Annotated in this window: 41 protein-coding genes and 1 rRNA gene; 11 read left to right on the forward strand and 31 right to left on the reverse strand. The window is 51.6% G+C overall.

Annotated elements, in window-relative coordinates; translation table 11 throughout:
* The first annotated feature begins 1044 nt into the window (after positions 1 to 1044).
* On the forward strand, positions 1045 to 2283 hold the full coding sequence (locus tag CV945_RS08020) for a GGDEF domain-containing protein (RefSeq protein ID WP_100659532.1): 1239 nt from the start codon (positions 1045 to 1047) through the stop codon (positions 2281 to 2283).
* A gap of 372 nt (positions 2284 to 2655) precedes the next feature.
* Here CV945_RS08020 and rlmH read toward each other — a convergent pair whose 3' ends face one another.
* The 20 genes from rlmH to CV945_RS08120 all read right to left on the reverse strand — a co-directional run bounded on the left by rlmH (position 2656) and on the right by CV945_RS08120 (position 22873).
* On the reverse strand, positions 2656 to 3135 hold the full coding sequence (gene rlmH, locus CV945_RS08025) for a 23S rRNA (pseudouridine(1915)-N(3))-methyltransferase RlmH (protein ID WP_020754209.1): 480 nt from the start codon (positions 3133 to 3135) through the stop codon (positions 2656 to 2658).
* Between the two features lie 83 nt (positions 3136 to 3218).
* On the reverse strand, positions 3219 to 3371 hold the full coding sequence (locus CV945_RS08030) for a CxxH/CxxC protein (protein WP_100659533.1): 153 nt from the start codon (positions 3369 to 3371) through the stop codon (positions 3219 to 3221).
* 59 nt (positions 3372 to 3430) lie between these two features.
* Complete coding sequence (locus CV945_RS08035) at positions 3431 to 4648, reverse strand: S1C family serine protease (RefSeq protein ID WP_050368739.1); 1218 nt, start codon at positions 4646 to 4648, stop codon at positions 3431 to 3433.
* A 100-nt stretch (positions 4649 to 4748) separates the two neighbouring features.
* The gene (locus tag CV945_RS08040) at positions 4749 to 5543 is read right to left on the reverse strand and encodes an MBL fold metallo-hydrolase (RefSeq protein WP_063329673.1); all 795 of its coding nucleotides are present in this window, start codon (positions 5541 to 5543) and stop codon (positions 4749 to 4751) included.
* Between the two features lie 6 nt (positions 5544 to 5549).
* Positions 5550 to 6335 carry a two-component system regulatory protein YycI gene (locus CV945_RS08045; RefSeq protein ID WP_033008870.1) on the reverse strand — a complete coding sequence of 262 codons (786 nt, stop codon included), beginning with the start codon at positions 6333 to 6335 and terminating at the stop codon, positions 5550 to 5552.
* Entirely contained in the window at positions 6322 to 7650 is a 1329-nt protein-coding gene (locus CV945_RS08050; RefSeq protein WP_100659534.1) for a YycH family regulatory protein, read from the reverse strand. Before CV945_RS08050 ends, CV945_RS08045 begins: the two co-directional genes overlap by 14 nt.
* On the reverse strand, positions 7643 to 9472 hold the full coding sequence (walK, locus tag CV945_RS08055; protein WP_033016895.1) for a cell wall metabolism sensor histidine kinase WalK: 1830 nt from the start codon (positions 9470 to 9472) through the stop codon (positions 7643 to 7645). The genes CV945_RS08050 and walK overlap by 8 nt, the downstream gene beginning before the upstream one ends.
* Before the next feature lie 6 nt (positions 9473 to 9478).
* Positions 9479 to 10192, reverse strand: coding sequence for a response regulator YycF (gene yycF / locus CV945_RS08060; RefSeq protein ID WP_033008867.1), 714 nt, complete (start codon positions 10190 to 10192; stop codon positions 9479 to 9481).
* Between the two features lie 305 nt (positions 10193 to 10497).
* The gene (locus CV945_RS08065; RefSeq protein ID WP_047819174.1) at positions 10498 to 11784 is read right to left on the reverse strand and encodes an adenylosuccinate synthase; all 1287 of its coding nucleotides are present in this window, start codon (positions 11782 to 11784) and stop codon (positions 10498 to 10500) included.
* A gap of 153 nt (positions 11785 to 11937) precedes the next feature.
* Positions 11938 to 13302 (reverse strand): replicative DNA helicase, encoded by a 1365-nt coding sequence (dnaB, locus tag CV945_RS08070; RefSeq protein ID WP_033016901.1) that lies wholly within the window; start codon positions 13300 to 13302, stop codon positions 11938 to 11940.
* Between the two features lie 111 nt (positions 13303 to 13413).
* Positions 13414 to 13863: a 50S ribosomal protein L9 gene (gene rplI / locus CV945_RS08075; protein WP_033008865.1), complete on the reverse strand. Its 450-nt coding sequence runs from the start codon at positions 13861 to 13863 to the stop codon at positions 13414 to 13416.
* On the reverse strand, positions 13860 to 15836 hold the full coding sequence (locus CV945_RS08080; protein ID WP_063211308.1) for a DHH family phosphoesterase: 1977 nt from the start codon (positions 15834 to 15836) through the stop codon (positions 13860 to 13862). The genes rplI and CV945_RS08080 overlap by 4 nt, the downstream gene beginning before the upstream one ends.
* Before the next feature lie 47 nt (positions 15837 to 15883).
* Positions 15884 to 16810 (reverse strand): YybS family protein, encoded by a 927-nt coding sequence (locus CV945_RS08085; RefSeq protein WP_061581041.1) that lies wholly within the window; start codon positions 16808 to 16810, stop codon positions 15884 to 15886.
* 78 nt (positions 16811 to 16888) lie between these two features.
* The gene (gene rpsR, locus CV945_RS08090; RefSeq protein ID WP_008880812.1) at positions 16889 to 17125 is read right to left on the reverse strand and encodes a 30S ribosomal protein S18; all 237 of its coding nucleotides are present in this window, start codon (positions 17123 to 17125) and stop codon (positions 16889 to 16891) included.
* A gap of 41 nt (positions 17126 to 17166) precedes the next feature.
* A complete protein-coding gene (gene ssb, locus CV945_RS08095; protein WP_033008862.1) occupies positions 17167 to 17661 on the reverse strand; it encodes a single-stranded DNA-binding protein in 495 nt (164 codons plus the stop codon).
* Positions 17662 to 17690: 29 nt separating this feature from the next.
* The gene (gene rpsF / locus CV945_RS08100) at positions 17691 to 17978 is read right to left on the reverse strand and encodes a 30S ribosomal protein S6 (protein ID WP_033008861.1); all 288 of its coding nucleotides are present in this window, start codon (positions 17976 to 17978) and stop codon (positions 17691 to 17693) included.
* 259 nt (positions 17979 to 18237) lie between these two features.
* A complete protein-coding gene (ychF, locus tag CV945_RS08105) occupies positions 18238 to 19338 on the reverse strand; it encodes a redox-regulated ATPase YchF (RefSeq protein ID WP_100659535.1) in 1101 nt (366 codons plus the stop codon).
* Positions 19339 to 19539: 201 nt separating this feature from the next.
* The gene (locus CV945_RS08110; protein ID WP_100659536.1) at positions 19540 to 21567 is read right to left on the reverse strand and encodes a molybdopterin-dependent oxidoreductase; all 2028 of its coding nucleotides are present in this window, start codon (positions 21565 to 21567) and stop codon (positions 19540 to 19542) included.
* 189 nt (positions 21568 to 21756) lie between these two features.
* Positions 21757 to 21954, reverse strand: a complete 198-nt coding sequence (locus CV945_RS08115) for a DUF951 domain-containing protein (protein ID WP_033008859.1) — start codon at positions 21952 to 21954, stop codon at positions 21757 to 21759.
* 19 nt (positions 21955 to 21973) lie between these two features.
* Complete coding sequence (locus CV945_RS08120; protein WP_044743675.1) at positions 21974 to 22873, reverse strand: mechanosensitive ion channel family protein; 900 nt, start codon at positions 22871 to 22873, stop codon at positions 21974 to 21976.
* Positions 22874 to 23060: 187 nt separating this feature from the next.
* Here CV945_RS08120 and yyaC point away from each other — a divergent pair, with 187 nt between their 5' ends.
* The gene (gene yyaC / locus CV945_RS08125) at positions 23061 to 23681 is read left to right on the forward strand and encodes a spore protease YyaC (RefSeq protein WP_044743676.1); all 621 of its coding nucleotides are present in this window, start codon (positions 23061 to 23063) and stop codon (positions 23679 to 23681) included.
* 134 nt (positions 23682 to 23815) lie between these two features.
* Here yyaC and CV945_RS08130 read toward each other — a convergent pair whose 3' ends face one another.
* The 11 genes from CV945_RS08130 to rpmH form a co-directional block, all read right to left on the reverse strand.
* Positions 23816 to 24028 (reverse strand): DUF554 family protein, encoded by a 213-nt coding sequence (locus tag CV945_RS08130; protein WP_044743677.1) that lies wholly within the window; start codon positions 24026 to 24028, stop codon positions 23816 to 23818.
* A 58-nt stretch (positions 24029 to 24086) separates the two neighbouring features.
* Positions 24087 to 24947: a ParB/RepB/Spo0J family partition protein gene (locus tag CV945_RS08135; RefSeq protein WP_033010850.1), complete on the reverse strand. Its 861-nt coding sequence runs from the start codon at positions 24945 to 24947 to the stop codon at positions 24087 to 24089.
* Complete coding sequence (locus tag CV945_RS08140) at positions 24940 to 25701, reverse strand: ParA family protein (protein WP_033010849.1); 762 nt, start codon at positions 25699 to 25701, stop codon at positions 24940 to 24942. Before CV945_RS08140 ends, CV945_RS08135 begins: the two co-directional genes overlap by 8 nt.
* A gap of 127 nt (positions 25702 to 25828) precedes the next feature.
* A complete protein-coding gene (gene noc, locus CV945_RS08145; RefSeq protein WP_033010848.1) occupies positions 25829 to 26674 on the reverse strand; it encodes a nucleoid occlusion protein in 846 nt (281 codons plus the stop codon).
* 142 nt (positions 26675 to 26816) lie between these two features.
* Positions 26817 to 27533: a 16S rRNA (guanine(527)-N(7))-methyltransferase RsmG gene (gene rsmG, locus CV945_RS08150; RefSeq protein WP_100659537.1), complete on the reverse strand. Its 717-nt coding sequence runs from the start codon at positions 27531 to 27533 to the stop codon at positions 26817 to 26819.
* 23 nt (positions 27534 to 27556) lie between these two features.
* On the reverse strand, positions 27557 to 29446 hold the full coding sequence (gene mnmG / locus CV945_RS08155) for a tRNA uridine-5-carboxymethylaminomethyl(34) synthesis enzyme MnmG (RefSeq protein ID WP_033010846.1): 1890 nt from the start codon (positions 29444 to 29446) through the stop codon (positions 27557 to 27559).
* A 17-nt stretch (positions 29447 to 29463) separates the two neighbouring features.
* Positions 29464 to 30852, reverse strand: a complete 1389-nt coding sequence (mnmE, locus tag CV945_RS08160; RefSeq protein WP_100659538.1) for a tRNA uridine-5-carboxymethylaminomethyl(34) synthesis GTPase MnmE — start codon at positions 30850 to 30852, stop codon at positions 29464 to 29466.
* Positions 30853 to 31074: 222 nt separating this feature from the next.
* Entirely contained in the window at positions 31075 to 31731 is a 657-nt protein-coding gene (jag, locus tag CV945_RS08165; protein ID WP_100659539.1) for an RNA-binding cell elongation regulator Jag/EloR, read from the reverse strand.
* Positions 31728 to 32492, reverse strand: coding sequence for a YidC family membrane integrase SpoIIIJ (spoIIIJ, locus tag CV945_RS08170; RefSeq protein ID WP_049624132.1), 765 nt, complete (start codon positions 32490 to 32492; stop codon positions 31728 to 31730). Before spoIIIJ ends, jag begins: the two co-directional genes overlap by 4 nt.
* A gap of 81 nt (positions 32493 to 32573) precedes the next feature.
* Positions 32574 to 32933: a ribonuclease P protein component gene (gene rnpA / locus CV945_RS08175; protein WP_033014243.1), complete on the reverse strand. Its 360-nt coding sequence runs from the start codon at positions 32931 to 32933 to the stop codon at positions 32574 to 32576.
* Positions 32934 to 33012: 79 nt separating this feature from the next.
* Positions 33013 to 33147, reverse strand: a complete 135-nt coding sequence (gene rpmH / locus CV945_RS08180; RefSeq protein WP_020961658.1) for a 50S ribosomal protein L34 — start codon at positions 33145 to 33147, stop codon at positions 33013 to 33015.
* A gap of 490 nt (positions 33148 to 33637) precedes the next feature.
* On the opposite strand from rpmH, the gene dnaA reads away from it, so the two are divergent.
* From dnaA to CV945_RS08220, 9 genes are all read left to right on the forward strand, one after another.
* A complete protein-coding gene (dnaA, locus tag CV945_RS08185; RefSeq protein ID WP_033027785.1) occupies positions 33638 to 34987 on the forward strand; it encodes a chromosomal replication initiator protein DnaA in 1350 nt (449 codons plus the stop codon).
* Between the two features lie 171 nt (positions 34988 to 35158).
* Positions 35159 to 36295, forward strand: coding sequence for a DNA polymerase III subunit beta (gene dnaN, locus CV945_RS08190; RefSeq protein WP_033011986.1), 1137 nt, complete (start codon positions 35159 to 35161; stop codon positions 36293 to 36295).
* A gap of 182 nt (positions 36296 to 36477) precedes the next feature.
* On the forward strand, positions 36478 to 36699 hold the full coding sequence (yaaA, locus tag CV945_RS08195; RefSeq protein WP_033011987.1) for a S4 domain-containing protein YaaA: 222 nt from the start codon (positions 36478 to 36480) through the stop codon (positions 36697 to 36699).
* Between the two features lie 11 nt (positions 36700 to 36710).
* On the forward strand, positions 36711 to 37829 hold the full coding sequence (gene recF, locus CV945_RS08200) for a DNA replication/repair protein RecF (RefSeq protein WP_033011988.1): 1119 nt from the start codon (positions 36711 to 36713) through the stop codon (positions 37827 to 37829).
* Between the two features lie 45 nt (positions 37830 to 37874).
* Positions 37875 to 39797 carry a DNA topoisomerase (ATP-hydrolyzing) subunit B gene (gene gyrB / locus CV945_RS08205; protein WP_033011989.1) on the forward strand — a complete coding sequence of 641 codons (1923 nt, stop codon included), beginning with the start codon at positions 37875 to 37877 and terminating at the stop codon, positions 39795 to 39797.
* A gap of 153 nt (positions 39798 to 39950) precedes the next feature.
* The gene (gyrA, locus tag CV945_RS08210) at positions 39951 to 42428 is read left to right on the forward strand and encodes a DNA gyrase subunit A (RefSeq protein WP_047817614.1); all 2478 of its coding nucleotides are present in this window, start codon (positions 39951 to 39953) and stop codon (positions 42426 to 42428) included.
* Between the two features lie 176 nt (positions 42429 to 42604).
* The gene (locus CV945_RS08215; protein ID WP_047817615.1) at positions 42605 to 43681 is read left to right on the forward strand and encodes an HD-GYP domain-containing protein; all 1077 of its coding nucleotides are present in this window, start codon (positions 42605 to 42607) and stop codon (positions 43679 to 43681) included.
* Positions 43662 to 43805, forward strand: a complete 144-nt coding sequence (locus CV945_RS17040; RefSeq protein WP_155734064.1) for a hypothetical protein — start codon at positions 43662 to 43664, stop codon at positions 43803 to 43805. Before CV945_RS08215 ends, CV945_RS17040 begins: the two co-directional genes overlap by 20 nt.
* Positions 43806 to 44045: 240 nt before the next feature.
* Positions 44046 to 44119, forward strand: a 16S ribosomal RNA gene (locus CV945_RS08220); the annotation flags it as partial.

Below are 44119 nucleotides of genomic sequence, written 5' to 3' on the forward strand. Positions count from 1 at the left end.
TTTTACGTACCATAGATACAACGACCTCATGACCCCAGCTGCAAGGAGACCATTCGACAGAAGGTTGTTTTCATCCTTCCGATGGTGACGAAATTTTTTTGTCATGGGAGTCTATATTCTTTTTTCATCGATTCTCCCATTTTTTTACTTTTTTTGATCAAAAGTAAAAAAAAGGACGCCGCGTATCCCCCGCCTACGCTTCGCTTAGAGGCGGGGGACTTGCGGCGTATGGGTTGTTAAACGAATCTGGGGCAATGACGACCTTCATCTTTTTCCCTCCTCGATGTCGTGAAACGGGGCGACACATGGCCATAACGATGCAAACGCAGCCGGCCGCACGAACAGCGGATTCATATCCGTGCGGCGCAAGCCACTAGGCCGCAGCGGCACAGACGATGGCCATCGCGGTCAGAGCGGCGGTCGCCCCTTACTATTGTTTTCGCCAACGAAAATGCCGTTTCCTTTATCGGGCAGGCAAACAGATAGATGCCGAATGGGCCAATGACCGTTGAAACAGTCTTGACCGCGATCAACGAAGGCAACGCTGCGCACTTCCGTCGCCGCGATTTTCCATAGGCTCAGCTCGGAAGTGCAGCGCCCTCAGTCCGGCGTACATTTGATTTCCAGAAACTCGCGGTCTCTCGTCCCCGCCCGATGGTGCTGATGGAACGATCGATGTTTGATCCCCGTCCTTTCGCCGCTCGTATTATATACAACGAAAGAGGCAGGATCTAGCGGCATCGCTCATGATGTCAAATTTTGACAAAAAAAGACGGAGACAGCCGCTTTTTTTCTATTTTCAGAATTGGTTATATAGTACTATAATAGAATTAGTTATATGTTCGTTTGTTCCGATGGGGAACATGATTGCCGTCGCCAATGCCAAGAAGCAGCGGTTTCCGAACTCGCCATCCGCCTTGTCTGTCAAACAATCCATCAATTGATCGCCAACGGCCACCGTCATTGGAGTGATCATCCTCTTTTTAGCATCGCTTCGTCAGCACTGAAGTTGTCAGAGGTCAGATAATAGGAGAGAGAGTCGACATGTTATTCCGAGCGCGACCGGTTATTTTTTCCGTTTTTTTCGCATCGATTGCTGTTGCGGTTATGTCAAAACCGCCTTCCTTCGATCGTACATATATGATCGCCTTACTGTTTTATTGGCTGTTTTCCAGCTTGTATTCGCACTTGCGCGTCGTCGATAAAACAAAAAACAATATCCCGGTTGACTACGGCATCAACTACAGCTTATCGTTCTCCTTGTTTGCTGGCCCACTCGGGCTGCTTATTTTTGAATCGCTGTTTCGCTTGACTGAACATCTGACAAAGAAATATTTAAAAACAGCGGAACCGGATGAATGGCTGCACACGTTGTACAACATCGGCTCATTTGTGACGTTCAACTCATTGGCGTTCACTCTATACAACCTCCTTAACCCGCTGTTTCAATCCGTTCCGCTTATCGGTTTTTGGCTGCTCGTTTTTCTGCTCGTCGTCATCGTTTCGTTGCTGACTGATTGCTGTCTCATCATCGTTTTTTATCTCACCGGCGATATTCGGACACAAGGCGAAGCGCTTGAGTTTATTAAAACAAGAAGCTGGACGGACATGGGAAAAACGGCGCTGACAAATGGTCTGTTATTTCTCTTTTTGCAAGAACAGCGGTGGGATATGCTTTTGAGTTTGTTTTTGCTTAATTACTTTGTCAGTCGCTCGTTTTTTTCCAAATCGCAAAGCATCCGTCATAAACTGGAGCGCGATCAGTTTGAGAAGATGGCGTACACCGATTTTCTCACCGGCGTCCATAACCGCGCCTACATGGACAAAACGATCGCCAAGCTGAATGGGACAGGCGAATGGATCGGCGTTGTCGTCGCAGATATTGACAATTTTAAATCGATTAATGACACGTACAACCACGCTGTTGGCGACGAGGTGATCCGCCATTTTGCCTCAACCTTGAAACAGTTTCTCAAAGAGGGCGATTTTTTGTTCCGCAGCGGCGGTGAAGAATTTACGATGTTTTTGCGTCATCGCACGTTTGAAGAGAGCGTCCGGCTTGTCGAGGAGATTCGAGAAGTCGTGCGCCGCAGCACCGTGTTGGTCGATTATATGGCGGCGAAACGTCCCATTGCCTATACGTCGTCGTTTGGTCTTTACTTTTGTCAAGCAGAAGGAACGATGTCAATTGAAAAAGCGTACATTTATGCCGACCATTTATTGCTCCGTTCGAAAGAAAGCGGCAAAAATAAAGTATCAGCCCAATGCGGGGGAGTTGCGTGACGGGGCAGCTCCTTTTTGTTTTCTCCGCACCGTCCGGCCTAAGCAAAAACGGCGCAGCCACCATACATTAACGAAAAAATGGGGCTATCCTCGGCTGCACTGCCAAGGCAAACTTCTTCATCCTTTTCAGTAATGGATGACAGAAGAGGAATAGTTCAATAAGGTGGTGAGGGCCCTTTGATTCATCTTGTTACGGCGACTAACGACGCATACCCCTTGCCTCTTGGGGCGATGTTAAAGTCGTTGTTTGCCGATAAAACGTCCGAACATCGTGTCACCATTTATGTATCACACGAAACATTATCGGAACAAAACCAGCTAAACTGAGAAAAAAGTATTAAAAAAACATCCCCCAAAGTAAAAGGGGACGGCTCACTTGTGATACGGCTCCCCCCGGTTGATCCGAAATGCGCGGTAAATCTGCTCGAGCAAAATGAGACGCATGAGCTGGTGAGGAAACGTCATTTTCGAAAACGACAACGCCTCGTCAGCGCGCGCCATCACTTGTTTGCTTAAGCCAAGCGAGCCGCCGATGACGAACACTACCTTGCTTTTGCCATAGGTGGCGAGCTCATCGAGACGGGCGGCAAATTGCTCGGACGATTTCATCTTTCCTTCAATCGCAAGCGCGATGACGTGGGCGTCATGCGGAATTTTCGCCAACAGCCGCTCGCCTTCCCGCTGTCTGATTTGCTCTTCCTCAAGTTCGCTTGCCCGTTCGGAGGTTTTTTCATCGGCGACCTCAATTATCTCAATTTTTGCATATGCGGACAGACGCTTTGTGTACTCATTGATCCCTTGAATTAAATATTTTTCCTTCAATTTGCCCACAGCGGCAATGGAAATATGCACACATCATCCCCACCTTACAAACAACTTATCAACAATATTTATCCACATATACACAACACATATCCACATATTGTGCAAAAACATCAGCATCCTACGACATAGACAGCCTTTTTCTTGCAAAAACGGCACAGTTTTTCGCTGTTATCCACAAACATGACATCAGGGGCCTGCTCCGTCTCATCCACATATTCGTCAATGGCCATATCGATGTGCTCCTCACATGTGAATATCATCATTCTCGCTCCTTTCCTTGTGGAAAAAAGAAGGAGCGTTTCCGCTCCTCCATCGTTTTCGTTTAATACGACTCACGCGCCAACTTCATCGTGACCGTGCGTTTTTCCCCATCACGATAAAACGTGACTTCCATCCGGTCGCCGATCGATTTTTTCGTATACAAATATTTGCGCAAGTCGAGCACATTGCGGATTTTTTCGCCATCAAGCGCCACGATGACATCAAACTGTTTTAAGCCTGCCTGGGCGGCTGGCGACATCGGCACGACTTGGATGACCGCGGCCCCTTCTGTTACATTCGGCGGCAAATGAAGCGTCGCCTGCAAATGGTACGATGGGATGTCGCTCAGCGAGCGAAGTTCAACGCCCATATATGGACGGCGCACTTGTCCGTATTTTTCCAAGTCCGAAATGATCGGAATGGCTGTGTTGATCGGGATCGCAAATCCGATGCCTTCAACCGCCTCTTGGGCGATTTTCATCGAATTAATGCCAATGACTTGCCCTTTGATGTTGACGAGGGCGCCGCCGCTGTTGCCCGGGTTAATGGCTGCGTCTGTCTGCAATACTTCCGCATTCCAATCCGGAGCGCCGTCCTGGTCCAAGTCAACTTCCACCGTCCGGTTCGTCCCGGAAATAATGCCTTGCGTCACCGACCCGGCGAACTGCAGGCCGAGCGGGTTGCCGATGGCGATGACCGGCTCTCCTGGCTTTACCGCGTCGGAGTCGCCGAACTCAGCCACCTTTTTCACATGCTTTGCATCGATTTCCAGCACAGCCAAGTCCATCAGCACATCGCTGCCCAGCAGCTTCGCCGGCACTCTCGTCCCATCTTTGAGGCTCACTTCGAGCTGACTGGCGTTTTCAACAACATGATGGTTCGTGACGATAAACGCCCGTCCTCCCGCTTTCTTGTAAATGACGCCCGATCCGACGCCAGCCTCGCCTCCTTGCGACCAGAAGCTGGCTTCTTGAATGTTGACAACGCCGACAACCGCATCCGATACTTGGTCGATCGCCTTTGTCACCGCCGTCGTCACATCGACGGAAACGCTTTGCCGAACCGCAGGAGCTTCACTTTCCCCTTCCGGCTCCCCTCGTTCCTCTTGCGACGGCACGACGTCGTACGGGAGGACGTCCCAACGGGAAAGCGCCGGAATGGACATGAGGACGAGCAATCCTCCTAACACAGCGCCGACAAGCGTGGACAAAAACGAACCGCTGCGCCGTTTCCGTCTCGTTTGCCCGTGCGCTTCGTAATGGTCATCGTAATATCCCACATTCACCACCCTTTCCGCATTCGTCTCCATCCCTCATTATAATCACCAATAGAGGAAAAATCCAACAAACACATTTTCCCCAGTTTAGCCAAAACGCCTCTCATACATACGCCAACGCGGTCGCCCGACGGGGATCGGTGTCGTATAAATGAAAGCGGGCGCCGACTGCCAGCCCTCTTTGTTCCAACATTTGCGCCACAGTCATGCGCGCCAGCTCTTTCATATTGTTATCTTGACTTAAATGAGCCAAATACACTTGTTTTGTCCGCTCCCCGATCACATCGGCAAGCGCCAGCCCTGCTTCCTCGTTCGAAATATGGCCGACATCGCTTAAAATGCGGCGCTTGACGCTCCACGGATACCTCCCCATCCGCAGCATCCCGACGTCGTGGTTGCTTTCAAACACGAACACATCCGCATTTTCGATCGTCTTTTTGATCCGCTCGCTCACGTAGCCGGTGTCGGTGAGCAACGCAAGCTTTTTTCCCCCGTAGTGAAAGACGTAAAACATCGGTTCAGCCGCATCGTGAGAGACGCCAAACGATTCGACATCCACATCGCCGAACGTCCTCACCGCGCCGAGTGGAAAGACAAATTTTTGTTCGGCCGGAATGTCGCCGACGGCCTGTTCCATCGCCCGCCATGTTTTTTCATTCGCATACACAGGCAGGCGGTATTTGCGAGCGAGCACCCCAAGCCCTTTAATGTGGTCGCTATGTTCATGGGTGACAAGCAGCCCATCAAGCTCCTTTGGATGGCGGCCGATTTCGGCAAACAGCTGCTCAAGCTGCCTGCCGCTCAACCCGGCGTCGACGAGCAAGCGTTGGCGGTCCGTTTCAACGTAAAACGCGTTGCCGGTGCTGCCGCTGGCCAGTACACTAAATCGCATCGTCATTCAAGCTCACTCCAACACACTTCCTTCATCGGTAATGACTTGTCCTTCAAACGCATTCACAAAATAATCTTCTTTCCGATTGACGACGATATGCCATGTCGGCGTCAACACTTGGGAAGCGGTAAACTGGACGAGGCCATAGTAGCCAAGCTCCACTTTCGTGACGCGGTCGCCCGGCTGCAAATGCCCTTTCCGGTACAGCGTCTCAAGAGCTTTAATGGCCGGAACGATGTCTTGTTTCCGCTCGTATTTTTCCAAGTCATCGAGCATCGTCTGTTCATAAGAAACCGCTTTTTGCTGCTTATTGACATGAATGATGAGCTTGCTGTTTTCGTTGCCATAAATCATTTTGCCTTCGTACACTTGGTAACAAATTACCGTTCCTTCCCCTTCATCAAATGACCAAAGGGCGTACTGCTCCCCATCCAAAATATAGCGCCGCAAAAACTCGCGCAGCTGGTACGGGTCGCTGACATTTAAAGCAATGGGATGGAGAAACGTTCCTTTCAATTTCGTTTCTCCTTCTTCGATTTTTGCTTTTTGCGCGGACAGTTTTTTCGTATCGGCGGCGGTAAACGCTCGGCTTTTGCCGCTGACGTACGCCGCTTTCGTCACTTCTTTCGGCAGCTCCACATACGTGATGCCGTTCGCTTCGAGTTGCTCTTCAATGGTCGTTTCCAAAATGACATCAAGCTGGCTGCTGTTTCGTTTTTCCATAAACTGATACACTAAAAAGCAGTCGAGGATGAGGAACACAATGATGAAAATCGTCTTCGTTTTACTCCAATCCATTCGTTCCCCCTCCTCCGCCGTCCCCATCGTCGCTCACTTTTTTCCACGTTTGCTCGTACAAATAAAACCACGCCGGTTCCAGACGAATCACTTTCTCCCGTTCCGGATCTTTGACGAGCTCGTAGCCGATGGCGATATCTTTCACGAACGATTTGCGGACGCCTTTCGCTTGTTCAAGCTGTTTGACGATCTCACGGCCGGACGGCAGCGTTTTCGGGGTTCGGGTGCGGTCGGGGATTTCCAGACGGAAGAGCGGGCGCTGATATTTCATTAAATCGCTCGCCCCCCACATCTCCACGATTTCCGACATGCCGTATTCATTAAAAACCGGATACCCGTTGACAACAAGCCGGAAAATGACTTTCCGATCTTCTTCACTCCAACGGGCAAAATGGTATAAATCAGTCCAGCCGCCATGTTCATTGACAAAATCAATGCTTTTTTGAATGAAGTGAGTTTCTTGATCAGTTTGGCCCATATTGGAGACACGGGCTGCCGGATTGACATACAGCAGCATGCGCTGAAGGAAATCGACGTCCATCAGCCGCGAACCATCGGTGTACTCCTCGCCAAACGGAATCAAGTCCTTTTTCACAAAGCTCGGGTCGCTAAACAGCGCTTCTTTAAACTTATCGACGTCCAACTCATCGATGTAGTATTGCAAACTGCTAAGCTCCACTTCTTTTTCCGGCAAATAAAGCTGCTTCGTCTCGCTGACCGGATAAGCGAAATAACGGGGAAAATGGTTGGCCTCCTTCGCCAGCCGGCTGATGGCGTCCTGCGAAGCGTCACTGGCGGTCGCCTTATAAATTTTGTGCTTATCGGTTGCGATAAAATAGACTGGGAATTTATCCCCTTCACTGAATGGAACGAGAATGCGGTCAAATGCCAAGCCATCAAGCCCTCTATCTTCCACCGTGAAGATCAACCGGTAAATATCGATCGGCAGCTCGTCTGGGTAAATGATTTCCAGCCGCTCTTTTCCGTCTAAAAACGACAAAAACTTTCCTTGCGGGACGGAAGATGAAATGTTCTCAAAATCGTCGAGCGCCCATTTTTTGACTTCTTTCAGCACTTCATTTTTCTTTTCCTCTTTCGTGAGGGCGTAGTGGGCTCCGCCTTTATGGATGAGCACCTGCTTTGGCTGCACGACCATCGCCGTATCAACTTGCGTATTGCTGACGGAAACGTGCTGAATATACTCGTCGTTTTGCAGCACGTCATATTTAGGATGATACGTCCATAAAGCAAACGTCATCATAATGCTGATGAGCACAAGCGACGTCAACACAACTGTTTTGATCGCTTCATACATCGTACCAGTCATCCTTTTGCTCCCGTTCTAGCGGCAGCGTAAAATAAATCGTCGTCCCTTTATGTTCTTTGCTTTCCGCCCAAATCGTCCCGCCATGGGCGAGCACGACTTCTTTGGCAATGGCCAGTCCGAGGCCGGTGCCGCCCAATTTGCGCGACCGCGCCTTATCGACCCGGTAAAAACGCTCAAAAATTTTCGCCAAATCGGCCTTCGGGATGCCGACCCCTTCGTCGCTGACGCTGACAATGATCTCGTCGGCCAGCTCGCGGACGCGGAACGTGATCGTCCCGCCTTGCGGAGAGTATTTCAACGCATTGGAAATGATGTTGTCCAATACTTGTGTGATTTTGTCCTCATCCACTTCGATGAAAATCGCCTGGCGCGGAATTTTGCGAACGAACCGGATGTTATCGCTTTTTGTCAGTTCAAACCGGTCAATCACTTTATGAAAATAAGCCGAAAAATTGATCCATGTCTTTTTCAGCTTGTAATCTTTGCTGTCGAGCTTCGACAGATGAAGCAAGTCGTTGACAAGCCGGATCATCCGCTCTGTTTCGTTTTGGACGACTTGAATGAACCTTGGAGCGATGTCTTTATCTTGCCAGGCGCCATCCGCCAATGCCTCTAAATAGCTTTTCATTGTCGTCAAGGGCGTGCGCAGCTCATGCGAGACATTGGCGACGAACTGCCGCCGCTCGCGGTCGATTTTTTCTTGCTCGGTGATGTCGTGCAAAACGACAATCAGCCCGTTGACAAACCCGCCCTCTTTTTGAATGACCGATAGTGACGCCCGCAAAATGTACAATTCCTCATCGGTGCTGAAATCCAAAATGAGTGAGTCGCGTTCCTCGAGCAGCGTTTCAAACGTATATTGGTCAGCGATGCCGAGCACGTCGACGATCGAACTCGACAGCACTGTTTCACGTGAAACATTCAAAATGTTTAACGCCGCATCATTAATGAGAATGACGCGGCCGCGGCGGTCGGTCGCGATCACGCCATCGGTCATGTGCGTCAACACCGACTCAAGCTTGCGCCGTTCGCCTTCCGTTGTCGCCTGCGCTTCCTGCAGTTTTTTCGTCAAGTTGTTAAAGGTCATCGCCAGCTGGCCGATTTCATCGTAGCCGTACACTTTGACTTTGCGGGAAAAATCGCCCCTTGTCATCGCCAGCGCTTGCCGGCGCATATCGGAAATCGGCCGGGTGATGGTGCGCGACAAAAAAATGCCGAGCACGGCGGTAATGGCGAGCGCGATCCCCGTCCCAGTCGCCAAAATCATGTTGATTTGCCGCATTTGCGAAAAGACGTTTTCCATTGAGGCAATAACGTAAATGACCCCTTTGACTTCCCCGCTCGTCTTAATCGGAGTCGAGGAAATGTACATGCGATGGCCTGTCCTTGAATCAAGCATCATCCGGTCGACAGTTTCGCCGGTGACGAGCGAACGCTTCACGTAAATCTCCGTCGTCCGCTTCCCGACGATGTTTTGCATATACGGATTCGACGTCGCCAACACCTTCCCTTTGGCATCAATGACGCGCACTTCGGAAATATCTTGGGAAACGAAATCATGAAGAAGCGAACGGATGTCTTCTTCCAATGTCGGGCTTTTTTCATCGCGCTCCCGATTCATTGCCTGCTCGACGTTATAGGCGAGCAGCGTCACCCGTTCGTTCAGTGAGTTTTTGAAATTTTGCACAAGCTCCGTTTCCAACTTACGGACAAAATACACGCCGATGATTTGCATGGCGACAAGAATGAGCAGCACATAAATAATAACAAACTTAAAGCGGATCGAACGAAATGGCCCTACTTTTTTCATGCCGACTCATGACTCCTGTTCCGGGTTGCGCAAATAATAGCCGACGCCCCGTCTTGTGACGATCCACGACGGATGGGAAGGGTTGTCTTCGATTTTTTCACGCAGCCTTCTTACCGTCACATCGACCGTGCGCACATCGCCGTAATAGTCGTAGCCCCAAACCGTTTGCAGCAAGTGTTCGCGCGTCATCACTTGGCCGATATGTTTCGCCAAATAGTGGAGCAGTTCAAATTCGCGATGGGTCAACTCGATCGTCTCCCCCCGTTTTTGCACGACGTACGCATCTGGACGGATGACAAGCGGCCCGATGACGATTTCATTCGTTTCATTCTCCACTTCCTCTTGGTTGGCTGTTTGCGCATGGCGGCGCAAGTTCGCTTTGACTCGCGCCAGCAGCTCGCGCGTGCTGAACGGCTTTGTCACATAATCGTCCGCCCCCAGCTCCAAACCAAGCACTTTATCAATCTCGGAATCTTTCGCCGTCAGCATGATGATCGGCATGTCGTATTTTTTCCGCACCTCGCGGCATACTTCCATGCCGTCTTTCAGCGGCAGCATAATATCCAATAAAATCAAATCCGGCATCGTTTCTTCCACTTTTTGCAGCGCTTCCTCGCCGTCATAGGCGCAGATGACTTCGTACCCTTCTTTTTGTAAGTTAAATTGCAAAATATCGGCAATCGGTTTTTCGTCGTCAACAACTAAAATGCGTTTTTCCATCTCGCTCACGTCCTTCCTTTTGCGATGGAATGCTATCATTATTAATTTACCACGTTATAAAAACGAAATCATCCTTTGCCCGCTGCCATTTTGAGGAGCAAGCCATAGGCTTGCCTTCGACAGTCAAAAATGGATGAGCCACTTTTCCGCCAAGGATATGTTAAACGATTTCGTTGCATCTATACAGTGAAAAGGGCATAGACGCACGCGCATGACCCCGACCACGGACGGGACCGCTTTTCCTCCGCGAATGAAAAAAGCATAGACGCATGTGCATCTATGCTTTGGTGTTCACCGCTAGCCGCTTATGCATAAACGCTGCGGACAACGTTCGTTTGCGAGCGGTCCGGACCGACAGAGAAAATCGAAAGCGGGATGCCGGTGAGCTGGGAAATGCGTTCGACATAGTGGCGGGCATTGGCCGGCAGCTCGTCCAAGCTTCTCACCCCGGTGATATCTTCCGTCCAGCCCGGCAGCTCTTCGTAAATCGGCTCGCATTCCGCCAAAACTTTTAAGCTGGCTGGAAACTCCTCGATCACTTCACCGCGATATCGGTAGGCGACGCAAATTTTCAACGTTTCAATGCCGGTCAACACGTCAATCGAATTGAGCGACAAGTCGGTGATGCCGCTCACCCGGCGGGCATGGCGAACGACGACGCTGTCAAACCAGCCGACGCGGCGCGGACGGCCGGTTGTCGTCCCATATTCGCGGCCCACTTCACGAATGCGGTCGCCGATTTCATCATGCAGCTCGGTCGGGAACGGCCCATCGCCGACGCGCGTCGTATAGGCTTTTGCCACTCCGACGACGTGCTTGATTTTCGTCGGGCCAACGCCAGCACCGATCGTCACCCCGCCGGCCACCGGGTTGGAAGACGTAACAAACGGGTACGTCCCTTGGTCGATATCGAGCATGACGCCTTGCGCTCCTTCAAACAGGACGCGGCGTCCTTCATCAAGCGCGTTGTTCAATACGACCGATGTATCACAGACGTATTTTGCGATTTGCTGGCCATACTCGTAATACTCTTCAAAAATGTCCTCGAAGCGGAACCCTTCGGCACCGTACACTTTTTCGAACAACATGTTTTTCTCTTCCAAGTTGCGGGCCAGCTTTTCCGCAAACACATCGCGGTCGAGCAAATCGATGATGCGGATGCCGATGCGCGCTGCTTTATCCATGTACGCCGGCCCGATTCCTTTTTTCGTCGTGCCGATTTTATTGGCGCCTTTCCGCTCTTCCTCAAGCCCATCCCATTTCAAATGATACGGCAAAATGACATGGGCGCGGTTGCTGATGCGCAAATTATCGGTCGAAACGCCGCGCTCATGCAAATAGGAAAGCTCGGCGACAAGCGCTTTCGGATCAACGACCATGCCGTTGCCGATGACGCAAATTTTGTCTTTATAAAAAATGCCCGACGGGATTAAGTGAAGCTTATACCGCTCTCCGTTAAACACGATCGTGTGTCCGGCGTTGTTCCCTCCCTGGTACCGGGCAATGACTTCCGCGTTTTCCGATAAAAAGTCTGTAATTTTCCCTTTTCCTTCATCGCCCCATTGCGTGCCGACAACAACGACTGACGACATGGCGAGCACCTCCAGTTTCCTCGGTCTAAACATTGTCAGTGTATCAGTTTTTCGGTGCAAAGTCAATGAAACACGAACATTTTAAACAGTTATAAGCTTTTTTATTCGTCTATTAAACCCGAAAGGAGGCGCCTGCCGCCAACGTGAGCCGGTTTACGCCCCCGGCGGAATTTGCGCCTCATCGAAGCGGCGCTCTAGGTTGACAAACTTATTATACTCTTTAATAAAAGCGAGCTGCACCGTTCCGACTGGACCATTGCGCTGTTTGGCAATAATGATTTCAATGATGTTTTTGTTCTCAGAATCTTTGTTGTAATAGTCATCGCGGTACAAAAAGGCGACAATGTCGGCGTCTTGCTCAATGCTTCCGGATTCACGAATATCGGACATCATCGGCCGTTTGTCTTGGCGCTGCTCGACGCTGCGCGACAGCTGCGACAAGGCGATGACCGGCACTTCAAGCTCGCGGGCGAGCGCCTTCAGCGAGCGGGAAATTTCCGATACTTCCTGTTGGCGATTTTCTTTGCTGCGTCCGCTCCCTTGAATGAGCTGCAAATAATCGATGACAATCATGCCGAGCCCGCTTTCCTGCTTAAGCCGGCGGCATTTGGCGCGAATGTCGCTGACGCGGATGCTCGGCGTGTCGTCGATATAAATGCCGGCGTTCGATAAACTCCCCATCGCCATCGTCAGCTTGCCCCAGTCTTCCGGCGTCAATTTGCCGGTGCGCAAGTTTTGCGCGTTAATGTTGCCTTCGGCACAAAGCATCCGCATCACCAGCTGCTGGGCGCTCATCTCCAAACTGAAAATGGCGACATTTTCATTCGTTTTCGTCGCTACATTTTGGGCAATATTTAAGGCGAACGCTGTTTTCCCAACCGACGGCCGGGCGGCCACGATAATCAAATCGCTCCGCTGAAAACCGGACGTCATCCGGTCAAGCTCGGTGAACCCGGTCGGGATGCCGGTGATTTCCCCATCCCGGTTATGGAGCATCTCAATATTGTCATACGTTTGCACGAGAATGTCCTTAATATTTTTAAAGGCGCCCGAATGCTTCCGTTGGGAAACCTCCATAATTTTGCGCTCAGCTTCATCAAGCAAAACGTCGATCTCGTCTTCCCTTGTATATCCGTCTTGCGCGATCGATGTCGCTGTGCGGATGAGGCGGCGCAGCACCGATTTTTCCTCGACGATGCGGGCGTAATATTCGACGTTGGCCGCTGTCGGCACGGCGTCGGCGAGCTCGCTTAAGTAGGAGACGCCGCCGATTTCCTCAAGCTGCTCGGAAGCGGCGAGTTCCGCCGTCACCGTCACCAAATCGACCGGCTCCCCCCTGTCGGCGACGCGAAGCATGGCGTGAAAAATTTTTTGATGGGCTGCACGGTAAAAATCCTCTGGGATTAAAATTTCCGAAGCAGGCACTAACGCAGCGGGATCCAAAAATACGGCGCCAAGCACCGCTTGCTCAGCTTCAATGCTTTGTGGAGGAATTCGTTCTGAAAACAGCTCGCTCATCGTTTCACCACCTTTTCCCCCGTTGTGTCTTTCTCTGTTGCAGCTAATAAGCAAAGGAGCCCCGCCGCAGCGGGCGGGGGCATCTTCGCTTCCTGAAATGAGACGTCGCCGTTATTTTTGTTCTGTCACATGCACTTTCAGCGTCGCCGTTACCTCTGGGTGGAGTTTCACCGGCACGTTCGTGTATCCAAGCGCGCGAATGGCATCGGCAAGCTCAATTTTGCGCTTGTCGAGCTTCAAGCCGTGTTGGGCTTGCAGCGACTCGGCGATTTGTTTGCTCGTAATCGAGCCGAACAAACGGCCGCCTTCGCCTGCCTTTGCTGGAATGGTTACTGTCAGCTTCTCAAGCTGTTCTTTCAATTTTTTCGCATTTGCCAGCTCCTCGGCCGCCTGGCGCTGCTCTTTTTGTTTTTGCGCCTCGAGCGCTTTTAAATTGGCTGGCGTCGCTTCAATGGCCAGCCCTTGTTTAAATAAGAAGTTGTTGGCATAGCCGTCGGCGACGTTTTTGATTTCCCCTTTTTTCCCTTTTCCTTTGACATCCTTTAAAAAGATGACCTTCATGATGGCTTACCCCCCTCAAAATAGTCATGAATGGCTTCGCGCAGTTGCCGCTCCGCCTCTCCGACCGTCACCCCGGACAGTTGGGCGGCAGCATTTGTCAAATGTCCGCCCCCGCCCAACTTCTCCATAATGACTTGCACGTTGATGTCGCCAAGCGAGCGGGCGCTGATGCCGACCGTCCCATCTGCCCGCTTGGAAATGACGAAAGAGGCGGCGACGCCGCTCAGCGTCAGAAGCGTATCGGCGGTTTGCGCGATCAACACTTGATCGTGCACCTCGTTCTCGCCCCCCTTGGCGATGGCGATGCCGTGTTCATCAATCACCGTCCGCTCGATCAATTTCGCCCGTCTGACGTAATTCGTTACGCTTTCCCGCAGCAATTTTTGCACAAGCACCGTATCCGCTCCTTGGGCGCGCAAATACGACGCCGCATCGAACGTGCGGGAACCGGTGCGGAGCGTAAAACTCTTTGTGTCAACGACGATGCCGGCAAGAAGCGCCGTCGCCTCCAGCATCGACAGCTTCACCCGCTTCGGCTGGTACTCAAGCAGCTCGGTGACCAATTCCGATGTCGATGAAGCGTACGGCTCCATGTAGACGAGAATCGGCGCTTCAATAAACTCTTCGCCGCGACGATGATGATCGATGACGACGATATGATCCATGCGGTACAGCAGTCGTTCTTCAATGACAAGCGACGGACGGTGCGTATCCACGACGATGAGCAGCGTATCTTCTGTCACGAGCTCAAGCGCCTGCTCCGGTTTGATGCATCTCGACCATAAATCAGCATGTTTTCTCATTTCTTCGAGCAGCCGTTGCGCACCTGCATCCGTTTTTGCCTGGTCAACAACAATAAACCCTTCCTTTTGGTTTGATTGAACGACCTTTAAAATGCCAATCGCCGCCCCGAGCGCGTCCATATCCGGATATTTATGCCCCATAATGAGCACCCTATCGCTTTCAGCGATGAGCTCGCGAAGCGCATGGGAAATGACGCGGGCGCGGACGCGTGTCCGCTTTTCCATCGGGTTCGTTTTTCCGCCGTAAAACTTCACTTTTCCGTTTCCGTGTTTGATCGCTACTTGATCGCCGCCGCGCCCGAGCGCCAAATCCAAGCTCGATTGCGCAAGCGTCCCAAGTTCTGGCAGTGGGGATACGCCGGCGCCAATGCCGATGCTCAACGTGAGCTGGGCTTGGTGTTTGGCCGTCTGCTCGCGCACCTCATCCAAAATAGAAAATTTGCTTTTTTCCAACCGGGTCAATATGTGCTCATTCAATACGGCAATGAATCGATCCGACGACGTTCGCTTTAAAAAGATGCCGTAATCGTTCGCCCATCGGTTCAACACAGAGGTTACAAGGCTGTTCAATTGGCTTTTCGCTTGATCGTCCATCCCTTGCGTAATTTCATCATAATTGTCAAGAAAAATGATCGCCAGCGCCAACCGCTCTGCCTCATATTGCCGTTTCAGCTCCATATGCTCTGTAACATCGAAAAAGTAAAGAAGCCGTTCGTGGCGGCGGACGATGACTTTCAGCTGTTTTCCGTTCAGTTCCATAATCTCCTCGTCCGCCTTTCCTTTTTTGACGAAAGCGGCCAACGGTTCGGACAGCTCGGCAAGCGAGCGGCCAACCAACGTCTGTTCCTTAAAGCAGGAGGCTAAAAACCGGTTCGACCATTCGATTTTCCCTTCCTCATCGATGAGCATGATGCCGATCGGCATCTGCATAAGCGCTTCCTCGCCGACTTTCTTCACCCGATACGACAGGTTGGAAATATATTGCCCCAGCTCTTGATACAAAGAGCGCTGTGACCAAATGACATAATAAAGCGTAAACCCAACGGTGAGAAAGCCGATCAGCCCAAGCAGCCAGTGGAAATAAAACAGGCCGGCCGCCATGAGCACCGCCAAGGCGGCTAACGCATAGGACGGATAGCGGTATGCTTTCCTCTCGTAAAAATGGGACATTCAAGTCAGCTCCTACACTGAAGAAATGGCTCACCTTATCCAATTATTTATATGCGGCGGCGCAAATCAAATCCTAAATCAATTATACCGAATATCGCCACAAGATAAAGTAGAAAAGGCAGGAATAAACAAACAACCGTCCCAGCGATCACCACGCCTTTCGCAATGCCTTTTTTGTAGGCGGCGTAATACAAAAACGAAAATCCTTGTACTGCCATGGCAAGCTGCAGCACATAAGAGAGGTTCAATACAGCAATATAAGGGAACGTTCCCTCGGCAAACGGAAACATGGAAAGAACAAGCACCATGATGTATATCCATAGCACGCTTTTTGGCAAGGAGAGCTCACGAAACGGCGGCCACGTGCCGACCGGGAGCTTCAGCCGCTTCATAATGGGCAGCGAGACCATGATGGTCACGTAGGCGAGCGCCAACGCAGCGATGACAAACAGCGTCGGAACCATGTAGCCGATCAGTTCGATTCCTTGTTCAAGCTGCTTTTGCATCCCAGCTGGCGGCTTTTGGCCCATCGCTTCCATCATGCGCATCGCCGTATCAAACGACTCGCGCACTAAACCAAGCGTATCCCGGATCATGTCAACTTGGAAAAATTGAATCGAAATGATGTAATCAAGCACGATGTTGGCTAAAAACACGAGGGCGCCGACAAGCCAGATGAGATAGCGGTTTTTCTGTTTCGCCAACATCGCGCCGACCGTTATGCCGACAGTGCCAAACATAAGCGCCATCGGCAGCGACAAAAACGAACCGATAAGGCTGGAGACAACGAGAGCCGCAACGAGCAGCAACCAGGCAGGGGCAAGCCCGTGACGCATCGTAAACACCATAAATGGAAGCGCTAAAAACAGGGCAGCGACAAAGCCGATCACCGGCACGTACAACGCCATCAAAAACAAAACGGCAAACAGCGCGAGTTCGATGGCTGCTTCAGTGAGGGCGTGTGTTTTCCGCAATGAACGTTCTCCTTTCCAGCTAGTTTACTCAGCATAAATAGAAAAAGCAGTAAGGTCCCCCTTACTGCTTTTTTCAGCTCACTCATCGGCAACGTACGGCAACAGCGCCATTTGGCGCGCCCGTTTGATTGCGACCGTCAGTTTGCGCTGATATTTCGCGCTCGTTCCCGTCACACGGCGCGGTAAAATTTTGCCGCGTTCAGAGATGAATTTTTTCAGCAAATCAACGTCTTTGTAGTCGATGTGCGTGATGTTGTTTGCCGTGAAATAACATACTTTGCGGCGTTTGCCACGACCGCCTTTCCGTCCTGCCATGCTTCGTTCCTCCTTTCCGCTTCTATCGTTTCCATGATCGTTCAAAACGGTAAATCATCGTCGGAAATATCAATCGGCTGGCCGTCATTGGCAAAAGGATCTTCATCGAGACGGCCAACCCCTTTCTCGCTTGAATGACGGTGGTTCTGATCTTGTCCGAATGGGAACGGATCCCCATAGTATCCGCCTGCTGCTGCCCCACGCTGCTCATTGCTTCCTTTTGGCTCAAGAAATTGGACGTTGTCAGCCACCACTTCCGTCACATACACGCGTCGGCCTTCCTGGTTTTCATAGCTGCGGGTTTGCAGCCGGCCGTCAACCCCGGCCAAGCTCCCTTTTTTCAAGAAGTTGGCGACGTTTTCCGCTTGGCGGCGCCAAACGACGCATTGAATAAAATCCGCCTCCCGCTCGCCCTGCTGATTCGTAAACGGGCGGTTGACCGCGAGCGTGAACGTGGCAACAGCCACTCCGCTTGGAGTGTAGCGCAACTCCGGATCTTTCGTTAACCTGCCGACCAAAATGACGCGGTTAATCATCAGAACCACCTCGTACCATATACAAAAAATTATTCTTCTTCTTTCACAACGATATGGCGGATAATGTCTTCGCTGATGCGCGCTAAACGGTCAAATTCTTGCACCGCTTTCGGCTCTGCCGTGACGTTGACAATCATGTAGTAGCCGTCGCGATATTTTTCAATTTCATAGGCTAAACGGCGTTTGCCCCAATCCGTCACATTCGTAATCTCCGCACCGTTTTCTTTCAACACGTTGTTAAACCGCTCGACGAGAGCTTGTCTTGCTTCATCGTCCATGTTCGGGCGGATGATGTACATGATTTCGTATTTTCTCACGCTCGTCACCTCCTTTTGGTCTAAACGGCCCTTCCCGTCGAAGGGCAAGGAGCAATAATCATTACTCACATTCGTTGATTATACCATGACTGGCGGCAATAAGCAAGGCTATTCCGCTTCATTCCGATGACGGAAACATTCGCCAGAATTAGCACTGGAAGTTCACCACGCCGCCAACCATTTTCCTTTCTCCGCGGCATTGCACATGGAACTCACGCAGTCTGCCGCCCCTTGGCCGCGGACTCTGTCGACAATGGCGTTACACATTGAACCGGAAGTGCATGATGTCGCCGTCTTGCACTTCGTAATCTTTCCCTTCCAGCCGCACTTTGCCGGCTTCGCGCGCCGCCGCCATCGAGCCGGCAGCGACTAAATCGTCGTATGAAACGGTTTCAGCGCGAATGAACCCGCGCTCAAAGTCAGAGTGAATAATACCGGCGCATTGCGGCGCCTTCATTCCTTTGCGAAACGTCCATGCCCGCACTTCTTGTTCACCGGCGGTAAAAAACGTCGCCAGCCCAAGCAAGCTGTAGGCGGCGCGAATGAGCTGATCGAGGCCGGATTGTTCAATGCCGAGCTCTTGCAAAAACTGCTGTTTTTCCTCATCGCTGAACTCGGCGATTTCTTCTTCAATTTTTGCACAGACGACAATCACTTCCGCATTGTCGCTTTTGGCAAACTCACGCACTTCCGCGACGAACGGATTGCTCTCCGGATCAGCGACATCGTCCTCGCCGACATTGGCGACATAAAGCATCGGTTTGGTCGTCAGCAAGTGCAGCTGCTTGACGACTTTCATCTCTTCATCGGCAAACTCGATCGTGCGCGCCGGCTTGCCGGCTTCGAGCGTCTCTTTCAGCCGCAGCAAAATTTCGTATTCAAACGCCGCCTCTTTGTCTTTTTGCTTGGCGATTTTGCCCACCCGCTCCATTCGTTTGTCGACCGTCTCCAGGTCAGCAAAAATAAGCTCTAAGTTGATCGTTTCAATATCGGCGAGCGGATCGACTTTGCCGGCGACGTGGGTGATGTTTTCATCGCTGAAGCAACGGACGACTTGGCAAATCGCATCAACTTGGCGAATGTGCGACAAAAACTTGTTGCCAAGCCCTTCCCCTTTGCTTGCTCCTTTCACGATCCCGGCGATGTCGGTAAACTCAAAAACCGTCGGCACGGTCCGCTTCGGCTGGAACATGTCGGTCAGGACGGTCAACCGCTCGTCCGGCACTTCCACGACGCCGACGTTCGGTTCAATCGTGCAAAACGGATAATTGGCCGATTCGGCGCCTGCTTTTGTAATGGCGTTAAACAACGTCGATTTGCCGACGTTTGGCAACCCGACGATTCCTGCTGTCAATCCCATTCGTTCCACTCCTCTTTCCCGTTCGCATCTTCCCTCATTATATGGGCTGGCACAAAAAATGACAAGCGTGCCGCGGGCGGGGAATATTTCCTCTTCCATCCGCCTCAACAACTAGGAGTTTGTGTCTTTTTCCAACTGTTGGACGTCAACACTGTCCGGCGCGGATCAACCTTGGGGCAATTTGGGCCGCCGCCCTTTACGTTAAAGTGCTTCATTTGTTTCCTGCGCAACTTTTTCAATATTCACCAAGCAATCGTACAGCGTGCTGCCGCATTTGTTGTCTGACTCCAAATCGGATGTGAGCACATTGACCGGACCGCCAAACGCGCCCCATTGTCCTTCGTCAATATTGATCGTTCCCGGATAAGCGCCATTAAGCACTTTGACCGTCCCGACAACGGCCCCGCGGTCGTTGTAGACACGTGCCCGATCGCCGTCGATGAGGCCTTTTTTCTCAGCAATATCAGCCGAAATTTCAATGCGCACAGTTTGCAGCGCCGGAACGAGAGGGTAATGCTGAGAATGGTTTGAACGGAGCGGATGGATCGTCAACAACCGGTACGGATACTTGGCGGCCAATGCCGGATGAGCTTCTTCCGACTCAGCCGGGTACATGATTTGCAGCCGGCCGTCCATTCCTTTTTGCCGGGCAATGTTCGAAGTGAATTCATATTTGCCGCTTGGCGTTTGGAAACGGCGGTCATGCCATGGCACCGGCTCGACGGGCAGAAGAATGCGATGCTCGGCTTTGATCCGCTCGAGCGTAATCCCGTTTGTTTCCAACGGGCGCAGCGCCATGGCGAGAAACTGCTCGCGCGTATAGGCGAACGCATCGCCAAAGCCAAGCCGTTTGGCCAGCTCCGTCCAAATCCAAAGATCAGGCTTCGCCTCGCCCGGCGGGTCGACGAGCTTCGGCCCGTAATTCAAATACGCATGGTACATTGACGAACAATAAACGTCTTCTTCCTCAAACGAAGCCGCAACCGGAAGGACATAATCAGCAGCGGCGGCGGTATCAGTCATAAACTGTTCAAAGACAACAACAGTGTTGACCGAGGCAAACGCTTCTTTCATTAAATTCGTATTCGGCACCTGAACAAGCGGGTTGCCGCACGTGACGATGACCATCTCAATGGGCGGATCATCCGCCCGCAAGATCTCTTCCGCTTGCTTCATCACCGTCCACGTGCGTGACGCTGTTTTCCGTTCCGGGAGCGTGAGAGCGGCTTTGTCAAAGCATTCACTCACTTGCAAGTTGCCAAAATTCGCTCCTCCGCCCGGAATGCCGACATTGCCGCTCGCCGCGACAAGAGCATCAATCCAGCGGATCGTGTTGCCGCCGTTCGCATAGCGCTGCATGCCAAGTCCAAGATACGTCGCCGTCGGCCGGTCGCTGTAAAGCTCAGCGAGCTCTGTCATAACACGGCGGCCGACGCCGGTATGCCGTTCGATCTCCGCAAACGAAATCGTCTGCAACATCTCTTCCACATCGCGAAAACCGACCGTATACTGCTCGATAAACGTGCGATCCTCGAGCCGAAGCCGAAGCAGCTCTTTCATAATGCCCATGGCTAAAAAGGCATCCATCCCCGGTTTGATGCACACGTACCGGTCGGCGATGCGCGCCGTCGGGCCAAACAGCGGATCAATAACGGTGATCGTCGCGCCGCGCTTTTTCGCCGCCAGCAACCGTTCAAACAAATGCATGTTCGTGCGGGCGACATTTCGCCCCCAAATGACGATATGGCGGCTGTTGTCGATATCTTCCGGCGCATGGCTGTACGCATTGCCAAAATCCCATGTTTGCGCCTCAATGCCCGCGCCCCAGCAAAGGCTGCCGACAAGCTCTGTCACCCCGCCGTAGCAATTGAAAAAACGCTTGTCTAGATTTTTCAGCAGCCCGTTGTTGGCATAGTCATGGCTATGGAGCACGGCTGTCGACCCCAACCGTTCTTTTACGTCCCACAATTTTTCGGCGATATCATCGAGTGCTTCTTCCCATGAAACCCGGATAAATCGCCCGTTTGCTTTTTTCAGCGGATAAAGGAGCCGCTCTTTGGCGTTTGCCCGCTCTTTCAGCATCCGCCCGCGCCCGCAAATCGTTCCTTTCGTGATCGGATGATGTTCGTCGCCATCAATGCGCACTACTTTTCCGCCATTTACGGTCACCTTGAGTCCGCAAACGTCCCAGCAATTGAGCGGACATGACGTTACATGCACGGTTTCCATCGATTCTCCCCTCCCTGTCCAGCAAAAGAGGGGCTGACGCAAAAGCCCCTTTTTGATAAGATGCAACCGAAGTATGGGAAAGAGACCCCCTCCTGAAACCCTTGGCTTTACCGGATGTTTCGTGGCGGTCTATGTTTCCATGCTGCTCCAGATAGGAGCGTTACCGCTCTTTTGGATCAGCCCCTTTTGTCATTCTTCATGCCTGACTAACACTTTTTTCATTTTGCGAATAAACTCTTTGCGCGGCAACAGAACGCTGTGGGCGCACCCCTCGCATTTGATGCGGATATCCGCGCCTAAGCGGATCACTTTCCAACGGTTCGTGCCGCACGGGTGCGGCTTTTTCATCTCAACGATATCATACAAGCCAAATTCCTTCTCTTCCATCTGCTCACCTCCATGATTGTCATGATTTCTGCCCTTGCCATTTGGCATCAAGCGGCTCCTCTCCGCTTCGCCGATGCAACACGAACCTTGGGTATGCCATTTCGATTCCGCGTTCGTCTAAAAGCATCTTTACTTCTTTGCGGATGGCTCTTGCCACACCGACATGGCACATCGGCTTCGTTTCGCATGTAATACGAAGCACCATTTCCGAGTTCACTAAGTTTTGCACGCCAAGCAACTGCGGCGGTGCGACCATATCCTCGTATTTGTCCGGCAACTGCGGCAGCAGTTCACGAATCGCTTTTTCCGCCTCTTCAATATCTTCTTCATAGGAGATGCTGATGTCCACTACCGCCAAACTGTTGTGAAGTGAATAGTTCGTCACTTGCGTAATGCTGCCGTTAGGCAAAATATGCACTTCTCCCGTCCAGCTTTTAATTTTCGTCACCCGAAGCCCGATCTCTTCCACATACCCTTCAAAATTGCCGATGCGGACGTAATCGCCGACCGCAAACTGGTCTTCAAAAATGATGAAAAACCCGGTGATGATGTCTTTTACTAAGCTTTGCGCCCCGAAGCCGACGGCCAGGCCAACAACCCCGGCCCCAGCCAACAACGCTTTGACCGGAACACCAAACGTATCTAAAATCATCAACAGCGCAATAAAATATAGTACGTACGTAATCACATTGTCTAACAGCCGCGTTAACGTCATCTCTCGCCGTTCCGAAATGCGGATCGGTGCTTTCTCCCGCACTTTGAACATATTATGAACGGCTATTTTCAACACTTTCACTGCTGCGGCGCATATGAGTAGGATAAGAACAATCTTAAGCGCCCCTGTTCCAATTCGAAGCCATAGCTCCTCATTCGTCAACAGCTCGAGCAGCCGGTTAACCGTTTTTTCCATCGCATTCAATGTTGACGACACCTCAACCTTTTTCTATTCTGCGCTTTTATTTTAACAAGATGGACCGCCGATTTGTAGTCAAATGCAGGCAGCGGGCGAAAAAGAAAAGACAAGAAAACAAACATCGAGATGTATATGATTCTTTTATTTTCCGTATACTGTTAATAATTTTGAACCGAAAGTAGGAGTGAATCGCATGAGCATACCGTCGATATTTTTCTCTTCCCGGGAAGAAAGGAATCGCGTTTTTTATGATGAACAGGGGGCGGCATCGTCCATCGCCTGGCGAATCACTTCGCTGCTTCCCGATCCGCTCGTTCAACCGATTGCCGTCGTCTGCATCGGCACGGACCGTTCGACCGGCGATTCGCTTGGACCGCTCGTCGGCACGATGCTGAAGGAGAAGCCATTGGCCCGTTTTCACGTATACGGAACGCTTGAAGAGCCGATTCATGCGGTCAACTTGGAAGAAAAAGTGGGGGCCATTCAGCTGATTCATCGCGATCCGTTTATCATCGCTGTCGACGCTTGCCTCGGACGGTTGAAAAGCGTCGGGGCCATCACCGTGTCGAAAGGGCCGGTTCGCCCCGGAGCCGGAGTGAACAAGCAACTTCCCCCTGTCGGCGACGCCCATATTACTGGAGTCGTCAATGTGAGCGGGTTTATGGAATTTTTCGTCTTGCAAAATACGCGTCTTCATCTCGTCATGAATATGGCGAAAACGATCGCCAACGGCATTTATGAAGCGGAGCGGCACATCATCCGCAAAGAGCGAGCCGCCCAACCGCTTCTGAAAGACCGGCATTCCTTATGGTAAACAGCAAAATCCCCTCTCATCCGGCTGTTGTTCTTAAAGAGGGGATTTCTTTTGCGCGCCTTGAACGCCCGGTTTAGGCGCTCCCTCTGCACGGACGTCGTTTGTCCGCTCTCGGCCGAAGAGGCGGCCGTCTATTAGACGAATGAAAGAACACACACGGCAGCCGCCACGACAAGAATGCTCGGCAGCAAATTCGCCACGCGAATGTTCGTCAAACCGAGCATATTCAGCCCGATTCCTCCCATCACCGTCTCTTTTACCCGTTCGGGAATGCGGTGAAACCATTTTCCAATCAATGCCCCGGCTACAATGCTGAGCCCGTTCACAATCGTTCCTAGCAATACCATGATGTTCAACCCTCTCTAGCTCCAGCAAAAATAAACCGGCCCTTATTGCCAGGCCGCTCTACTCGTCGAACTGCACATCAAGCAGTTCCAATATTCTTTGCAAGTCTTCCGGAGAAAAAAACTCGATTTCAATTTTCCCCTTTTTCTTCGTCTGTTTGATCGTGACGTTTGTGCCGAATTTTTCGCGCAACAGCGATTCGCTCTCACGGAGAAACACGCTTTTTTCCGGCGGTTTCCGTTTCGATGTTTCACGTGAAACATTTTCGTTGATTTGCCGGATCAGTTTCTCGAGCTGGCGGACGTTCAGCCCGTCGCGGACAATCCGCTCGATCACGAACTTCATTTTGCTTTTTTGCTTCAGCCCGAGCAGCGCACGTCCATGGCCCATTGACAGCGTTCCATCGGCAAGCAGTTTTTGCACGTCGGGAGGAAGCGACAAGAGGCGCACATGATTGGCGACGTGCGGGCGGCTCTTTCCGACGCGGCTGGCGACTTCCTCCTGGGTCAGATGCAGTTTGTCCATCAACATTTTATAAGCCATCGCTTCTTCAATCGGGTTCAAATCTTCGCGCTGCAAGTTTTCCAAAAGGGCAAACTCCATCATTTGTTCATCGGTCAGTTCGCGCACGACGACCGGCACAAACTGCAGGTTCGCCTCTTTTGCCGCCCGGTAGCGCCGCTCGCCGACAACAATTTCAAACCCTTTGACCGACCGGCGGACGATGAGCGGCTGCAAAATGCCGTGCTGCAAAATGGACTGTTTCAACTCTTCGATCGTTTCGGGCTGAAATGTTTTCCGCGGCTGGTATGGATTCGGATGAAGGACATGAATGCTGACCTCCTGCACCACTCCCTCTTTTCCGTCGAGTTCGAGGTTGTGAAACAGCGCATTAATGCCTTTGCCAAGACCTTTAGCCACGCTCAAGCACCTCCTTCGCCAACTCTAAATACACTTCCGCCCCCCGCGATTTGACATCGTACAAAATCACCGGCTTGCCGTGGCTTGGCGCTTCGCTCAGCCGCACGTTTCTCGGGATGATCGTTTCGTACACCATTTCGCGAAAATACTTTTTGACCTCCTGAATGACTTGCAACCCTAAATTCGTCCGCGCATCGAGCATGGTCAACAAGACGCCTTCGAGGCGCAAATTATAGTTTAAGTGGCGCTGCACAAGCCGAATCGTGTTCAGCAGCTGGCTGAGCCCTTCAAGCGCATAATATTCGCACTGGACGGGAATCATGACGGAATCGGCCGCCGTCAGCGCATTCAGCGTCAGCAGCCCTAGCGAAGGGGGGCAATCGATAATGATAAAGTCGTACATGGCTTTCAGCGGCTCAAGCGCATTTTTGAGCCGGATTTCTCGGGAGATGACCGAAACAAGCTCAATTTCTGCACCGGCAAGTTGGATTGTCGCCGGGATGACATATAAGTTTTCAATGTTCGTCGGCCGAATGACCTCTTTCGCCTTCATATCGCCAATAATGACATTATAAATGCATTCGTCGACATCGCCTTTTTCAATGCCGATGCCGCTTGTCGCGTTTCCTTGCGGATCGGCGTCAACGAGCAGCACTTTTTTTCCGAGATGCGCCAAACAGGCCGACAGGTTGACAGCTGTTGTCGTTTTTCCGACCCCGCCTTTCTGATTTGCAATAGCAATGACTTTGCCCACGGTGCCACCTACCTCTATTCCTTACTCGTAAATTCTATTTTACCATGAAAAAAGGAAAATGACTTTGTTTTCTGAAAGAAAAAAACCCCATCAGCTGCGCTTGATGAGGCAAAAGGCGACTTGATGATTATTTTTTCGCGATGCGAATCGTAATTTGATAGTAATCGTCAAATTCCTCTTCTTCGGAATGGACGGATACGCCGCTGTTTTCCACCATGGAGAGCGATTGGCGGATCGTGTTGACGGCGATGCGCATATCGCGGCTGAACGCCTTCCGTTTCGGCTTCGGCTTTCGCTCGCCAGCCTCGAGCATCTTGACGACCCTGTCTTCCGTCTGCTTGACGTTGAGCTGTTTGTCGATGATTTCTTGCAACAGTTTCAGCTGTTTCTCTTTATCTTTCAACACAATTAACGCGCGTGCGTGGCGCTCAGTGATCGTCCGCTGCAACAGCGCCTCTTGCACTTCCTGAGGGAGTTTTAGGAGACGCAGCTTGTTGGCGATCGTTGATTGCCCCTTGCCAAGGCGCTGGGCGAGCGCCTCCTGCGTCAAATCGTGCAGCTCGATCAGCCTGGCATACGCCATCGCCTCTTCGATCGGCGTCAATTCCTCGCGTTGTAGGTTTTCGATGAGGGCGACGGAGGCGGTTTCTTTGTCGTTTAAGTTTTTCACAATAGCGGGGATTTCCGTCCAGCCAAGCTTTTGCACCGCCCGCCATCTCCGCTCGCCGGCAATGATTTCAAATTGGCCGTTTCCGCATTCACGCACAACGATCGGTTGAATAATGCCATGCGTGCGGATCGTCAACGCCAATTCATCGATTTTCTCCTCATCGAACACAGCGCGCGGTTGGAAACGGTTTGGAATAATGCTGGAAACGGGAATATGGCGCACTTCTTCCCGGTCTTTGTCTTCTCCCATTTCTTCTTGCTCTTTTTCTCCAAAGCTGAACAAGCGCGAAAACGGATGCTTCATCCCCCTACACCACCTTTGGACATACTTGGCCGATATTCTCTGTTTTGCCCGGCATACGCCGCTGCTTTAAGGCCGTCTTTTGTTTCCCTTGGCATAGGACGCAAAGCGGAGGGACGGACCCCCGCGCCGTCTGCAAGGGGTTTTATTGAATCGGTTGTTTGCTCGGCATTCCCGGCTTGCGCGGATATCGAGCCGGCGTCTTTTTCGTTTTGCGGACGAAAATGATCGTCCGTTCGCCCTCTTCGAACGGCAGCATGAACGTTTCCACCGCCGCCACCTCCCCGCCAAGCACAGAAATTGCCTTCTCCCCCTCTTTCAGCTCTTCCAGCGCTGAGGCAGCTTTCATCGCAATGAATGTACCGCCTGTCTTCACAAGCGGAAGACAAAGTTCGGCAAGCACCGGCATGCGCGCCACCGCTCTAGCCGTGACGACATCGAACGATTCGCGCATCCCCTTTTGGCGGGCGAACGTCTCAGCGCGATCATGGTACAGCGCTACATCCGCAAGTTCCAGCTCTGCTACGAGATGCTCCAAAAAGCGGATGCGCTTTTGCAGCGAATCGACGATCGAGATGCGCAGCTGCGGAAAACAAATTTTGAGCGGAATGCTCGGAAACCCCGCCCCGGCGCCGACATCGCAAAGCGATATAGGCGCGGAAAAATTGTAATAGAAAGCCGGAGAAACCGAATCAAAAAAATGCTTTACATAGACGCCGGGCTTGTCCGTAATGGCAGTCAAATTCATTTTCTCATTCCATTCCACAAGCAGTTCATAATAGCGCTCAAACTGCGCAAGCGCCCGGGAAGAGAGGGAAATCCCTCTCTCTTCGAGCATGGATTGAAATTGTGTCGCCTCCATATGCCAATCCTTTCCCTCATGATTTATTCATTCGACACGCGCGCAATTCTTCCTTGTTCCAAATACACTAATAATATCGAAATATCGGCGGGATTGACGCCGGAAATGCGCGATGCCTGGGCAATTGAGAGCGGCCGCACTTGCTTCAGTTTTTGCCGCGCCTCGGTCGCCAGCCCTTGGATAGCGTCGTAATCGATATCTTCCGGGATTTTTTTGTTTTCCATTTTTTTGAGCCGCTCGACTTCCTGCAGCGATTTTTGGATGTAGCCTTCGTACTTGATTTGAATTTCGACTTGCTCGGCCACTTCCGGAGCGATGTCCTCGTCCGCCGGCGCCAGTTTTCGAATATGTTCATACGTCATTTCCGGACGCCGGAGCAAATCAGCGGCGCGGATGCCGTCTTTCAGCTCGCTTCCGCCCGCTTCGCGGATGACTTCCTGCACTTTTGGCGTCGGTTTGATGATCACCGTTTGCAGCCGCTTTTTCTCCCGCTCGATCGCCTCTTTTTTCGCCAAAAATTTTTGATACCGCTCTTCGGAAATGAGGCCGATCCGATAGCCGAGCTCGGTCAGGCGCAAATCGGCGTTGTCGTGGCGGAGCAACAACCGATATTCAGCGCGCGAGGTGAGCAAGCGGTACGGCTCGTTCGTCCCTTTCGTCACCAAGTCGTCGATTAAGACGCCGATATAGGCGTCCGAACGGCTTAAAATGATCTCCTCGCGGCCGAGCGCACGGTGGGCGGCGTTAATGCCGGCCATAATGCCTTGGCCCGCCGCTTCTTCATAGCCGGACGTACCGTTGATTTGCCCTGCGGTATACAAGTTTTTCACAAGCTTCGTCTCGAGCGTCGGCCAGAGCTGGGTCGGCACGATCGCATCGTACTCGATCGCATATCCCGCCCGCATGAGCTGCGCTTTCTCAAGCCCCGGAATCGTTTCAAGAAGCTTGCGCTGAATATGTTCCGGCAGGCTCGTTGACAGTCCTTGCACGTACACTTCTTCCGTTTCCCGCCCCTCCGGCTCGAGGAAAATTTGATGGCGCGGCTTGTCGTGGAACCGAACGACTTTATCTTCGATCGATGGGCAATAGCGCGGCCCGGTTCCTTTAATCATGCCGGAGTACATCGGCGACAAATGCAAATTTTCATCGATGATTCGGTGCGTTTCCTCCGTCGTGTACGTCAGCCAGCACGGCAGCTGATCCGTGATGTATGTTGTCGTCTCGTACGAAAACGCCCGCGGCTCTTCGTCGCCCGGCTGAATTTCCGTTTTGCTGTAATCGATCGTCCGGCTGTTGACGCGCGGCGGCGTGCCTGTTTTAAAGCGGACGAGCTTAAACCCAAGCTCCTCTAAATGCTCGGACAGCTTGATCGACGGCTGCTGATTGTTCGGTCCGCTCGAATATTTAATGTCGCCAATGATGATCTCCCCGCGCAAAAACGTCCCGGTTGTGATGACGACCGCCTTGGCGTAATAATGAGCCCCCGTTTGCGTAACGACGCCTTTGCAGACGCCGTCTTCCACGATGAGCCGCTCGACTTTGCCCTGCAGCAGCGTCAAGTTTTCCTGCCTTTCAAGCGTCTTCTTCATTTCCCGCTGGTACAGCACTTTATCAGCCTGGGCCCTCAGCGCGCGCACGGCCGGGCCTTTCCCGGTGTTGAGCATCCGGATTTGAATGTATGTTTTATCGATGTTTCTTCCCATTTCCCCGCCGAGAGCGTCGATTTCACGCACGACGATCCCTTTTGCCGGGCCGCCGATCGACGGGTTGCACGGCATGAACGCAATCATATCAAGGTTAAGGGTGATGACGAGCGTTTTCGCCCCGATGCGCGCGGCCGCCAATGCCGCTTCACAGCCGGCATGGCCGGCGCCGACGACGATGACGTCATACGATCCTCCTTGGTAATCCATGCTTGTTTCCTCCTTGCTTATTTTCCTAAACAAAATTGAGCAAACAGCTGATCAATCAAACTTTCGTGCACTGTATCACCCACGATTTCGCCAAGCAGCTCCCACGCCCGGCGCAAATCGATTTGCACAAGATCGACCGGCATGCCGGCGTCAATGCCGGCCAAGGCATCGTCAATCGCCTGTTTCGCCTGCTCGAGCAAGGCGATATGGCGGGAGTTGGAGACGTATGTTAAATCGCCGGCTTCCAGTTCGCCGCCGAAAAATAAGTCAGCAATCGCCTGTTCCAATTCATCAATTCCTTGTTCGCGCAGCAACGACGTCGCCACGACCGGACGGCCGGCCGCCAGCTCGTTCACGCGCTCCATGTCAATCTGCTTGGGCAAATCGGTCTTATTCACAATGACGATGACATCCATCCCTTCCGTCATCGCAAACAGCCGTTCATCTTCTTCTGTCAGCGGTTCGTGGTAGTTTAAAACGAGCAAAATTAAATCGGCCCGCTTCAACATTTGCCGGGAGCGCTCGACGCCGATTCGTTCGACAACATCTTCCGTTTCCCGGATGCCGGCCGTATCAATCAAGCGGAGCGGCACGCCGCGGACGTTGACATACTCCTCAATGACATCGCGCGTCGTCCCCGGGATATCGGTGACGATCGCCCGATTTTCATGGGCGAGCGCATTTAACAGCGAAGACTTGCCGACGTTCGGCCGTCCGATAATGACCGTGGCCAACCCTTCGCGCAAAATTTTCCCTTGATTGGCGGTCGACAAAAGCTTTTCAATTTGCCGGCGCACATATTGCGCCTTCTCCTTTAGCAGCCGCGGCGTCATCTCCTCGACATCATCGTATTCGGGATAATCGATGTTCACTTCAACATGCGCCAGCGTCTCCAAAATCGTCTGCCGCAGCTCGCGGATGAGCTTGGAAAGGCGCCCCTCCATTTGCTGCAAGGCGACATTCATGGCCCGGTCCGTTTTCGCCCGAATCAAGTCAATGACCGCCTCCGCTTGGGACAAGTCAATGCGCCCGTTTAAAAACGCCCGCTTCGTAAACTCGCCCGGCTCGGCAAGCCGCGCTCCGTTGGCGAGCACTAACTGCAAAACGCGGTTGACGGAAACAAATCCGCCATGGCAGTTAATTTCCACCACGTCCTCGCGTGTAAATGTTTTCGGCGCCCGCATGACCGACACCATCACTTCTTCGACGACCCGGCCGCTTTTCGGGTCGACAATATGCCCGTAATGGATCGTATGCGACGGGACGTCTTTCAGCCGCTTCCCGCTCGGGCTCCGAAACAGCCGGTCAGTGATCTCCACCGCCTCATCTCCGCTCAGCCGGACGATGGCGATCGCCCCCTCGCCCATCGGCGTTGAAATGGCGGCAATCGTATCCAATTGTGTCACCGCTTTTCACCTCGCTTTTCTCCGTTTCTTCTATATCCACAGCCTTTCTCAGCCGCATGCTCCCTGTGCATAGTTGTTTAGTTCAATTTTAACTTATCCACATGTGAATAACAATATGGCACGCTCAGCCCCGCTGTGGAAAAATATATTGCTGGCCCATTTTCGCGCAGCCGCAAATACACAAGCGAAAGAGGGCAAAAAAAGAGGCCTCCTCCACATTCGTTAGAGGGGCGTCCTTTTCGTTGGCGATTTTTTGCTTGTTATCGGGGAAACAACAATAAGGCGGTGCGGGTCAACTCCAACCGAATAGGTAGAGACATGCTTATGGCCGGCCAACGCAGCATGGATGATTTTGCGTTCATGGGCGGGCAACGGCTCCAGCCTCACTTCTTTGCCTGTCCTGACCGCCTGAGCCGCCAGTTTGTGCGCCAGTTCCACAAGCGCCTTTTCCCTTCGTTCGCGATAATGCTCCACGTCAACCGCAATCGACATATATTCCTCCGCATGGCGATTGGCGACAAGCTGCGCCAAAAACTGGAGAGCATTTAAAGTTTGGCCGTGTTTGCCGATCAACAAACCGACCGGCCCCCCATGGATGTGGAGCGTCACTTGCTTGCCGCAGCGGACAGCTTCGACGTCTGCCTCTTCCGCTCCCATATGCGCAATGACTTGCTGCAAGAAGCGCACCGTCTCCTCAACCGGATCCATTTTCAACACCGCTTTGACAACCGCCGGCCGGCCGCCAAACAAGCCAAACCAACCTCTTTTCCCTTCATCGAGCACAACAATAACCGCACGCTCTCGAGGCACGCCAAGCTGCGCGAGCGCCAACTGCACCGCCTCTTCGACTGTCCGGGCAGTCGCGGTCACTTCTTTCACTTTTTCGCTCCTCCTGAATGGGCGGCAATCTCCGGCCCTTTAATGAGATACGTTTGCACAATGGAGAAAATATTTCCGACGACCCAGTAAAGCGACAAAGCAGCTGGGAAGTTGATCGCGAAAATGACGATCATAATCGGCATCATCCAAAGCATCATCGCCATTTGCGGGTTTTGCTGAGCGGAGCCGGCCATCATGATCTTTTGCTGGATAAACGTCGTCACCCCGGCAATGACCGGCAAAATAAAGTACGGATCCTTTTCGCCAAGGTCAAACCATAAAAAATTATGTTGGGCAATTTCCCTTGTCCGCATAATCGCGTGGTAAAAACCGATTAAAATCGGCATTTGGATTAAAATCGGCAAACAGCCGGCCATCGGATTGACCCCGTGCTTTTGGAACAAGAGCATCATTTCCTGCTGGAGCTTTTGCTGTGTCTGAGCGTCTTTCGAACTGTACTTTTTACGCAACGCCTCTATTTCCGGCTGAAGCGCTTGCATCGCTTTGGCATTGCGCGTCTGTTGGATCATCAGCGGCAAAATCAACAAACGGATTAAAATAGTGACGACAATAATCGACAACCCAAAACTTCCGCCGAGCAGCCCGGCCACATATTTGATCAGCCAGGAGAGCGGATAAACGATATACTCGTTCCAAAATCCTTTGCTTTCCGGAGTGATCGGCTGATTGATTTCCGTGCATCCGGCCAGCATGGCAGCCAATGCACCGATCAAAGCAATGAATAGTATTCGCCTTTTCACCTTCTTTTTCCTCCCACATGTACAAGTTCACTGTATGTATTTTATCATCTTTTTCCGCCCTTGTGAGAGCGTTTTTTCAGGCTAAATCCGGCGTTCAGCCTCCTTTTTCAGCCCCCCGGCTTTCCGCAGCACATGGATCAAACTTTTTTTCACTTCCGCGTAGCCCATTTCCGCCGCAGGCTGCCTGGCAATAATGACATAGTCCTTGCCAGGGGCGACCTCTTCTTTCAATTCAAGAAAGCATTGGCGGACGTATCGTTTGATCCGGTTTCTGACAACCGCTTTGCCAAGCTTTTTGCTGACTGACAGCCCAATGCGAAAATAAGGCTGCTCAGGACGGTCAAGCGTGTAGACGACAAACTGGCGGTTCGCCACCGAGACGCCCTGCTGAAACACCTCTTGAAATTCCTCGTTTTTTTTGATGCGATATTTTTTTTTCATGCCCCTAAAACACTCCATTTGCCTAGTTTCCCGCCGCCAAAACATTGAGAAAAAAGACCACTGAAGCTTCAGTGGCCTATTATGCAGACAATACTTTTCTTCCTTTGCGACGGCGGCGCGCCAATACTTTTCTCCCATTTTTCGTGCTCATGCGCGCGCGGAACCCGTGCACTTTGCTGCGCTTCCGTCTATTTGGTTGATACGTCCGTTTCATCTATGACACCTCCCTGAAGGAATAACTGTTACGGGCAGTCTTTCTCATTATATTGAACAATCTCAGCAAATGTCAACCGCCCCTTTCTCTTTTCTTGAGGCGGCCTTGATGTGGATAAATTTTTCTGTCCCCAACCACAATCCACAACATTTATCGACATTTTTTTCACATACGCAACGGTGTGGATAACGTTTTTTTCACAGCCTGTCCGTTTTGTGGATAATCAAAAAATTCCGTTGCAACAAGCCGTTTTATTTGCTATTATTATTGTGTTTTCACTATGGTCGACAATGGATAACTGTGTGGATAAAAAAACATATCCACACTTGTGGATAGTTTGTGGATATGTTTTTTCACATCTTGTTTATAATGTTGTCCACAGTTGGTGGATTTTGTCGAAAAGCCGTCTTTTTTCCTTAATATATCTTTTCCACAAACTTATTTTTTTAAACAAATGATTATCCTCTGAATTAAAAGGGAGGGGCAACGGGTGGAAAATATCCATGATTTATGGGATCGCGTGCTTCAGGAAATTGAACGGAAAATCAGCAAGCCGAGCTTTGAGACTTGGCTCAAGTCAACGAAAGCCCACTCTTTGCGTGGTGACACGCTCGTCATCGTAGCCCCGAACGAGTTTGCTAGAGACTGGCTTGATTCCCGCTATTCCCATTTAATTGGGGAAACGATCTACGCCATTACCGGCGAAGAGCTGGCCGTCAAATTTATCATTCCGCCAAACCAGGCTGACGAAGAACTCGAGTTTCAACCGGCCAAAAAACAGCGGAAGCCGTACGAGGAAGCGAATGATTTCCCGCAAAGCATGTTAAATCCGAAATATACATTCGACACGTTTGTCATCGGCTCCGGCAACCGGTTCGCCCATGCTGCATCACTCGCGGTCGCCGAAGCTCCGGCCAAGGCGTACAACCCGCTTTTCATTTACGGCGGAGTCGGACTTGGAAAAACGCATTTGATGCACGCGATCGGCCATTACGTCATTGAACATAACCCATCCGCGAAAGTTGTCTATTTATCTTCAGAAAAGTTTACAAACGAGTTTATTAACGCCATTCGCGACAACCGCCCGGACGATTTTCGCAACAAGTATCGAAACGTTGACGTTCTGCTGATCGATGATATTCAGTTCTTGGCTGGAAAAGAACAAACGCAGGAGGAATTTTTCCATACGTTTAACACGCTGCATGAAGAAAGCAAGCAAATCGTCATTTCAAGCGACCGGCCGCCTAAAGAAATCCCGACGCTTGAAGACCGCTTGCGTTCGCGCTTTGAGTGGGGGCTGATCACCGACATCACGCCGCCTGATTTGGAAACGCGGATCGCCATCCTCCGAAAAAAAGCGAAAGCGGAAGGGTTTGACATTCCGAACGAAGTGATGCTTTATATCGCCAATCAAATCGATTCGAACATCCGTGAGCTCGAAGGCGCCCTCATCCGCGTCGTCGCCTACTCATCGCTTATCAATAAAGAAATCACGGCTGACCTGGCAGCGGAAGCATTGAAGGATATCATTCCGAGCGCGAAGCCCAAAGTGATCACGATCCAAGACATTCAGCGCGTTGTTGGACAGCATTTCAATATTAAGCTTGAAGACTTTAAGGCAAAAAAACGGACAAAATCGGTCGCGTTCCCCCGGCAAATCGCCATGTATCTCTCCCGCGAACTGACCGACTGTTCGCTGCCAAAAATCGGCGACGAATTTGGCGGCCGCGATCATACGACGGTCATCCACGCCCATGAAAAAATATCAAAGCTTTTGCAAACCGACACGCAGCTGCAGAAACATGTGAAAGAAATCCAAGAAAAGCTGAAGCAACTGTGAATAACCGCCGCTGTCTTACGCACAGCTTATCCACATGTGGGCAAGCTGTGCTTGCTTCGCTTTTCTTGGTTATCCACATACCAACAAGCCATACTACTAGTACTACGGTTTTTATTTTTTATATTTTTATAATTTATTTCCGATCACCATTAAAACGAGGAGGAACAGCAAGTGAACATCTCGATTGACCGTGAAGCGCTGGCAAGAAGCGTCCAAGATGTGATGAAAGCTGTATCGACGAGAACGACGATTCCGATTTTGACAGGGATTAAACTGACAGCGACGGCCCTTGGGGTGACATTGACAGGCAGCGACTCCGATATTTCGATCGAGTCGTTCATTCCGCTTGAAAAAGAAGGTCGGCTGCTCGTTGATGTCAAAAGGCCGGGAAGCATCGTGCTGCAAGCTCGCTTTTTTGCTGAAATTGTCAAAAAGCTGCCGCAGCAAACTGTCGAGATCGAGACGGAAGACAACTTTTTGACTGTCATCCGCTCAGGCCACTCGGAATTCCGTCTCAATGGCTTAAATGCCGACGAATATCCGCGGTTGCCGCAAATTGAGGAAGAAAACGTCTTTCAAATTCCGGCTGATCTATTGAAGACAATCATCCGACAAACTGTTTTTGCTGTTTCAACATCGGAAACGCGCCCCATCTTGACAGGTGTCAACTGGAAAGTGGAGAATAACGAACTCGTCTGCACGGCGACAGACAGCCATCGTTTGGCGATGCGAAAGGTAAAAATTGAAGCAGGACATGCTGTGTCGTACAACGTCGTCATTCCGGGGAAAAGCCTAAACGAGCTGAGCAAAATTTTGGACGACGGCAGCGCTCCGGTCGATATTGTCATAACGGCCAACCAAGTGTTGTTTAAAGCGGAACATCTTCTTTTCTTTTCCCGGCTGCTTGACGGAAACTATCCGGAAACAGCCCGCCTGATTCCGACAGAAAGCAAAACAACGATGACCGTCAATGCGAAAGAGTTTTTGCAAGCGATTGACCGGGCATCACTGCTTGCAAGGGAAGGGAGAAACAATGTCGTGAAACTGACGACGCTCCCGGGAGGGCTGTTGGAAATTTCCTCGGTTTCTCCAGAAATCGGGAAAGTGACGGAACAGTTGCAGGCCGAATCACTTGAAGGGGAAGAGTTAAACATCTCGTTCAGCGCAAAATATATGATGGATGCACTCCGGGCCCTTGATGGCACCGATATTCAAATCAGTTTCACCGGGGCAATGCGCCCGTTCGTGCTGCGTCCGCTTTACACCGACTCGATGCTGCAGCTCATTTTGCCGGTAAGAACATATTGATGTATGTCGGAAACGCATAAAAGGGCGATCCAGTCATGGACGCCGTCCTTTTCGCAATGCCTCCGATGGAGAGGATGGGGACAATTGCGTCCCATTCTCTTCATCGGCTTTCTTTGCGGGCGGGCGATGTTTTCGATAAAATAAAGGAATAGGCGACTTAGAGGAAAGCGAGCGATGAACGGATGGAACAAACGGTGACGATTAAAACGGAAACGATCACGTTAGGACAGCTGTTGAAGCTTGTGCAGTTAATTGATACAGGCGGCGCTGCGAAATGGTTTTTGCAGGAATACAACGTGCTCGTCAATGGCGAAAGAGAGACCCGGCGCGGGCGGAAGTTAAAAGACGGCGACCGGGTGGATGTGGAGCAAATCGGCACGTTTGTCGTTGTACGGGCAGAGTAGGTGAAGATCGGGTGTTTTTAACCGACTTAGTGTTAACGAACTACCGCAACTACGAACATGAAATGGTGAATTTCAGCCAAGGCGTCAACGTCATTCTCGGGGAAAATGCCCAAGGGAAGACAAACATGATGGAGGCCATTTATGTATTGGCCATGGCGAAATCGCACCGCACATCGAACGATAAAGACCTTATCCGTTGGAATGAAGAGTATGCTAAAATAGAAGGAAGAGCGGAAAAACGAAGCGGTTCTCTTGCCCTTGAACTGCTCATCTCAAAAAAAGGGAAAAAAGCGAGATGCAACCATATTGAACAGCGACGGCTCAGCCAATATGTCGGGCAGTTAAATGTCGTCATGTTCGCTCCGGAAGACTTGAATCTGGTCAAAGGAAGTCCGCAAGTGCGGCGGCGGTTTATCGATATGGAAATCGGACAAGTATCCCCCGTTTATATACATGATTTGGGTCAATACCAAAAACTGTTGCAGCAGCGCAACCACTGCTTGAAGATGATGCAGACGCGCGAGAGGGGCAACGAGGCGGTGCTTGACGTATTAACCGAACAGCTCGCCGTGCTGGCGGCGAAGATTACGTTGCGGCGCCGCCAGTTTTTGTCGCTGCTTGAGCAGTGGGCGATGCCGATCCACCGTGAAATCAGCCGCGGAGCTGAACAACTCGGCATTCGGTATGAACCGTCGGTCGACGTATCAGAAAAGGCAGAATTGTCGAGAATAGTAGAAGCATACTGCGAAACGTTCGCTTCCTTGCGAAAACGGGAAATCGAGCGGGGAACGACGCTTGCCGGCCCGCATCGCGATGACATCGCGTTTATCGTCAACGGAAAAAACGTCCAAACGTTCGGTTCCCAAGGGCAACAGCGCACAACCGCGCTGGCGGTGAAACTGGCGGAAATTGAGCTCATCTTTTCCGAGTTAGGTGATTACCCCATTTTGTTGCTCGATGATGTGCTGTCCGAACTTGATGACTTTCGGCAAACCCACCTCTTAGATGCGATCCGAAAAAAAGTGCAAACTTTCGTGACCACAACGAGCATTGACGGCATTAAGCACGATATCATTCAAGAAGCGGCTATTTATCGAGTCCACTCCGGTTCGGTAGCTGCCCCTTCTTGACCGCAAAACGTTGAACGTTTGCAAAGAAAGCGTAGGTGATCTGGCATGACAATGGAACAACGGGTTGAGCGAGCGTACGACGCGAGCCAAATCCAAGTGCTCGAAGGCCTTGAAGCAGTTCGAAAGCGCCCGGGGATGTACATCGGCTCGACGGGGCCTAAAGGGCTGCACCACCTCGTTTGGGAAATCGTCGACAACAGCATTGACGAAGCATTAGCCGGCTATTGCACGGAAATTCATGTGACGATCGGAAAGGATAACAGCATCACGGTCGCTGACAACGGGCGCGGCATTCCAGTCGATGTGCATGAGGCAACCGGACGGCCGGCTGTTGAGGTCATCATGACCGTTCTGCACGCCGGCGGGAAGTTCGGCGGCGGCGGTTATAAAGTATCCGGCGGCTTGCACGGCGTCGGCGCCTCGGTCGTCAACGCCTTGTCGGAATGGCTGGAAGTTTACGTATACCGAGATGGGAAAATCCATTATCAAAAATACGAGCGGGGCGAGCCGTGCACCGATCTGCAAGTCATCGGCGAGACGGACCGAACCGGGACGACGACCCGCTTTAAGCCGGATCCGGAAATTTTTACAGAAACGACCGAGTTTGATTACGAAACGTTGGCCGCCCGGCTGCGCGAGCTCGCCTTTTTGAACCGCGGCTTGAAAATCACCTTGACGGATGAACGGGTTGACAACCGGAAAAGTGAATACTTTTATGAAGGCGGCATCCGCTCTTACGTCCGCCATTTGAATCGGACGCGGGAAGTGTTGCACGAAGAGCCGATTTACATTGCCGGCGAGCGCGACGGCATCGCTGTCGAAATCGCCTTGCAGTACAACGACGGCTATACGAGCAACATTTATTCATTCGTGAATAATATCCATACGCACGAAGGCGGCACGCATGAATCCGGCTTTAAAATGGCGTTGACGCGCATCATCAATGACTACGCCCGCAAACAGCAAATTTTCAAGGACAATGATGCCAATTTGACGGGGGAAGATGTGCGGGAAGGGCTGACGGCCATTGTGTCAATCAAACACCCCTCCCCGCAATTTGAGGGGCAGACGAAAACAAAGCTCGGCAACAGCGATGCGCGCACGGTGACGGACGCTGTCTTTTCTGAACAATTTGAAACGTTTTTGCTCGAACACCCGACCATTGCCCGAAAAATTGTCGAAAAAGGGATGATGGCCGCCCGCGCCCGCCTGGCGGCCAAAAAGGCGCGCGAACTGACGCGGCGCAAAAGCGCGCTTGAAGTCTCCAATTTGCCGGGCAAACTTGCCGACTGCTCGTCAAGAGATCCGTCGATCAGCGAGCTGTATATCGTGGAGGGGGATTCGGCGGGCGGTTCAGCGAAACAAGGGCGCGACCGCCATTTCCAGGCAATTTTGCCGTTACGTGGGAAAATTCTCAACGTTGAGAAGGCAAGAATCGACAAAATCTTGTCCAACAACGAAGTGCGAGCGATCATCACCGCTCTTGGCACCGGCATTGGCGAAGAGTTCGACATCTCAAAGGCGCGTTATCATAAAGTCATCATTATGACCGATGCGGACGTCGACGGCGCTCATATCCGCACGCTTCTTTTGACATTCTTTTATCGCTACATGCGTCAATTTATCGAGCACGGCTATGTGTACATCGCCCAACCGCCCCTGTATAAAATCGAACAAGGAAAACAAGTGCGCTACGCTTACAACGACCGCCAGCTCGAAAAAATTCTTGCTGAGCTGCCGGAACAACCGAAGCCGACAATCCAACGCTACAAAGGGTTGGGCGAGATGAACCCAGAGCAACTTTGGGAGACGACGATGAACCCGGAAAAGCGAACATTGCTTCAAGTCAGCTTGCAAGATGCCATTGACGCAGATGAAACGTTTGAAATTTTAATGGGCGACAAAGTCGAGCCACGCCGCCAATTTATCGAAGAAAACGCCCGTTATGTGAAAAACTTGGACATTTAGGATGAAAAGAGAGGGATGGGGCCGCCCTCCTCGCTTCTTTTTGCCGACGGGGCCAACCGGGGCGCAAACGAAGCGGCGCCCGCCGTCCGCCTATGTCTGCTCCCTGTAAAGGCAGACCGGGCCGAAGAAGGCTCAAAAGGGAGGTTTATATGAATGGCAGAACATGAACAATCGCGCATTCGCGAAGTCAATATCAGCCAGGAAATGCGCTCGTCGTTCCTTGACTACGCCATGAGCGTCATCGTTTCCCGCGCCTTGCCGGATGTGCGCGATGGGCTGAAACCGGTGCACCGCCGCATTTTATATGCCATGCATGACCTCGGCATGACCGCTGATAAACCGTATAAAAAGTCAGCCCGCATCGTCGGCGAAGTGATCGGGAAATACCACCCGCACGGCGACGCCGCCGTGTATGATACGATGGTGCGCATGGCGCAAGACTTCAACTACCGGTACATGCTCGTTGACGGGCACGGCAACTTCGGGTCGATCGACGGCGATGCAGCAGCGGCCATGCGTTACACGGAAGCCCGCATGTCGAAAATCGCCATGGAGCTGTTGCGCGACATCAATAAAGACACGATCGATTACCAAGATAACTACGACGGTTCAGAAAAAGAACCGGTTGTGCTGCCGTCACGGTTTCCAAACTTGCTTGTCAATGGTTCGTCAGGCATTGCCGTTGGGATGGCGACGAACATCCCTCCGCATCAGCTTGGCGAGGTCATCGATGCGCTGTTGGCGTTAAGCCGAAACCCGGAGATGACCGTTGCCGACTTGATGGAATACATTCCTGGTCCGGATTTCCCGACGGCCGGGCAAATCATCGGCCGCAGCGGCATCCGCAAGGCGTACGAAACGGGACGGGGATCCATTACGTTGCGCGCCAAGGCTGAAATTGAGCAGCATGCCAATGGCAAGGAAACGATTATTGTAAGCGAACTCCCCTATCAAGTGAACAAAGCAAAGCTGATTGAACGGATCGCCGAATTGGTGCGCGAGAGAAAAATCGACGGCATCACCGATTTGCGCGATGAATCGGACCGGAGCGGAATGCGCATCGTTATTGAAGTGCGGCGCGATGCGAACGCGAAGGTCGTGTTAAACAACTTATACAAACATACCGCCTTGCAGACGAGTTTTGGAATCAACATGCTCGCCTTGGTGGATGGCGAGCCGAAAGTGTTGAACTTAAAAGAATGTTTGGAGCACTATTTGAACCACCAGAAAACGGTCATCCGCCGGCGAACTGCCTTTGAGCTGAAAAAAGCTGAAGCGCGCGCCCATATTCTTGAAGGCTTGCGCATTGCCCTTGACCATTTGGATGAAGTGATCGACCTCATCCGTCGTTCGCGAACGACAGAAATAGCGCGCGAAGGGTTGATGGAGCGGTTTTCGCTCAGCGAACGGCAGGCGCAGGCGATCCTAGATATGCGCCTGCAACGGCTGACCGGCCTCGAGCGGGAAAAAATTGAACAGGAGTATCAAGAGCTTCTCCGCCTCATCGCTGAGTTGAAAGCGGTGTTGGCTGACGAAGAGAAAGTATTGCAGATCATTCGCGATGAGCTGGCCGAAATCAAAGAGCGGTTTAACGACGAGCGGCGCACAGAGATCATTGCGGGGGCTGTCGAACAGTTTGACGACGAAGACTTAATCCCGCACGAACATGTCGTCATTACGCTCACCCATAAAGGATATATTAAGCGCCTGCCGTTATCGACGTATCGAAGCCAGAAACGCGGCGGCCGGGGCGTGCAAGGCATGCATACCGCCGAGGATGACTTTGTCGAACATTTGCTCGTCACTTCTACTCATGACAACGTGCTGTTTTTCACAAATAAAGGGAAAGTATACCGGGCGAAAGGCTATGAAATTCCGGAATTCGGCCGCACCGCCAAAGGGCTGCCGATCATCAACTTGCTTGAGCTCGACAAGGATGAATGGATCAACGCCATGATCCCCATTGAAAATGAGTTTGATAATGAGCTTTATCTCGTGTTTGCGACAAAGCAAGGGATCGCCAAGCGCTCTCCGCTCTCAGCTTTCGCCCACATCCGCAACAATGGGCTCATCGCCATTCACTTGCGCGAGGGGGATGAGCTGATTTCCGTCAAGTTGACGGACGGTAAAAAACATTTGATTATCGGCACGAAAAGAGGGATGCTCATCCGTTTTCCAGAAACGGATGTGCGGACAATGGGACGCAGTGCGACGGGGGTCAAGGCCATCTCACTCGATGACGGCGATGAAGTCGTTGGCATGGAAATCTTGGAAGACCATCATGATGTTCTTGTTGTGACGAAAAAAGGGTTTGGCAAACGCACCCCAGCTTCGGAGTATCGCGTGCAAAGCCGGGGCGGCAAAGGGTTGAAAACGTGCAATGTCACGGAACGGAACGGCCCTGTTGTTGCAGTGACAACAGTCGTCGGCAATGAAGATTTAATGGTCATTACGACAGGCGGCGTGCTGATCCGCATCGCTGTCAGCGATATTTCCAGGACAGGGAGAATTGCCCAAGGCGTCAAGCTCATTCGCCTCTCGGGCGAAGACGAACATGAGTGTGTAGCGACAGTTGCCAAAGTGCCAGAGGAAGAAAAAGAAGAGAAAGAGGAAGAAGGGCATCCCGCTTAATTGAATGGCGTTCCGCCTGCAGGTGCGGGGCGCCCTTTCGTTTGAAAATGCGTGCGTCTGTTTTTACGGCGAATCGGAAAGCGAAACGCGCTTATTGGGCTTTCCGATTGCGAAAGTGCTGTTATTGCAGCCTAAATCGTGCTACGATAAAAACAAAAAGACGGGGGGCTACATGGATGGTTCGCGTGAAGCGCTCCCAGCTTCGCGAAGGCTGTGTGCTTGCTGAAGATGTAATCGGCAAAACGAAACGGCCGATTATGACAAAAAACACTATTATTACAACACCGTTGTTGCAAGTGCTTGAAAAATTTCTTGTAGAGGAAGTGGAGATTGAGCCGTTTCTCGCAAACGGCGAACCATTTTCGCCGGGGGATTCGGCCGCGGCGGAGGATCAACGGCCGCTCTCTTTATATTTAGAGACCGTCCGCCAATACAAGACATGGTTTCAATCTTGGCGGTCCGGCTTGCCGGTCGACATCAATGAAATAAGGGAAGCTGTCATTCCCCTTTTTGAACACATGACAGGCTGCAAGCGGGAATTGCTTGCGTTGCACCATTATGCGACAAAAGAGGAATATTTATATCATCACGCCGTCAGTGTAGGATTGCTCGCCGGCTTTTTAGCCATGGAGCTCGGGTATAGCCGCGGGGAATGCCACCAAGTCGTTTTAGCCGGCGTCTTGTCCGACTGCGGCATGGCAAAAATGAGCAAACAAATTTTAACGAAGCCGTCGGCGCTCACTGAAGTGGAGTTCCGCGAAGTGAAGCAACATCCGATTCTCGGCTACCGCATGGTGCAGAAGATCACAGCGTTAAGCCATGGAGCGAAGCTAGCCGTTTTGCAACATCATGAGCGAAACGACGGCAGCGGCTATCCACTCAAGTTAAAAGCGAAAAAAATTCACCCCTACAGCCAACTCGTCGCAACAGCGGATGTGTACCACGCCATGACGTCAGAGCGCTTGTATCGGCGCAAACAGCCGCCGCTTCGGGCCATTGAAACGATGTTGCGGCAGCAAGCCGGCAGATTGAGCGCAGACGCCGTCGCTGTACTGTTGAACCGTCTCGTCGGCCTGCAAACAGGAGCCGTCGTCAAACTATCCAACGGTGAGACAGCCGAAGTCATGTTGATTCAGCCAGACGAGCCAACCCGGCCGGTTGTCAAAGCAGCGAGGACGGGACGATTGCTTCTGTTAAGCACTCAACATGATATATATATTGAGGAGGTTTTGCGTGCACCAATGGATGAATAGTCGACCGAAAAGGCCGGTGAAAAACAATCATTTTCTCTTGCTGCTGTTGTTCATCGCCGAAAGAGGAAGCGGATTTCAGCAGGTTTCTCAGCTTGAGAATAACGCATTTCGCATTGTTTTTTGAATTAAATTGCCAACCGTCCAAAAAATACCGTTGCATAAACAACATCAACATGATACAATCAACTTTGCTTGCGCCGGCAACAACGAAATAAAAAAACTATTGACTTTTCATCGCCCATCAGTTATTATGTAATAGCTGTCATCATTAAAGTAAAGATCAAGCTCCTTGAAAACTAAACAAAACGCAAGCGTCATGAAAAAAACTTCGGCCGCATTGGCCGAAGCAAAAGCCAATCAACTTTCTTTGGAGAGTTTGATCCTGGCTCAGGACGAACGCTGGCGGCGTGCCTAATACATGCAAGTCGAGCGGACCGG

Source organism: Geobacillus sp. Manikaran-105 (assembly GCF_002809955.1).
In the GTDB taxonomy this organism is placed as follows: domain Bacteria; phylum Bacillota; class Bacilli; order Bacillales; family Anoxybacillaceae; genus Geobacillus; species Geobacillus thermophilus.

What these genes read in the sequence shown, in the direction of transcription:
- CV945_RS08030 (WP_100659533.1), bottom strand. Translation starts at nt 3,371, where the DNA reads ATGATGATATTCACATGTGAGGAGCACATCGATATGGCCATTGACGAA.
- yyaC (WP_044743676.1), top strand. Translation starts at nt 23,061, where the DNA reads ATGAGCATACCGTCGATATTTTTCTCTTCCCGGGAAGAAAGGAATCGC.
- CV945_RS08115 (WP_033008859.1), bottom strand. Translation starts at nt 21,954, where the DNA reads ATGGAAGAGAAGGAATTTGGCTTGTATGATATCGTTGAGATGAAAAAG.
- ychF (WP_100659535.1), bottom strand. Translation starts at nt 19,338, where the DNA reads ATGGGATTGACAGCAGGAATCGTCGGGTTGCCAAACGTCGGCAAATCG.
- CV945_RS08215 (WP_047817615.1), top strand. Translation starts at nt 42,605, where the DNA reads ATGGTTCGCGTGAAGCGCTCCCAGCTTCGCGAAGGCTGTGTGCTTGCT.
- rpmH (WP_020961658.1), bottom strand. Translation starts at nt 33,147, where the DNA reads ATGAAACGGACGTATCAACCAAATAGACGGAAGCGCAGCAAAGTGCAC.
- dnaB (WP_033016901.1), bottom strand. Translation starts at nt 13,302, where the DNA reads ATGAGCGAGCTGTTTTCAGAACGAATTCCTCCACAAAGCATTGAAGCT.
- CV945_RS08020 (WP_100659532.1), top strand. Translation starts at nt 1,045, where the DNA reads ATGTTATTCCGAGCGCGACCGGTTATTTTTTCCGTTTTTTTCGCATCG.
- ssb (WP_033008862.1), bottom strand. Translation starts at nt 17,661, where the DNA reads ATGATTAACCGCGTCATTTTGGTCGGCAGGTTAACGAAAGATCCGGAG.
- noc (WP_033010848.1), bottom strand. Translation starts at nt 26,674, where the DNA reads ATGAAGCATCCGTTTTCGCGCTTGTTCAGCTTTGGAGAAAAAGAGCAA.
- mnmG (WP_033010846.1), bottom strand. Translation starts at nt 29,446, where the DNA reads ATGGATTACCAAGGAGGATCGTATGACGTCATCGTCGTCGGCGCCGGC.
- rnpA (WP_033014243.1), bottom strand. Translation starts at nt 32,933, where the DNA reads ATGAAAAAAAAATATCGCATCAAAAAAAACGAGGAATTTCAAGAGGTG.
- CV945_RS08050 (WP_100659534.1), bottom strand. Translation starts at nt 7,650, where the DNA reads ATGTATGAAGCGATCAAAACAGTTGTGTTGACGTCGCTTGTGCTCATC.
- rplI (WP_033008865.1), bottom strand. Translation starts at nt 13,863, where the DNA reads ATGAAGGTCATCTTTTTAAAGGATGTCAAAGGAAAAGGGAAAAAAGGG.
- CV945_RS08110 (WP_100659536.1), bottom strand. Translation starts at nt 21,567, where the DNA reads ATGGAAACCGTGCATGTAACGTCATGTCCGCTCAATTGCTGGGACGTT.
- gyrB (WP_033011989.1), top strand. Translation starts at nt 37,875, where the DNA reads ATGACAATGGAACAACGGGTTGAGCGAGCGTACGACGCGAGCCAAATC.
- yycF (WP_033008867.1), bottom strand. Translation starts at nt 10,192, where the DNA reads ATGGAAAAACGCATTTTAGTTGTTGACGACGAAAAACCGATTGCCGAT.
- CV945_RS08130 (WP_044743677.1), bottom strand. Translation starts at nt 24,028, where the DNA reads ATGGTATTGCTAGGAACGATTGTGAACGGGCTCAGCATTGTAGCCGGG.
- walK (WP_033016895.1), bottom strand. Translation starts at nt 9,472, where the DNA reads ATGAAAAAAGTAGGGCCATTTCGTTCGATCCGCTTTAAGTTTGTTATT.
- CV945_RS08080 (WP_063211308.1), bottom strand. Translation starts at nt 15,836, where the DNA reads ATGTCCCATTTTTACGAGAGGAAAGCATACCGCTATCCGTCCTATGCG.
- rsmG (WP_100659537.1), bottom strand. Translation starts at nt 27,533, where the DNA reads ATGGAGGCGACACAATTTCAATCCATGCTCGAAGAGAGAGGGATTTCC.
- yaaA (WP_033011987.1), top strand. Translation starts at nt 36,478, where the DNA reads ATGGAACAAACGGTGACGATTAAAACGGAAACGATCACGTTAGGACAG.
- rpsR (WP_008880812.1), bottom strand. Translation starts at nt 17,125, where the DNA reads ATGGCAGGACGGAAAGGCGGTCGTGGCAAACGCCGCAAAGTATGTTAT.
- gyrA (WP_047817614.1), top strand. Translation starts at nt 39,951, where the DNA reads ATGGCAGAACATGAACAATCGCGCATTCGCGAAGTCAATATCAGCCAG.
- CV945_RS08040 (WP_063329673.1), bottom strand. Translation starts at nt 5,543, where the DNA reads ATGACGATGCGATTTAGTGTACTGGCCAGCGGCAGCACCGGCAACGCG.
- CV945_RS08065 (WP_047819174.1), bottom strand. Translation starts at nt 11,784, where the DNA reads ATGTCGTCAGTCGTTGTTGTCGGCACGCAATGGGGCGATGAAGGAAAA.
- CV945_RS08045 (WP_033008870.1), bottom strand. Translation starts at nt 6,335, where the DNA reads ATGGATTGGAGTAAAACGAAGACGATTTTCATCATTGTGTTCCTCATC.